This window comes from Halonatronomonas betaini, from assembly GCF_015666175.1.
Lineage (GTDB): Bacteria > Bacillota > Halanaerobiia > Halanaerobiales > Halarsenatibacteraceae > Halonatronomonas > Halonatronomonas betaini.
Map to the genome: position 1 here is coordinate 173,014 of NZ_JADPIE010000006.1, position 45,094 is coordinate 218,107.

Genomic DNA, 45,094 nt, shown 5'->3' on the forward strand with positions numbered 1-45,094 from the left:
TAATTATCATCCTCTAAATCATAAAGAACTATATATATTAATAATTCTGGGTTATCTCCTGGAAGCAGTCCAACAAAAGAGGTATCATATCTATCTTCTTCTCCATAATGTCTTGAAGTACCAGTTTTTCCTCCAACTAAATATCCATCGATACCTGCAGTACTGCCTGTACCTGTAGCAACAGCATTTATCATTAAATCTTTAACTTTTTCTGCAGTATCTTCAGAAATAACCTGCCTGATTTTATTAGGTTCAATAATTTCTTCCTTGGACTGCTCTTTATTATAAATCCTATCAACAATTCTTGGCTCATATAAATAACCACCATTGGCAATCGCAGAAACAGCAGTTGCAAGTTGAATCGGAGTTGCAGTTAAACCATGACCAAAAGACATGGTAGCCTGTTCAATATCGGTATACTGGCCAGGGACTAAAATCCCTGAAGCCTCACCTGGAAATTGAATTCCAGTCTTATTCCCAAAGTTAAATGACCTTAATCCAGTCAGATATTCATCTGGTTCCATGCTCAAGCCGACCTTTACAAAGCCAGGATTACTGGAGTTAGCAAAAATATCTCTAAAATCCTGCCAGCCATGACCACCTCGCCGCCAGCTATGAATCCTTTCTCTACCAACATTTATATGTCCAGGATCACTAAAATAATCATTCATATCATAATAGCCATATTCAAAAGCAAGAGCTGCTGTAAAGATTTTAAAAATTGAACCAGGCTCAAAACTATCCTGGACTGCTTTATTCCTCCAGTTATTTTGGGTATATTCATTAAAATTATTAGGATTAAAATCTGGTTTATTGGCCAGGGCAAGTATTGAACCATCTTCAGGCCTCATAACAACAATTGAGCCACCAGAAATTTCGTGTTTATCCATCGCCCTCTCTAATTCTCGCTCGGCATAAAATTGACTTATCTCATCAATAGTTAAAAATATATCGTTGCCCTCCTGAGGAGGAATATAATCCATAATCCCGTCAGGTATAGATCTACCTACAGCATCCTGTTCCTGAAGTGTTCTCCCTGGAACACCTTCTAAATCATTATTATATGATAATTCAATGCCTTCAAGGCCAAAATTATCAATGCCGGCAAATCCAACTATCTGTCCAGCCAGGTTATCCTGGGGGTATAACCTTTTATCTTCATGGACATATGAAATTCCCGGTATATTCATCTCTTCAATCTCTTTATATGTATCTTCTGAAACCTTTCTTTCTAAATAAACAAGAAACGCATCTCTTTCTATTCTGCTTTTTATATTAGTCTCATCAATAGACAAAATCCCCGCTAATAGCGATGCTACATTTGCGGGGTCATCAATTTGATCAGGAAAAGCAATAACTGTTTTTCTTTTAGTATTAACAGCAAATTCTCTTCCATTAAGATCATATATATTGCCTCTATTAGTATCTAAACTTAAATCCCTAACCCTTTGATTTAAAGCCATAGAACCATAATAATCACTCTGCAAGACCTGAATCCAGACAAGCCTGCCAGCTAAAATTATTAATAATACTAATAGAAATATAAATAACAATTTTATTCTCTCTTTTATTATTACATGATATTTATCCGCCATTATAAACCACCTATTCTAAAGTAGCAGCCCTAACATTTTGGATTCCTCTCCAAAATGACGATATCCAATCTTCCTGATCATTACTAGCATAACGCACTTCGGAATCGGCAGGCCTTTCTCTTAATGCAAGCCTGGTTACACTTTCCGCCTCAACCATGCCTAGTTCTTCAGTAGCAACCCTTTCAATCCTATTTAATGAAGTTTTACTGGATAAATCCAGAATCATTTCTCTATTCTCAGACTGCAATTCAGACAAATTATTTTCTAAAAGCTCTAACTGATAGTTAAGATGAACTAATCTGAGAGACTGACTTATAATTAATGTAATAGGTAAAATAAGTATTATAAATATAATTAATATTGTAACCCCTGCTTTCTTTTTCTGCTTACTACTTGAATAATCCTTTTTCCTGGAATAATTAGTTCCTGCACCACTCAATTGGTTTGACATTAATCAAGACCCCCCTTCTAAAATTAAAACTAAATTCTTTCAGCCACCCTTAACTTAGCAGACCGTGCCCTTCTATTCTCCTCAATCTCCTTATCATCTGCTGTGATTGGACTCCTGGTTATAACTTTCAAAGTCTTCTCCTTTTCACATCTACAGACAGGAATTTCAGGTGGACAGATACATTCTTTAGCAGCATCTCTAAAACTATGTTTAACAAGTCTATCTTCTAATGAATGAAAGGATATAATACAGGCTCTTCCCCCTTTATTTAAAATCGAAGGGATTAGCTCTAATATCTTCTCTAATTCCTTTAATTCCTGGTTAGTTTCAATTCTAATAGCCTGAAATGTTCTTCTGGCTGGATGCCCCCCTGAATTCCTTGCAGAAGCTGGAATAGCCATTTTAATAACATCTACTAAATCCTGGGTTGTCTTTATTGGCTTTTTCTTTCTTTCCCTGACAATAAATTCTGCAATTCTACTGGCCCATCTCTCTTCTCCATATTTATAAATAATATCATTTAACTTATCGACAGAATAATTATTTACAATTTTATATGCAGTTAAACTCTGGGTTTTATCCATTCTCATATCCAATTCTGCCTCTTTGCTATAACTAAATCCTCTCTCAGCTTCATCCAGTTGAGGCGAAGAGACACCTAGATCTAAAATCAATCCATCAAGCCCTGAAATTTCTAATTTAGATAATATTTCTTTGATAGCTGTAAAACTATCATGGAAAAGTTTAACTTTATCATCAGGCAGTAAATTTTTACAGTAGTCAATAGCCTTAAGATCTTTATCCGTTCCAATTAATAAGCCATCACCGGCTATTAATTTATCTACAATAGCCTCTGAATGACCGCCACGACCCAGCGTTCCATCAAAATAAATACCACCAGACTTTATATTTAAATATTTTATTGTCTTTTCTAATAAAACTGGATTATGTTCTGACATAATTATTCCACCTACTTCACAATATAATAATTTTATATACCAAGGTCCTCCATTGTAGCAGCAATATCTTCATGAGATTCCTCTGCCTCTACCATGAATTCATCCCATTTTTCTTTAGACCATAATTCAATTCTATTTGCTAAACCAATTATAACTATCTCCTTATTTAAATCTGCATAATCTCTTAAATTCTGAGGTAGACTAATTCTACCCTGTTTATCAAGATTTGATTGATCAGCACCGGAAAAGAAGAATCTAGTAAAACTTCTAGCATTCTTGCTAGTTATAGGCAACTCTTTCAGCTTACTCTCTAAGATTTTCCATTCTTTAATCGGGTATAGAAATAGGCAATTATCCAGTCCACGGGTTATAACAAAATCTCCATCAAGATTTTCTCTAAACTTAGCCGGCATCGTTACCCGGCCCTTTTTATCCATATTATGTACAAACTCTCCCATAAACATACCTATTTCACCCCCATATCTACCACTTTGACCCACAATATACCACTCTCATACTAACTTATTCTTCTTCGAGCCAAAAACTCCTTTTTTATTTTGGGGTTTTTTACAAAAAAATTCCCCTTTTTCAAGGGGAATAGTTAAAAAGAACTACTCATTATCAACTTAATCCTCTTTTCTGTTATGCTGTGAGATGTAAAATACCTTCAATTTCAAAGTTATTAAGAATTAAATATCATATAAACCAGTAAAGATCTGATATAGGTTTGATCCTATATTCACCCAGTACTAACCCAGTATCAACCCAGTACCAACCCAGTACCAACCCAGTACCAACCCAGTCCTAAAACACAACTGGCTTATTAATTGCCCTTCTCCTGGTTAATTGTATTATATTATTTGTCAAAAATAATTATAAAACTCCTAAAACATAAAATTATAGCTTAATTGAGGATCCCCCCAATTAAGCTATAATAATTAATCATGATATTTCAATAAGTTTCTGTAATAGATCCGAATAATCTAAACCACTTGACTCCCACATCCTGGCATACATACTTTTAGGTGTGAATCCTGGCATTGTATTAATTTCATTAATTAAAATATTATTTTCATGATCCAGGAAGAAATCAATTCTTGCCAGGCCACTACAGTTTAGCAACTGAAAAGTTTTTTCAGCTAAATAACGAACCTCTTCTACTACTTTATCATCTAAATCAGCCGGGGTCATTAAGACAGTATTATCAGAAAAGTATTTAGCATCATAATCATAAAAATCATTGGCAGGGATAATCTCACCAGGCAATGAAGATATACAACCTTCAGCCGTTTCAAGCACTGAACATTCAATTTCCCTTCCTTCAACGGCAGCCTCTATTAAAATTCTATTATCATATTTTAGAGCAAGGTCAATAGCCAGGCCAACTTCATCTTCACTGGTCACCCGACTGATACCTATACTGGAACCTAAATTAGCAGGCTTAACAAATAATGGATATGAAATTTTCTCAGTTATCTTTCTCTTAAGCTTTAAAACCTGTTCATCATCAGATTTTGCCCAGTCCTTTTCTGAAATAGTTATGTATTCAGTTTGAGGCAAATTATACTTATTAATAATATTTTTAGAATAAATCTTATCCATAGATACTGCTGAAGCAGCTGTTCCAGCTCCGACATAAGGGATATCAAGAACATCGAAAAATCCCTGGATTTTTCCATCCTCACCAAAGGGTCCATGCATTAGCGGAAAAACTAAATCAATATCTTTAGGAAAGTTATTAACTAAACTGGCAAAAACAGTCTGAAATTTAGAACTAACAGTTTTAGTATGATCAATCTCACCTTCAATAACCTTTTTAGAAGTTTCCAGGTCAATCCAGAAGCCCTCTTTATTTATTAAAATTGGTATAACTTCAAACTCAGTATTTAACAGTTCTTTATAAACCGACCTTGCAGACATAATAGATACATCATGTTCTGCAGACTTACCTCCAAAAATTAGACCTATTTTTCTATAATCCATTAAATACTCTTTCCCTTAAAATAATCAATTTTCATCACTTCTCTTACCTTTTTCATCGTTTCTTCACCTTCAGATTTTGCTTTTTCTGTACCAGATAACAAAATTTCTCTAATTAACTCTGGTTTATCTAAATATTTTTCTCTTCTTTCCCGCATCGGATCTAAGAATTTATTAATTTTTTTAGCAAGTTTACCTTTACAATCAACACAGCCAATTGTCCCCTGTCTACAATTAGTCTCCACCTCATCTACTTCCTCTGTATTAAAGGCATCATGATAGTGAAAAACTGTACAGATATCAGGGTTCCCAGGGTCTGTAGCTCTAATTCTTCCTGGATCAGTAACAGCTGTCATCACCTTTGATTTAACCTCTTCCTCTGAATCGGCTAAGAAAATAGCATTATTTAAACTCTTACTCATCTTAGCTTTACCATCAAGTCCCATCAACCTTGGGAAATCACTGATCTTAGGCTCAGGTACTGGAAATACTTCACCATATAAATTATTAAACTTCCTGACAATCTTCCTGGTCTGCTCAATATGGGGCAGTTGATCTTCCCCAACTGGAACTAAATTAGCCCTGCAAAAAGTTATATCTGCAGCCTGACTGACTGGATAACCGATAAAACCATAGGTCATATCCTTATAATCATATTGATCAGCTTCAGCTTTTATAGTCGGGTTTCTTTCCAATTGGTTCATTGTAACTAACATCGAATAAAAAATTGTAAGTTCAGCAATCTCAGGCACTAAAGACTGAACAAAAATTGTAGCTTTATCAGGGTCAATACCTGCTGCCAGATAATCTAATGCAACCTGTTTAACATCTTTTCTAATTTTAGATGGATTATCAAAATTAGTTGTTAGAGCCTGGACATCTGCTATAATAATAAAGGTATCATACTCATCCTGCAAATCAATTCTATTTTGCAAACTACCAACATAATGGCCTAAATGCAGCTTTCCTGTTGGCCTATCTCCAGTTAAAATTCTTTTTTCATCACTTGACATAATTCCACCTCTTTTATTTTAATACTAATACAAAAAATTATATCACGAAATAATTCTACTAACAAGACTCAATTAAATATCTAAATCCCCGACCTCTTCAGCATTATTAAAGATAAATTCCTTTCTTAAAGATGTATCCTTGCCCATTAAGCGAGTAAAAATATCATCTGCCTTTAAAGTATCTTCAATCTCAACCTTCATTAATTTCCGGTTATCAGGATTCATCGTTGTTTTCCATAACTGATCAGGGTTCATCTCTCCTAAGCCCTTATATTGCTGCAAGGAAAAGTTTTTATTGGTATAATTACTCTTAAATTCTGCCAATTCCTTTTCACTATAGAGATATTTTTCTTTACTCCCGATCTTAACCCTGTATAATGGCGGTTTTGCCAGATAAATATGGCCTTTTTTAATAATATCCTCCATATACCGATAAAATAATGTCAGGATCAGGGTGCCGATATGGGCACCATCAACATCTGCATCAGTCATAATAATGATCTTATGATACCTGAGCTTATCAAGATTAAAGTCTTCACCAATCCCTGTACCTAAAGCCGAGATAATTGAAATAATCTCATCATTATTTAAAACCTTATCAATCCTTGCCCTTTCTACATTCAATATTTTACCCTTTAATGGCAGGATAGCCTGGAAATCCCGGTTCCTTCCCTGCTTTGCCGAACCACCAGCAGAGTCTCCCTCAACTAAAAATAGTTCGCTATTCTCAGGCTTTCTGCTTGAGCAATCAGCAAGTTTTACCGGTAAATTCTTTCTAACCATGGAGTTTTTCTTTCGACTTAATTCCCTTGCCTTTTTAGAAGCCTGTCTTGCCCTGATTGCCGCCAGGGCTTTATTTACAATTGCTTTACCGATCTCAGGATTATGATTTAAAAATCTAGTTAAATAGTCATAATAGACAGAATCAATCTTGCTCTTAATACTGCTATTACCTAATTTATTTTTAGTCTGCCCTTCAAACTGAGGCTCAGGAAGCCTGACACTAACAATAGCAGTCAGACCTTCTCGTAAATCGCTCCCGGTTAAAGACGGATCATTTTTATTTAAAATATTATTTTTCTCTGCAAAAACATTAATCGCCCTGGTCAATGCCGTTTTAAAACCAGTTACATGATAACCGCCTTCATCGGTTTTTATATTATTGGCATAACTATAAATTCTTTCATTAAAATTCTGGTTATACTGAAAAGCAATCTCAAACTGATAATTCTTATTCTGATGCTCAAAATAAACCACTTCATCATGCAGACAGCTGTGATGCTGATTTAAGTGATTAATAAATTCTTCAATTCCTCCATCATAAGAATATACTACTTTCTTATTATCATTATTACGCTTATCCTTTAAAGAAAGTGAAAGCCCTTTATTTAAAAAAGCAGATTCCTGTAAACGACTGGCCAGTGTATCAAAATTATAATTTGTTGCTGTAAAAATACTGGAATCAGGCATAAAAGTAATTTCTGTCCCGCTTTTTTCACAGGGGCCAAGTTTATTAATAGTTGAATCCTTCTTGCCCTTTTTATACCGCTGCAGATATTCATTGCCCTGCCAGCAGGTCCTAATTTCAAGCCATTCAGAGAGAGCATTAACCACTGAAACTCCAACACCATGGAGGCCACCAGAAAATGAATAACTTTGATTATTAAACTTTCCACCTGCATGGAGGGTTGTCATAATTATCTCTAGAGCCGGTAACCCATTGGAATGATGTTTATCAACAGGAATCCCCCGCCCCTCATCTTCAACTGTAATACTACCGTCTTTATTTATATAAACATTAATTGTATCCCCATATCCAGCCAGAAACTCATCAATGCTATTATCAACAACTTCCCAGACTAAATGATGCAAGCCCTTTGTTCCTGTACTTCCAATATACATACCTGGTCTTTTTCGAACTGCATCAAGACCTTCTAAAACCTCTATATTTTTTGCTGTATAATTTGGCGATTGTCCTGACATATATCCACCGTTCCTTTCTTAATTCTTTACAAACTATATTATAACAAAAATACATTAGTTTGACCAATCTTGCAAAAAGCCTATAAATTAGTATATAATAAAATCTGTAGATAAAAAGTATATAATATAAAGGAGTTTATAATATGACAGATGAAATAATACCAATTTCCATAGAAGAAAAAATGAAAGAATCCTACTTAAATTACTCTTTAAGCGTTATAGTAGGTAGAGCATTGCCAGACGTTAGAGATGGCCTTAAACCGGTACACAGACGCTTATTATACGGTGCCTATGAATTAGGTCTTACCTCGGATAAGCCCCATAAGAAATCAGCCAGAATCATCGGTGAGGTTTTAGGTAAATTCCATCCCCATGGAGATAATGCATTATATAATGCCATGGTAAGAATGGCCCAGGATTTTAACCAGAGATATCCATTAATAGACGGCCATGGCAATTACGGCTCTATTGATGGCGATAGTGCTGCAGCCATGCGTTATACTGAGGCAAGGCTCAGTTCTTTAAGTCAGGAATTATTAAAGGACTTAAAATTCGATACAGTTGAATATAAAGACAACTTTGATAATACATTGCAGGAACCTAAAGTTTTGCCTGCCGCCTTTCCACAGCTTCTTGTAAATGGATCCAGCGGGATTGCAGTTGGAATGAGCACCGATATCCCACCTCATAATTTAGGGGAAGTTATTGAGGCAACAATTGCTCTAATCAAAAATAAAGAACTAAATATTAAAGATTTAATGGAATACATACCAGGTCCAGACTTTCCAACTGGTGGCCAGATCATCGGTCTAAATAATATAAAAGAAGCCTATGAGAATGGCAATAGCAGCCTAAAAGTTAGAGGTAAGATAATCAGGGAATCAAATAAATTGATTATCACTGAAATCCCATACCAGATAAATAAAACAAAATTAATCAGTGAAATTACAGATCAGATTGAAAAGGAAAATTTAAGAAATATAACAGATATCAGAGATGAATCTGATCAGCATGGTATTAGAATTGTATTAAATATTAAGACTGGCTCAGATTACAGTATCATAAAAAATAGACTATTTAAATATACTTCTTTAATGACCAATATCCGAGTTAATATGCTTGCACTTTATGAAAATAAGCCAATAGTTATGAATCTAAAGGACATCTTAGTCCATTTCATTAAATTCAGACGCAAGACAGTTAAAACAAGAATCCAGAATTTATTAGAAAGAGATAAAGACAAACTTAAAATTATGGAAGGAATTATTATAGCTTTAGACTTTTTAGATAAAGTAATTTATATAATCAGAGGTTCAAAATCAAAATCTGAAGCTATTGATAGGCTATCAGAGGAATTAGAGATAACTGAAAAACAGGCAAATGCAATTATGGAAATGCAACTACAGCGACTGGTCAGAATGCAACAGCAGGAACTTAAAGATGATCACGATTCAATTAAAAAACAGATAGAAAATTATAAAGAAATATTAAATAATACTCAGAAATTAGATAATCTAATCATTGATGAGCTAAATAAAATCAAGGCTACCCACAGTGATCAGAGAAGAACCCGGATAATTAAAGATGAAAATAAAGCTACTATTGAAAAGGAAGATTTAATAAAAGAAAAAGAATATTTCATATCTCTTTCAGCTAATGGGCTCATTAAAAAATCTCTGGATAAAGAAAATATCAGAACTGCAAAAAATGATTTTATAACAGAGATTTTTGCTTTAAAAAGCTTTGATGATCTCCTATTTTTCACAGAAGATGGCCAGGTTTATAGACTACCTGTTCATGATATCCCTGAACATCACGGTTTATCTACTGGAGATCCTTTAGAAAATTATTTTAGCTTACCACCAAATGAAAATCTAGTTAAAATATTACCACTAAATGATAAAATCAAAGAAGGCAATCTAATTATTGTTACTTCAAAGGGCAAAATAAAAGCGACTAAAGGAAACGAATATATTAGCAATGTCTCAAAAATTAAAGCAATCAACTTAGAAGAAAATGATTCAGTTAAAGAAGTATTTTCAGGTAGTTTGACAAATGATATTTTAATTGGAATAAATACTGGTAAGTTTATTAGATTTAATGGCAGTGAGATCTCAACTACTGGAAGAAATACCAAGGGTTATAACGCCATTAAATTTAAAGAGAATCAGGATATAATTTTTGCCGATATAATAAAAGATCAGACCGAACTTTTAATCTTTGGAGAAGATAAAAGGATAGCTAAAGTAGGTCTGGAATATATCAAACCTCAAAAGAGATATGGCAAAGGCAATCAGATCATGCATAAAAACTATAATGTTCTAACGGCAATTATCTGTCCAGAAAACAGCCAAATATATATCCAGGATATTGAAGAAAACAGTGATATTTTAGAAACTAAAAACCTTTCAAGATTTGCAAAACTTCCTGTTAATCGTACTGAAGAGTGGCCTATTAATTTATCAGAAAAAATATCCCAGATAGCAAGAATAATAAGCTTCTAATCTAAATCTTAAATCAAATTAAAACAATTAAACCCCATCTTTAAAGATGGGGTTCCCTTATATAATTTATTTTGCAAAGACATGATTACCAATTTCAGCAGTTGTTTCCCTGGTACTTAACCACCATAAAGTTCTAGCTGTTACAGGATTATAAAAGTAATAAGCTCCATTGCTAGGATCTTCACCTTCCAGGGCTTTAATGGCTGCTCTGTATGATTTCTCAGAAGGTTGCATATCATAATAACCGTCATCAATGGCAATAAACTGCCCCTCTGCAAATATAACTTCCTCTATAGTATCTGGAAAATCATCACTCAACACTCTATTTAAAACAACAGCTCCAACTGCTATCTGGCCCTCCAGTGGTTCTCCCCTGGCTTCACCACTAATAATCCTGGTTAACATTTCTATCTCTTCTTCAGTTACATCAACGGTCATATCCTGTTTATCAGTTTCATCTTCAAATATATTAAGATCACTTTCATCTGTCTGAAAGTCCCGTTCAACCTCTCTAGTTTCCCTTTGTTGATCTCTAGAACCTAAAAACAATTGACTTAAAACAATCAGTGTAACTGCAACCCCTGCTCCTTTAATCAGGTCATTACTAGCTAAACCATCTGCCTTAACTGATCTACTTAAATGAAAATTAGAGCCAGAAACCAGAGTAATAAATAGAATAACAATCAGCAGGTAGCTAGTATATTTTATTTTTGTTTTCGCCACCTGCATCCCTCCCTTATTCTACATAGTAAGAGTTAATAAACTTATTAGACCAACAGCTCCAATATATAGCAAATAATTACTACTCTGTCTTTCTAATGCTCGAATTTGTTCCTGACTTTCAGCCTGATCTTCCTCTAAACTTGTCAATCTGTTATCAAGTGTGTCCAACCTGTTAGTAATGTCCATTTGGAAATCTTCAATATCCTCAGGAACTTCTGCCACTGCTGTTTCTTCTAAATCTATATATCTTTCATCTAAATCATCAATTCTAGCTTCTAGATTTTCAACTTCATCTTCAATCGCCCTTAAGCTAGCTATTTCATCTATCATTTGAGCAACTTCTCTTTCAACATCATCTAAGGTCTCATAAAATCCAGCCAGTTCCTCTCCCTGAATTAAAACCTCTTCTTCTAACTCATCAACTCTCTCAGAGAAAAGATCCATATCAGCTGCAACATCTACTAATTCATCTCTAAACTCTAAGGATAGCTGTCTTAAAATATCAATATCTTCTTCTCCAACTTCAGTATCACCGACATGAATATCTTCTAATAAATTAGCTATAACTTCAGCCAATTCATACCTGGAAACCCTATTAGAACCAGCAAATGTATCATCATCATATAATGAAATATACCCTCTTTCAACAAGCACCTTTACATTCTCATATGCCCAGTGATCTTCAGGCACATCCTCAATATCAACAGCACCGACATTAGTTGCAAAAGCAAAAACAGTTAAAATTATACCAAATGTAATTATAGCCTTTTTCACTGCTATTTTTCCTCCTCTAATTGAATTTGTTCAATTCTTAAATCTATTTCTTCGCCATCTCCACTCAAAGCTACTAGATCGAATATCTCTAAACCTAGCTGATCATAAGATAACTCTTTATCTTCTAATTTAAAAAGAATCTTGGCTAAACCTCCAGAATTGATATCAGCTGGAAGCTCTTCATTAAAGGAGAAATGCTCTGAAGTAATCTCCTCAGGACCAGCCCAGGCCATTAATCTTCCATCTCTAACAAATGCTGTACCTCTGGTATTATAGATAGGAGTAAGTTTTTCATCATCGTACCTCAACTTAAACTCAATATCTTCAATATCATCTAGATAACTTCCCTTAACTTTAAGAGTTAAATAATCAACTTCTTCTGATGATCTATCAGCAAGTAAATAGATAGTCGGAGAAGTTGCAGGAATATTGACCCTTTCTCTTAGAGTTCTTGAGTATCCATCCTGCCCTCTAATCTGAACAGCAAAAGGAAAGGTACCTTCAACATCTAATGGAACAACTTTCCAGTCAATTGTCAGTTTTTCTCCTGGTCTAATCATGCCAGCATTTTTATTTGCTTTTTCATATCTGGCAAAATCAAGTCCAGGTGGAAGTATCATTTCGCTTTCAAAACCATAGAATGTTGCTCCACCAACATTTTCAACCTCTGCCCTAATGGTATAAGGTATCGGATATAAATCCCCTTCTCTTAATACCATTTCCTCTACTGAAAATAAATTAGCTTCTAACTCAGCAGGTGCTATAACATTTAATTCTCTTGCTGCAACATTTGAATCAGTATTATCAGCATCAACTTCTACCTCAAAGTTTAGGGTATCAGGTAAATTATCAGTTGTAGCTCTAACATTCCAGCTAACCTGAGTAACTTCATCTTCTTCCAGATCTCCTAAATCTCTTTCTATCTCATCAGAGGTTAGTTGATCTGGCAGATTCAATCTAGCCACAACATTTTCAGCGGTTATTTCTGCAGTATTTTCTATATAAGCCACAACAGGAAATTCTGGGTTTCTTTCAGAAAAAGCAAATTCTGAAGGAGAAGTTACACCTAAAGAAAGTAGACCTGGAACCATTGATATTCCTGCTAAACCATAATTTGTTGAGTATGTTAAAGTTTCTCCAGGTTCAATCTCAACAGGATCCCAATACATGGCTATCGCACTATCTATCTCAAATTCACCTTCTCTAACAAACTCCTCTCCAGGATTAAAGTTGAAATCCCAGGCTCCATCAGCTAAACTACCCCAATTAGACATATAAACTCTATCCGGTGTATCAACAGATTCACCTATAAAAGTACCCTGGGAAGTTACCTGTGGATCTGTTAAACTGTCAAATGACTGATAAAAACTTGGCAAATCATCTCCTTCAAACATTGTATCTGTTGTAATTGCTTGATCCCTGATTCTAAAAGGAGCACCATCATTTTCTCCTAACATAGTATCAAGCATTATTCTCAGACCAACAGACTTGGAATCCTCAGTAATATTTGTCATATTATATTCAATTCTGGCTGTATCATAAAGACCAGTTGTTGAACTCCTTTCAAACATTAAAGTCTGTTCAACCTCTAAACCACCGAGCTCAAATACAGTTATTATCGAATCACCAACAACCTGAGGGGGTTCAATTAATTCACCATAATTTTCTCCCTGGCCAGCCCTTCTTTCAGTCTCTCCACCAAAAACATAATTATCTCCATCAATTTTAACTGTAGTAAAAGAAGGCCATGGTTGAGGCCTACCATATATCATCGGTTTATTTTCATCATCATCACGGGCAGGATCGCCACCAGTAGTTTCTACAGCAAATCTACCCATAGCATTTTCAGATTGATTAACAACAATTGCAATATATTCATTTTCTAATCGTAGATTTCCATGCTCATCTTCTCTTTCAACAAGATCAGTCTCAGTTTCAGCTATTACTGGACTACCTAACAAAAGAACCAATAATAGCATAGAGAGCACCTTAACTAAAAGAGTTGTTTTATCTTTCATCAACAGAGGCACCTCTTTCCAAAAAGTTATTCAAATCTTAAATCTAATAAATCTACATCTATAACTGGATTATCTCTTTCATCAACATCAAATATAACTTCAATTTCCATTATATATGACCTATTATAAGATCTAAATGACCAACCTCTTTCAACTGTTGATTGGGCATTTCTATCCATGCTGTCAATGCCTGAGCTTTCTATAACAGATACTGATTGTACTTCACCATCTTCAGAAACATTTGCTTCAACCAAAACTCTCCCAGTTTCAGATCCTCCAACCAGATCTTTTGGATAAACAGGTAATGGAGATTGTTGTATTAACTCACCTGGTGCTGGCGGAGACTCTTCAGCTTGAGTTTCAGAGGAATCAGCAGGCTCCTGTTCCTCTTCTGTAGCCTCATCAGACTCTTCGGCCACCTGTTCTTCAGGCTCTGGCTCCGGTTCTGTCTCAGAATCTTCCTCAGGTTCTGATTCCGGTTCTGGTTCTGGCTCAGAGTCTTCTTCAGGCTCTTCTAAACTTTCTTCGATTTCTAATTCAGATTCATCTGCTGTTACAACTTCTTCTTCTGACTCAGGTTCCTCTTCAGGTTCTGGATCTGGATCTGGTTCTGGATCTGGTTCAGGTTCAGGCTCAGGATCTGGATCTGGATCCGGTTCTGGCTCTGGCTCCGGTTCCGGTTCTACTTCTTCTTCAGGCTCATCCTCCTGCTCTATATCAGGTTCATCCTCCTCAACTTCAGGAGCAGGGTCTGGCTCTGGTTCCGGATCTGGCTCAGGATCTGGATCAGGGTCTGGTTCTTCCACTGCTTCAGGTTCATCAGGCATTGGTTGAAAATCTACAACCTGAATAAAATCAAAATCTCTCTGATCTGAACCATCACTTGCCAGGCTTCCACTTAAACCACCCCATGGAACCAAATAAAATATTAGCAAATGTGCAATTAAAGAAATTGTTATGAATATATATAATCTATCTTTGTTATTATCATTAAAATTCATACTATCCACTCCGGATTACAAGTTTTATTTAAAGACCGGATGTTAAGAGTCTCTTTCTGCAGCAAGGGCTAAATCATAAAACCCTGCCGACCTTAAACTATCCATAACAGTAATTACATGCTGATATCTCGTATCCTGATCTGCATTTATAATAGTAACTCGATTAGGATTTTCCTCATATAAATCAGCAATTCTTGCTGTTAAATTTTCAACAGATAATTGTTCTCCTTCTAAATAGAATTGTCCATCTTCGCTTATATCAACAACAATATTTTCCTGAGACTGTTCAGTTACAGTCTGAGCAGTTGGCAATTGCATTTCTAAACCTTCTGGTGTAGTTCTAAATGATGTGAATAACATAAAGAACACTAATAGAAAGAATATAACATCTATCAGAGGAAGAATATTTATAGAACTCTTTTTACTTAGAGTAGGTTTGAACATTTCTTTCCCTCCTGGTTCTATATCTGCTATTGCTATCATTATTATTAATAATATCCATTATTTCAACCATACTCTGATTTAATTTATGGGCTTTTCTTTCGACTATATTAGAAAAGTAAGAATAAAATATAGCAGTTGGTATAGCAATAATTAATCCAATAGCTGTACTAATTAATGCTGCTGCAATTCCGCCACTAACCTGAGCAGGATTGCCAACTCCAGCTGTGGCACCTAAGATATTAAAACTGCTAATAATACCTAAAACTGTCCCTAATAGTCCTAATAATGGAGAAACCATTGCAACTACATCCAGAATAGGTAGATGCCTTTCCATCTTCTTAATCTCATTTTCTCCAACAATTTGTAATAACTCTCTAATTCTCTCTGGATCCTCTGAATTATGTTTAACAGCAGTTGATAACATTTTTACAGCTGGACCTCTCTTGCCCTTTAACTGGTTTAATGCTGCCATTGTATCGCCTTCTTCAAGTAACATCTCAACTTTTTTAATGAGTCTGGTATTACTCCCTTTATACCTGGCAAAAAATAATGTCTTTTCAATAATAACAGCCAGACTAAAAATTGATGCAATTAATAATGGTAATGCTGTCGGACCACCTAATGATAATATATTCCAAATCTCTCTCAAAATAATCACTCCTTATTATTCTAAATAAACTTAATTATTTTCGACTTTTCAAACTCAACAGTTCCACCTACATCCTACATCTAACAAACTTAACCTACTCACTACTAATTAAATTTCTACAAAGATTGCTCAATTCCTTTTTATTTTAACAACTATCTTTAAAATAAACTAACTATTTATGATAATTAAGAAAATATGGCTATATTAAATCAGAATACCACTATCACTACTTTATCTCTCTAAAGACCAGGTTTTAATAAAATAATTAAAATTACAAGAACAAATAAAGCTAAATATAAATCAAAACCTAAATTTTTTATATCCCAAAAAACTCCTTCATATCTTCCAGCATAAATATAACAGGTTAAATCCTCAAAACTATTTATATTCTCAATTGTTTTTTTCGCTTCTTCAATTCTATCTTTAGCAGTTTCCTCTTTCCTAAATCCTAAAATAATATTTATTTTAGCTAGCTGCAAATAAATTCTTTTTAAGAATTTTAACCATCTACTATTTTCTTCCCCTTCTGATTTATTAATAATATTTTTAAATAAACCGCTAATTTTAAATAATATATTAGGAGAATTCACTTTTGAAATGTCAGTATTTCTATCAAAAACTAATAATAATAACTCACTTACAAAAATCAATATTTTATAAAGGGGATTAAAAACTAAATACTGCATACTTAATTTTCCAGGCAAACTTTTCTTATAGATATTAAACTGCTTAAACATAAGAAATACTATTATACCTATCCCAATAGCCTTAAAAGATGCTGAAATAAAATACATAGAAAATATATTAATATCAAGAATATTTAGGCCACCTGAATAATTAAAGCCAGGTCCAGACAACTCAACAAATCTAAGATAAATTGATTCTGGTATGATTCCAGTTAATAAAATCAAAACTGAAATAATACCAAATGGTAACATGCCAGTTAATGAATACTCCTTATTATTAATCCTTTTACTTGCTTTAGCTTCTTTTCCTAAAAATAAATAATAAAACAATTTACAAAAATATAATACAGTTATAGAACTGGTTATGGTAAAGATTATTTCTGAATAATTAATAATTATATTATAATCTAACTTATATGCCTCATAAATAGCTTCATGCAATAGATTTTTACTAATAAATCCATTAAAACCTACTAAACCAATGATTCCAAACATGCCTGTTAGAAAAGCTCCCATAGTTAATGGCATCTTCTTCCATAAACCACCATGATTATAAATATTTAAATCATGAGTCTTTAAATAAATATATCCAACTATCATAAATAGGCTGCTTTTAAAAAGGGCATGGCTAATAACATGATACATAGCCGATTCCATTCCAATACTCCCGGCCATGCCAAGATAAGCAGCAGAACCTATTCCTGTTAAAATAAAACCAATTTGACTTACACTGCTATAAGCAAGAATTGTTTTCATATTATCCTGAAAAACAGCTAAAAAAGCTCCTATAAACATTGTTATAGCTCCAAGGACAATAATTAGTTGACCAAAAAATTCTAATAACTGTTGATTTGCTGGAACCCCAGGGGAAATAACATAATTAAATGTTACAATAATACCATATATCCCTGTTTTAATCATTATACCAGAAAGCAAGGCGCTAGCAGGAGTTGGGGCAACAGGATGAGCAAGGGGTAACCATATATGAACTGGAAACATACCTGCTTTTACACCAAAACCTAAAAGCAAAGAAAAACCTATAAAATACCCAACTCTTCCTGATAAATCTATATTATCAGCAATTTCTGTAAATACAATTGTGCCAGCCTGGTTATATACAAGAAATACACCCATTAATATAGCCAGCCCACCAATAACTGCCATATATAAATATATTTTAGCTGCATTTAATGCTTCTTTATCCTGGTTATGAACTATTAAAAGATATGAAGTAATTGACATTATTTCAAAAAAACAAATAATGTAAAAAGGTCACCACTAAAGATCGTCCCCAGTGTTCCGCCTAAGGTTATTAACCAGCCAAAATAAAAGCGATTCTGAAACTTATCTCCTGCCATATACTTTTTAGCATAGACAGTAGATAAAAACCAGATTCCAGTTATTAAGATAGCAAAGATAGAATCCATTCTAGTTACAGCAAGATAAAGACCTCTATCCATAATATTCACTAAATTATAACTGAGAAAGCCTGTATCAGATTTTAAATAAATAATAAATAAAGTCTGTAAAAAAACTATAAATGTAGCTCCAATTAGAAAGTCAATTCTTTTATCTTCATCATCTTTAAAAAAATAAATAAATATTGTAGCAATAAAAGGTGTTAATAGCGTCAATAAAAGAATACTTTCTATTGTAAAACCAACCCCCATGAAACTTCCTCCTCTTGAAATTTAATATTAAAAGTAATCCACTAAATCAAAATAGAAACTATCCTATTTATATAATTTATTGGCTTAGCCGGAAATATTCCAATAATTAAAATCAAGACCCCTAATGTTAACATAGGTAAAATGATTTTAAAACCAAGCCTTTTAAATTCCCAGTCATATTCTAAATCATCATCGCCTCCAAAAAATGCTTGAATTATTATAGGTAAATAATAAACAGCATTCAACAATGAACTTAAGATAATTATAATTAAATATAAAGGTTTTTCAGCTTCAATAGTTCCTATTGCAATTGTCCATTTACTAATAAAGCCATTTAAAGGTGGTATTCCAATCATCGCTAAGGCTGACAGAGCAAATAAACCCATAGTTAGAGGATATTTTTTACCTATACCTTTAAAATCAACAATATTCTCAGCCCCGGTATATATGATTATAACTCCAACAGTTAAAAATAATAATGTTTTAATGATTGAGTGATTTACTATATGTAAAAATCCACCAGTAATGCTACTTTCAGTAGCCAGAGTTATTCCTAAAAATATATAACCAATTTGAGCGACACTTGAATAAGCCAGCATCCTCTTGATTTTTGTCTGGCTTATTGCAAATAATGAGCCAATTATAATAGCCATACCAGCCATAACTATAGCTATTTCAGACATATTAGTCTGCTCGAAGAAACTTAAAGGTAATACTCTATAAAATACTTTAATAAAAACAACTATATATGCCTTACCAACTAAACCTGCCATAATAGCTGTGGATATTGTAGGGGCAGAGTAATAAGCATCTGGAAGCCAGATATGCAATGGAAATAAAGCAGATTTCATTGCTAAGCCAAAAAACATAAATAGCATAGCCATACTGGTTGCTGCCGGATACATTCCAGCAACTTCCATTAACTCCATACCGGCTAGTTCCATATTCAAATAACCTGTTAATAAATATATTAAACCGGTAGAAAATAAAACAGAAGAAGAACCAACAGCTGTTAAAAACAGATATTTAATACTAGCAAAGACTGTATCTTTATTTTCATTTATAGAAATAATCGCAACTGTAGTTAAAGCTGATATTTCAATAAAGACAAACATATTAAATAAGTCATTTGTTAAAATTAATCCAATTAAAGATGCTTGAAGCATAAAGGCCAGTGTAAAATACCATCCTCTTAGATGTTCGCTTATTTCTTCTCTTATCTTTTTCTGGTTATATAAATAAATAATAAAAAACATACCTGATACAAGCAACAATATCAAAGCTTCTAATTCACTAAAAACAAATTCTATTCCTTTATCAGGAGTCCAACCTCCAAAATTATAATACTCCACTCCTATTGAATTAACCCTAAAAATCACTAAGACTGAAAGTACAAATACTATTCCCGAAACAAAAGTAGCCAAAAATGAAAACTTTTTAAATTTAAATTGATCTAAAACAGGGCTGATAAATGCCGATATCAATAAAACCAGCATAATTAAAATACCTGGATGGACTCCTAACATTCCCTTTCACTCCTAACAACATAAATCTCTTCAACATTTATTGTGCCATAATGCTGATACACTTTAATAATAATTGCTAATGCAAATGCTGTTACACTTACAGAAACAACTATTCCTGTCAGCATTAAACCACTGGGTACTGGATTCACAGTTAAAGCATCCTGACTGCCCTCTACAATTGGAGAACCTCCATCAGCAACAAAACCGACTGCAACAAAAAAGAAGAAAATAGCACTATCCATAACATTTAAACCAATAACCTTCTTAATTAAATTTGGATGAGTGAGCAGAATATAAAATCCAATTAAAAACAAAACAATAGAAGCAAAGTAATACATATTGGGATGAATAAAGATATCTATCAATGTAAATCTTCACCACCAAGACTATCGAATAAAGCAACAATTGTACTTGCTACCTTTACTCCAATAGCAATATTTAAAAATGCTATAAAACCACCACTAAATAATCTGCCAGGATCACCAGCAGGAAAAATCGGCAAGTTGCTTAAAAATGGTTGCCCATAAAAAAAGGCAACTATTCCAAAAAATATATAAACTAATGCCCCACCACTCTCAATTAATGTAGAAGTTCTATGAGAGAATTTCCTTTCCTGCATTGAAATTCCATAGGTTAATGATAATAAAACAAAGCCTGCCCCGACAACAGTTCCACCAGAAAAACCCCCACCTGGAGATATATGAACATGTACTATTAAATAAAGTCCAAATAGAGTTATAAATGGCAACATAAACCTTGTTATAATGCTTACAATTGTATCCCTAAATTTCATCCTTAACATCTCCAGATTCTCTATTGTTATCTATTAGAGTTGCAAAAATTCCAGCTATAGCAGCAAATAATACAGTCGTTTCTAATAATGTATCAAAAGCACGATAATCAGTAATAATAGATGAAACTACATTTTGAGAACCAGTCTCTTCCACAGCCCTATTTACAATCTCAGTTTGTGAAAGCTTATTACCTGGATTATCAGGATCACCAAATGTAGGCATATCCATTACAACTGAATATATTCCAAATCCTAAAGTAACTAATAAAACAATAGCAATTAAATGCTTCATTTTTCCAGCCTCCCTGTTTTACTAATAGCAGCAACAAGCAAAACAGTAGTCACGCCAGCTCCTAAAGCTGCTTCAGTTATAGCAACATCTGGCGCTCTCATCTGCTGCCAGAGTAATGACATAATTAAGTTATATACAGCAAATAATATAACGGCACTTAATAAATCCTTGATTTTAGCAACAGATATAACTACAACTATAAGTGTCAATATTAATACAAAATGAAATATATTAATCATAATTTTCTTCCTCCCTGCTAAAGGGAACATAACTATCAGAAATTTCCCTGGTTTCAAAAGCTGCCAGCGCTATAGCATGAGAAGCAGTTGGATTTGTCACCCAGATAAATAAAACTAAAACAAATAATTTTAAAGAAAATATCGAAATTCCATTTAACAAGATTAAACCAAACATAACCAGACTAACACCAAGGGTGTCGCATTTAGTACTTGCATGCATTCTGGTATAAACGTCAGGCATTCTTAATAATCCAATAGTACCAACTGCAAAGAAAAAGACACCAGTAAAAATAGAAATATAAGAGATCACTTCAATAACTATCATAATATAATCACCATTTTCTTAATCATGAAACACTTCCTTTTTCCAGGTACTTAGCAACTGAAATACTGGCAATAAAACTAATTAAAGCATATACCAGGGCAATATCAACAAAGTAATACTCTGAAAATATAATTGCAAATAACACCATTATAGAAACTGTCTTAGTTCCTATCACATTAATAACAATAATTCTATCCAATGATGATGGACCTATAATCCCTCTAATTAAAGATAGAAATATTAAAATACTTAAAAGTAGGCTGGCAAATATCAAAATATTATTGGTCATAACTATCAATCCCCTTTTCTTCTATCCCACACATTAAATCCTCCATATACCATCCAGATACATTGTGGGCAGCATCACTTGTCAATGCATGAATTACTAATTCATCATCAACCATATAAACACTTATAGTCCCTGGAGTCAGAGTAATAGTATTAGCATACAGAACCCTGCTTATTTTCTTTTTAGGCTTTAATCTAATGCAAATAAAAGTAGGTTCAATAGGCATTTTAGGCGATAGTACAATTTTAGCTACATCAATATTTGCTAATACCATCTCAATTAAAAATCTATAAAAATAATGAAATAATTTTAAAATATTTTTTCTAGTCACTAAAAATGCCTGTATATCACTTAACATAAAATGTCCCCAGTATGTAGTTATCAAAAAAGAAAATAAAACACCAATAAAGAGCTGCTGCCAATCAAAACTTCCTGTTAAAATAATCCAGAAGATGATTAAAGCAGCAGCCCATCTTAGTCTTACTTTTCTCTGGAGATAACTACCTAAAACTGCAATATTTCTTCTTAAAGAAAGCAGTACTCTCTCCATTTATTATCCCTCTTCTAATATAAGAATAAAAACCCAGAAACTCCCATAGCTGCTATTCCTAATCCAATTAAAATAGCAGGAGCCAGCTTAAATATATCACTTGCTTCAGAAATCCTCATCTGTTCTTTTAATGTAGCAATAAGAACAAACGCAATATAGAATCCAATTGCATTGGCAAATGCAGTAACCATCATTTCAGTAAAAACAAGGTTCCTTTCTAAAATAATCCATTGAAACCCTAATAAAGCTGGCATAAAGATAAATAATTTAGGCATTCCATAGTAGTCACCTTTAAGCTCTCCAAGATATTGTAAAACAATTATAGCTCCTAAAGAAACCAGGAAAAACACCCAGGCAGCAAGGAATTCAAATTCAATTCCTATCGAATCTACAATAACCCATCCAAAAATACCTGCAAATAAGATTGCAAAAGCAAATTTTACTCCTTTTACCAGAGATGGTCTAACTCTATCTGTTTCCACAAGAGAGACTAAAACACCTAAAGAATATATTAATACTAAATTTACAGGCAAAATATTCTCAAGAAATAAACCAAATGTTTCATTCATTACTTTCGCCCCCTTCTAATGCAAATAAATTTGCATCAACTTTATCTAAACTCAATAACAATCTAAATAAGATCCAGACGACTCCAAGGAAAATAAATCCACCTGCAGAACCTCCAAGTGCACTTAAGGGAGCAAAGCCAATATCATACAATTCATAACCTAAAATAGATCCAAAACCAAATAGTTCTCTTAGAAATGCAACTGCTATTATAGTTATAAAGAATATATTTATTCTTTTCCATAGCTGAGACAAAGATACATTATCCTTGCAACCATAATATGTTAGTGGTGTAACACCTATTAAGAGAATATATAATCCAGAATGTTGATACACTCCTGGATATAAATAAGCAGTTAGCAAATAAGCTATATAACTAAAAGATACACCAAAGGCTGAATAAACAATCCAATGGGCATCAGCCAATAACTCCACATTTACTAGCTTTGAAACAGCTCTTGAAATTAAAGAAATTAATATTAAAACAACTGTAACAACAACTGCTGTTTGAATATTTCTGCTTCCTCCCAGAATGGGGAGCAGGCCTAATAAAACGACCTGCTCAAATATATTATTAAATTTAGGCATCTAGTAATCCCGCCTTTCTTTTTTATTATTAGTTAGCTTCATTTAAAACACTCTCCAGCGCCTCTATAAAGCCTGCACTAGTTCCAGTTGCACCAGAGATTGTATCTATATCTGCTGACTGGGCTGATATAGCTGCTTCAATTAATTCATCAAAAGCAGGTTCCGCTATATTTTCTGTCTCAGAATGACTTATAATCTCTATTGACTCAATAGCTCCATCAGTTATAACAACTTCTATCTCGATATCATCATTATAACCTTCAGCAGTTGCAGTATAAGTGCCATCTTCATAATCAGCTTCAACTTCATCCTCTTCATCTATTTCATCTTCTAGAGCATCTGCAACTGCTGCCATTATAGCCTCACTTGTCTCTGTTGCTCCTGAAGCAACATCAACCTCTGTACTCTGGCTTTCAATTATTGCAGCTGGTACTTGATCAAATGCAGGATCTGAAATTCCATCAGATTCTGAATGGTCTGTTATATCAATAGCAATTATCTCTCCTGCATCATCTAAACTTACCTCAACAATTAATTCTCCACCATAGCCTTCAGCTCTACCTTCTAAAACTTCAGCTGCTTCTTCAGGCTCATCCGGTTCTTCTTCAGGCTCTTCATCAACCTCTTCAGCACCGGCATCCTGGAGAATTTGTTCCAGCGCTTCTATAAAACCTGCACTACTTCCAGTCGCACCAGAAATTGTATCTATATTAGCTGACTGGGCTGATATAGCTGCTTCAATTAATTCATCAAAGGCAGGCTCAGCTATACTATCTGTTTCATCATGACTTAATATCTCAATAGATTCTATCGCTCCATCTGTTATTACAACTTCAATCTCGATATCATCCATATAGCCTTCACCAGTTGCAGTATAAGTGCCATCTTCATAATCAGCTTCAACTTCATCCTCTTCATCTATTTCATCTTCTAGAGCATCTGCAACTGCTGCCATTATAGCCTCACTTGTCTCTGTTGCTCCTGAAGCAACATCAACCTCTGTACTCTGGCTTTCAATTATTGCAGCTGGTACTTGATCAAATGCAGGATCTGAAATTCCATCAGATTCTGAATGGTCTATTATATCAATAGCAATTATCTCTCCTGCATCATCTAAACTTACCTCAACAATTAATTCTCCACCATAGCCTTCAGCTCTACCTTCTAAAACTTCAGCTGCTTCTTCAGGCTCATCCGGTTCTTCTTCAGGCTCTTCATCAACCTCTTCAGCACCGGCATCCTGGAGAATTTGTTCCAGCGCTTCTATAAAACCTGCACTACTTCCAGTCGCACCAGAAATTGTATCTATATTAGCTGACTGGGCTGATATAGCTGCTTCAATTAATTCATCAAAGGCAGGCTCAGCTATATTTTCTGTCTCAGAATGACTTATAATTTCTATTGACTCAATAGCTCCATCAGTTATAACAACTTCTATCTCAATATCATCATTATACCCTTCGGCAGTTGCTGTGTAAGTGCCATCTTCATAATCAGGTCTCTCTACACCTAATGCATCTTCAATAGCCTGTAAGAAGCCCTGACTTGAATAAGTTGCACCAGTTACATGATCAACTGAAGTTGTCTGCCTGTCAATAACTAGCTCTCTTAAATCTTCAAAAGCAGGCTCGGCAATATCAGCTGTATCTGAATGATCTATAACTCTGATATCAGCAATCTGTCCATCAGCAATCTCTATTTCTATCTCTATTTCATCATTATAACCATCACCTATACCTGTGTAAGTACCATCATCAACAGGTATAACAAATTCATCTTCAATACTTAATACAGCTTCACCTATAGCTGCCAGAAACCCACGACTAGTCATTGTTGCTCCGGAAACCATATCAACATCAGTAGTCTGCTCATTAAGAACTCTCTCTTTTAACATTTCAAAAGCAGGATCTGCTAAATAAGTTGTCTCTTGATGATCTACTAATCTTATATCAATCAGCTCATTATTTTCAACTGTTATTTCTACAACTATCTCACCAATCATACCTTCTGCTCTTCCTGTATAAACGCCATCAGGCATTTCAAATCCAGTAGTATATACTTCAACTCTTTCACCAGCAAGGGCATCATCAACAGCAGAAAGCATTCCACGACTGCTCATTGTAGAACCAGAAATCACATCAACATCAGTGCTTTGAGCTCTAACAACCCTATTTTCCAGTCTCTCAAAGGCACTTCTGGCGACATGAGGAGTATCTCTATGTCTTAAAATATTAACTTCATGTAAAAAACCTTCTTCAATCTTAACCTGGGCTTCTACATCTCCCCACATACCGCTACCAGTTCCATAATACCAGCCATTAGGAATATCAAAATAATCAAATTCTGGTCCCTCAAGCTGTCTTTCAACGAGTTCTAATGCACTTTCAACAGTCTGAGCAACTGCAATAGATGATAAAGTTGCATTTGTAATTACATCTAAATCAAAGTTTGCTCCCATAGTTGGTGTCAAATCAGAACGTCTTAAACCTTCAAACTGTTCTAAAAAGCCTGGTTGGGCAACCTGGGCTCCAAGAGTAGCACTTTCATTATGCTCAATAATCCTGCTACCAATAACTTCTCCTTCAGGATTAATTGCAACCATATTTTCAATTTCGCCACTATACCCAATTCTACTTACATATGCTAAAAACCCAATCCGCTCGTCATCTTCAATTACTTCAGCAAGTAATCTATCTTTATTTAAATCTTCAAGCATATTAAATTTCTCTGCTCTTGGGAAGAAGCTATCCATATGCTCATTAAAGACACGGTGATGCTGTTCCAAAAACTCAGTATCAGTAAAAACTATACCTGCATATGCAACAACAGCAAATATAATTGATGCAACAACAACTACACCTACCTGCATCGCCTTTTTCTTCTTCTTATACACCTGTCCAAAGATGTAGCCCTCTAATACAGTGTCAAATAAATGAGAAAATCCATTCATTATTAATATTGCAAAAGTAACACCTTCTGGATAGGCTGTAAATACCCTTATTACAACTGTTAAAATTCCGCAACCTATACCATAGGCAACTCTACCACTTTTTGTAGATGGAGAGCTAACCATATCTGTAGCTATAAAGAAGGCACCAAATATAATTGAACCTGCTAATATAGTAAATAATGGATCGACTCCAAAAATTAAAGCAGTTACTGCTGAAGCAGCAACATAGGGTATAGAAATTCTTAAATCTAAATAACCTCTTTTATATAGATAAAATGCTCCTATCAATAATGCTAGTGCAGAGGTTTCTCCAATACTACCAGGCATATTACCTATAAATAGGTTTAGATAGTCTGAAGAAGCACTTGCAGCTGCTAAAGGAGTTGAAGTTGTTACTCCGTCAAATGGAGTAACCCAGTGAGTCATATAAACTGGCCAGGAAATTGCAAGTATAGCTCTACCAACTAAAGCAGGGTTAAAAATATTATTTCCAAGTCCCCCAAATAATTGCTTACCAATTATTATAGATAAAGCACCACCGACGATAGGAATCCACCAGGGGGAAGCAGGTGGTAATGATAAACCTAAAATAACACCAGTTACAACTGCACTCCCATCACCAATTAACCGCTTACCTCCAGTTAATTTTTTATGAAAAGGAATCTCGACAACAACACATGTTAAAGCTGCTGCTCCTATTAAATATAAAGAATATGTTCCGAAAAAATAAACTGATGCAATAATTGCTGGAACTAAAGCAATTACAACATTCCACATCGTTTTTTCTATTGTATCTAACTGTTTTATATGTGGTCCAGAGTAATTAAATGAATTTGACAAAACCTTTCACCTCCGAAATATTAATTAGACTTAGCTTTTCCTTTTTGAATCCAGCGCAGCAATGGCCTTTTTGAAGGACATACAAATGCACATGCTCCGCATTCTATACAATCATTTAAACCAGCAATTTCAGCTTCCTGATACATTTCATTATTTACAAATGCTGTAATTCTATTTGGAGGTAAATACATTGGACAGACATCCACACATTTACCACATCTAATGCAGACTCTCTTTTCTGCATCACTATATTCATCAGGAGATAATACAACTAGACCAGAAGTTCCTTTTGCAACAGGAACATCAAATGATGTTATCTGTTTACCTGTCATTGGACCTCCCATAACAGTATGATAATCAGAAGTTGTTATGCCTCCACAGTATTCTATAATATCACCTGCAGAAGTTCCAAATGGAACCAGTAAATTCTTTTGTTCTTTCAAACCTTTACCACTGGCAGTCAAAACTCTGTCAATAAGGGTATGCCCCTGATAATATGCTTCAGCAATTTTAATCACTGTTTGAATATTATTTACAATTATACCTACATCCATTGGCAGTCCTCTTCTAGGAACTTCACGGTCAAGCACTGCTTTTATTAAATGCTTTTCAGCACCATGAGGATACCTGGTATCCAGAGGAACACCTTCTAAGTTATCCCAATTTTTAGCCTCTTCTTTAATTGCCTGAACAGCTTCCGGTTTATTGATTTCACTGGCCACAATACCTCTTTCAGCACCGACTGCTTCACAAATAAGATTTAACCCCTGATATAATACATGAGTCTTCTCTCTCATCAAACGATCATCTACAGTTAAATATGGTTCACACTCTGCACCATTTAATATAATGGTATCAATTGGTTTATCAGGTGGCGGGTCAAGTTTTACATGGGTTGGAAAACAGGCACCACCAAGACCAACTACTCCTGCCCTCTTAACAATATCAACAAGATTTTCCTTCTTAATTTCAGAAGGATCATAATCTCTTTCTAATAATACTTCTTTATTGTCCTGACCTGTATTTTCAATTAACATACAATCAAGTTGAGAGCCATCAGGACCAGGCCTTTGAACTATACCCCTGTAAATTCCAGAAATACTTGCATGAATATTAGCTGAAAGAGCTTCTTTATTTTCAGCAATCAATTCACCTCTTTGAACTTCCTGCCCCTCTTCAACTATAGGTTTGCAGGGAGCTCCGATATGCATCTGAACTGGAATTGTAACTGAATCTGGAAAATCAATTCTCTCAATCGGAAGATCAGTAGTAAGGTGCTTCTCTTCAGGAAGATGAATACCACCGATCGGAAACTTTTTTAAATCTTTCACATTTACACCTCCAAAAAATATCAAATCATTATATACCAACCAATTAATCAATTAAAATGTGTTGTTATTTTTGTAACACAACTGGCCAAAAATAACTATTATATATATAATATAAAAAATTACACTCACGACAATTTTAACAGATATAAAATTTCATGTCAAGATTTATACCTATTTATTAAGTCATTTAAAAATCTTTTTGGTAATCTAACTTTACCTATCAAGTTCTTATGACCCTGACCTGGACCATGATTGTCTGAACCACCTGTAACTATTAAATCCCTTTCAAGACAAACTTTTAAAAAACTCTTTTCTTCCTGATGGGAATGGGCTGGATAAAAAACCTCAACCCCATCAAAATTAAAATCCAAAAGATCTCTGAAACTAAAGCCATCATAAGCTATCCGACCAGGATGAGCTAGCACAGCAATACCACCAGCATCTTTAATTACTTTAATAGCCCCTTCTGGAGTAATATAATCTCTTTTAACATAGGCAGGAGCTTTTGAACCTATATATTTATCAAATGCCTCATCATTGTTTTTTACAATATTGTTCTTTTTTAATAAACCTGCAATATGAGATCGCGTAATAATTTCTCCATCTACTAATTCATTCAATTCTACCATATTTAAATTTATACCTAATAGGTCATTTAATTTTTCTATCATCTTTTCTGCCCGACTTCTTCTACTGGACTTTATATTTTCCAATAAATATAATAAGGCAGGTGATTTATGATCAATGAAATAACCCAGTACATGAACTTCAGTATCAAAATAATCTGAATTGATTTCAATCCCTGGAATCACTTTAACTTTAAAATTTTCAGATAAAGATAATGCGTCATCTAATGCATCTACTGAATCATGGTCTGTAATCGATATATAATCAAGACCTCTTTTATAAGCAATTTCCAGAGTCTTTTCTGCATTAATATTGCCATCAGATGCAATAGTGTGAAGATGCAAATCAGCTACCATTTTAAAATCCCCTTAAGCATCATTTATTCTAACAGGAAAAATAGTATTTTCTTTATGATCATATATCGCCCCGGCAAGTTGGACAGTTCCTGTACCAACTTCAAATTTAGTGTGTAAGCCAGTCAAATGCTTCTTAACGATAGGTTCAGATTTCATACCCAGAATCGAATCAACTGCACCAGTCAAACCTAAATCTGATATAAATGCTGTCCCCTTAGGCAATATTTTAGCATCATTAGTCTGGACATGGGTATGTGTCCCATATACACAATCAACCTTGCCATCAAGATAATAACCCATTGCTCCCTTTTCCCCGGTTGCTTCAGCATGAAAATCTACAATTATGATATCAGATTCTCTTTTTAAAGTATCCAATTGATCTCTAATTATTCTAAATGGAGAATCGTGAGGGCCAATATATATCTGACCAATTAAATTAACAACAGTTATTCTCCTGCCATTTTTCAAAAAACTACTGTATCCTCTTCCAGGAACACCAGGGGCAAAATTTAAAGGTCTAACAATTCTAGGTTCCTGATCAACAAACTTAAAAATCCCTTTATTCTTCCAGGTATGATTACCCATAGTTAATATATCGATCCCATACTCAAACAACTCTTCTGCAACCTTTTTATTTAATCCAAAACCACCAGCAGCATTCTCTCCATTGGCAACGACTAAATCTATATTATGTTCTTTAACTAGATCAGGCATTATTTCTCTTACCGCTCTCCTGCCTGCTCTACCAACAATATCTCCAATAAATAAAAACTTCATTTTTCATCTCCTCATTAATAAAAAAAGGGGCTCACAGGGAGCCCCAGTTGAGTTTAGTATTTACAGTTATTATTTTGCATATTCAACGTTACGGCTCTCTCTAATGACAACAACTTTAATCTGTCCAGGATAATCTAAATTATCCTCAATCTTCTTAGAAAGATCTCTACTAATTTTACTGGCCTGAGAATCATTAATTTTATCTGATTCAACAATAACTCTTATCTCACGGCCTGCCTGAATTGCATAGGCATTATTAACACCATCAAATGATTTACCAAGATCTTCAAGCTCCTCTAAACGTTTAATATATGACTCTAAAGTTTCTTTTCTAGCTCCAGGACGGGCTGCTGAAATTGCATCAGCTGCTGCTACTAAAACAGCTTCAACTGATTGAAATTCAACATCTCCGTGATGAGCTTCAATACCATGAAGGACTTTCTCACTCTCACCATATTTCCTGGCAAGATCAACACCGATATCGATATGAGGACCTTCAACTTCATGATCAATAGCTTTTCCTAGATCATGTAATAATCCAGCTCTCTTAGCAACATTAACATCAGCACCTAATTCAGCTGCCATAATAGCAGATAAATGAGCCACTTCCTTGGAATGCTGTAAAACATTTTGTCCATAACTGGTTCTAAACTTTAATCTACCTAAATATTTTACAACCTCTTTATGAAGTCCGTGGACTCCAGTATCAAAGGTTAACTCCTCACCAATCTCACGAATATGGTTCTCTAATTCTTCTTCAGCTTTTTCAACCATCTCTTCAATTCTGGCTGGATGAATTCTTCCATCTTCAATTAATTTCTCTAAAGCTATCCTGGCAACTTCTCTCCGCATAGGATCAAAACCAGAAATAACAACAGCCTCAGGAGTATCATCAATTATTAGATCAATACCGGTTAAGCTTTCCAATGTCCTGATATTTCTTCCTTCTCGACCGATTATTCTACCCTTCATCTCATCGTTGGGAAGATTAACAACTGATACAGTAGTCTCTGCGACATGATCAGCAGCATATCTTTGAATTGCAGTGGATATAATCTCTCGAGCTTTTTTACCAGATTCCTCTCTTAATTCAGCCTCTTTCTCCTTTATTTTACGGGAGAACTCAAGCTCTAACTCTTCCTCCATCTGTTGAAGAAGATATTCTCTAGCTTCTGGCTGATTCATACCAGCAATCTGCTCTAATTTTTCTGTCTGCTTTTTAATTTTTTCATCAAGTTCATCTTCTTTTTCCTCAAGTCTCGTTTCCTGTTTTTTTAACTCAGACTCTTTGACTTCAAGATTTTCAGATTTCTTATCTAAATTTTCTTCCCGTTTCATTAAACGATTTTCTAACTTTTGAAGCTCAGATCTTCTTGCCTGATTTTCCCTATCAGCTTCTTCTTTTAGCTTATGGGCTTCTTCTTTGGCTTCTAATACCATTTCTTTCTTTACTGATTCAGCTTCTCTTCGAGCATCTTCTTTAATTTTTTCTGCTTCTTTTTCAGCTGATTGAATTCTTGCTTCAGCAATATATTTTCTAACCAAATAGCCAGCAAAAAGGCCAGCTAAAATTGCGATTACAACAGGTATAATTGCTACAAAGTTAATTTTCTTCACCTCCATAACTATATTTTATTTATATCAGATAATCCCTTGATTTTAAGGTATCTGTTAATATTTTATACCTTTTTAGGTCAAGTGTCAAGATAGATAAAACCTATTAACGACCTAAAAAGACCGGTAATAGGCTATCTTTAAAAATTATAACAAATTTTTTTCTCTAAAATTATCCAATATAGTCATGGAAATGTTGCCACTAAAACCCTTGTTACTTAAATATCTATACAATTTTTTATCCAGATTTTCATTATCTCTTTTTTTCTTAAGCCATTTTCTGCTTAATTTTTCAGCCATTTCAAGTTCTTTCTCTTCAGTAACAAGTTCAAATATCAATCTATCCTGTAAAGATTTAGAAACCCCTTTTTGAGCCAGTTCTTTTTTTATAAGTCTCGGCCCTCTAGGTTTAAGTCTCAATCGGCTTTTAATCCAACTCCTGGCAAATCTTTCATCATTAATATAATCTTTGCCCTCGAGCTCATCCAGAATCTGATTTATATTATTTCTATCATAATCTTTCCTATTTAGTTTCTTATATAACTCATATCTGGAGTGTTCTCTTCTAGCAAGATACTTAAAAACTTTATTTCTTATTTCTGATTGTTCTTCTTTATTCTTCATCTTCATTAGATTCTTCAGAATCAAAATCTATATCCTCGAAATCTTCTTCATCAGCAAGACCAACTGCAACTCTAATCTTATTTTCGATCTCTTCCATAATTTCAGGATTCTCATGTAAGAACTGCTTGGAATTCTCTCTCCCCTGACCTAATCTAGTCTCACCATAAGAATACCAGGCTCCAGCTCTATCAACTATCCCAGTCTCTTCACCAATATCAATTAAAGATCCTGATCGAGATATCCCGGTACCATACATAATATCAAACTCAGCCTGCCTGAAAGGAGCTGCCACCTTATTTTTAACAACTTTAGCCCTGGCATGGGACCCAATTATATCTTTGCCATCTTTTATAGTTTGAGATCTTCTAATCTCAATCCTGACAGATGAATAAAATTTTAAAGCCCTTCCGCCTGGAGTAACTTCAGGATTACCGAACATTACTCCTACTTTCTCTCTTATCTGATTAATAAAAACACAGGCAGTCTTTGAATCACTAATCGCCCCGGATAGCTTTCTCATTGCCTGTGACATCAATCTAGCCTGAAGTCCAACATGAGAGTCCCCCATCTCACCTTCAAGTTCAGCCTGGGGTACAAGGGCAGCAACAGAATCAAGAATAACTAAATCAACTGCATTACTTCTTATTAAAGCTTCAGTGATTTCAAGTGCTTCTTCTCCATTATTTGGCTGTGATATTAATAAGTTATCTATATTAACCCCTAAATTTTGAGCATATCTTGGATCTAAAGCATGTTCAGCATCAATAAATGCTGCAATCCCTCCTAACTTTTGAGCTTCCGCTATAATGTGTAAACCAAGGGTAGTCTTACCTGAAGATTCATTACCATAAAGCTCAACTATTCTTCCTCGAGGAATGCCACCAACCCCTAAAGCCAGATCCAGAGGCAAACAACCAGTCGGTATGACCTCAACATCTAGAGAACTTGAATCACCAAGCCTCATTATTGCCCCTTCACCAAATTGTTTCTCAATTCTTTTAACAGCACTATCTAAAGCCTTTTCCTTTTCACTCTGGGCCAACAAAATCACTCTCCTTTTCCAAATTTATCTAGCATTCGTATATTCTATTCTCATTATAGAACATTTGTTTAAAAAGGTCAAGCCTTTATTTATACATTTTACAAAATTTTTCCTTATAAATAGGGCCATCCGATTTTAAGATACTCTGAAATAAACAAATTTTATTTATTTTAAAGGAAATTTCATCAAATTTAGCTCTTTCATTACTGGTAAACCAATCAGCAAGAGATTCACGGCCATATTTATTTTTTGTTCTGGCCAGAGTAATATGGGGAATAAAATACCTATTTTCTTTTTCAAAACCTAATTTCAATAATTTATCTTCCAGCCTCGAATTTATTTCCTGCAATATTTCCTTATTCTTAATTAATTTAGCAACTAAAACCTTTGGGTTTTTCATGCCTGGAAAAGCCGATACAGTCTGAATATCAGATTTAAAACTATTTCTATCCTCTAAAGAATCCAGTACAGAAATTATTTTTTCCCTCTTCTCTTCTTCAGTATCGCCAATAAATTTTAAAGTTATATGAAGATTTTCTGGCTTAACAAACTTTATCTTGCCAGCTGTCTTATCAGCAATTTCCTGCTGCCATAAACTTATTTCATTCCTTGTTTTCTCAGATAGAGGCACAGCAATAAATAATCTCAAATATACCACCTTGCCTTTTTATTATTCTATTTCTACATCAATCTCCTCATCAAAGACCTCGTCTAACTCTTCTTCAGTCATTCCAGAAACGATTCCATCTATCTCATCCAATAATTCAGAAGCCCTTTCTAAATTAGGTTGTCTCCTTAAAGCCTTAACTAACTCAGTCTGGGCAGCCTGATACATTTCCAATTCAAAATAAGCTTTACCTAAATAATAATAACTTAAAGCATAATCAGGGTTTATCTCAATTGCATTACTAAAATAGGATACAGCTCTATAATGATTATCTTCTTCTAAATATATTTCCCCTAATTTTAGATAACCAGTAACATATTCATTATTATATCTAATAGCAGATTCCAAACTCTCTGTAGCCCGCTCAACTTCACCCTGTTCATAATAAATCACACCAAGTTGATAATGGGCTTCATAATTATGCCGGTTTCTATTAATAACATGATTAAACTGCTCAATAGCCAGTTCATATTCTCCAGTTGCTTTATAAGCCCTGCCAAGAGCAAATTTCAAACTATTTACTTCTGGAGATCTATCAAGTCCTAATTCAAGAACTTCAATCGCCTCGCTATAATTTTCCTCTCCTATATATAGGTTCCCAAGGTCCAGATGAGCCCCTGCATTATCAGGTTCTAAAACTATAAGCCTCTCATATAAATCAATAGCATTTCCTGACTCATCAAGTTCTTTGTACGCTCTAGCCAGAGCTCCAAAACTAGACGGCCTTGATAATTCATTTCTCAATGGCTCCAGTATATCCTTAACTGCCTGATAATTATTTAAACCTAATTCAGCCTGGGCATGGCCCTTTTGCTGATCAAATCCATAAAAGCCAAAATCCCTTGCCTTTTCAATATATTCCTTAGCAAGATCAAACTGAGCACTATCATACCGGCCCTCTAAATTCAAAAACTGTTCAGCCAAAAGCCAGTAAAGTTCAGCATTATGATAGCCTAATTCATCAAGTTCGTCAATTAAATCTTCAGCAACAGATAATTTCCTATTTCTTAATTTACTTTTTACCAAATAACTATAGACTGTATACTTTTCTGTACTACTAATATCTCCATCAAGAATCTGATAAAAAGTCTCCTCAGCCATTTCATATTCACCGGTATAAAAAGAATTTATCCCCTCACTAATTTCATAATTCTGAGCACTAGCAGTACTGGCAATTGCCAGCACAAAAATCAATCCCAAACTAAAAATTATTCTCTTCATTTAATCGCCTCCAGAATTGCCAGTCTTAATTTATTTAAAATATACTGAGAAGCATACCATCTAACTTTTTTTCGGTCGCCAGAAAAACTCCATCTCTCCTGGAATTCACAGGAGTTAGAGCAGATAGTTGAATAAACCAGACCAACAGGTTTCTCATCAGTACCGCCACCTGGCCCGGCAATACCGGTCACAGATACACCAAAATCAGCATCAAATAATTCTTTTACCCCGGTAGCCATCTGGTCAGCTGCCAGTCTACTGACAGCCCCTTCTTTCTCAAGAATCTCCTCTGCAAGTCCTAATAATCTAACTTTACTTGCATTGCTATATACAATAACCCCGCCTTTAAAGAAATCCGAGGCACCTGGAATATCAGTCAAGCGTTTGGCAATTAATCCGCCTGTACAGGACTCAGCCAGGGCCAGACTAAAATTATTTTCCCTTAATAAATCTGAAACAACACCAGCCAGACTTTTATCACCTTCACCATAAATATAATATCCTAATTCCTCTTTGATTTCTGCAACTACTTTTGCAAAATTATCAGGATCAAAACCTGGCCTTAAGCTTAATTTAATAGAAATCTCGCCTCCATGGGGCAGAAATCTAAAAGCAATTCCCTCTGAACGATTAATTATATCTTTAATTCTATCTTCCAGGGCAGCCTCACCAATACCTGCAACTCTTAAAGTAAGATCATAACTATTTTTCTGCCTGGGCTGACAGACCCTGTCAAGTACAAAATTATCAATCATCCTTTTCATCTCAACTGGAACCCCAGGTAAAACAAAAATATTACTCCCTTCAGCAACAAGATAAAAGCCTGGAGCAGTCCCTTCTTCATTCAAAATCGGCTCAGCATCTGCTGGAAGATAAGCCTGTCTGTAATTATTCTCAGTAACTTCTTTGCCAATCTCATTAAAGAAAGACTTAATATTATCAGCCAGTTCAGGGCGATAGATAAGCTCCTGGCCGGTAGCCCTGGCAACACCATCTCTGGTAATATCATCCTGGGTAGGTCCTAAACCTCCGGTTATAATAATATTTTTATATTCAGATAACAACCTCTCCACTTTACTGGCAATCACATCTACCTTATCTGGAACTGTAATAATCTCATTGACCTGACAGCCATTATCAAACAGCCTCTCAGCAATCCAGCTGGCATTGGTATTATCTATCTCGCCAAATAATAATTCATCACCAACAGATAAAACAGCAATATCATCCATCTTATAAATCAACACCTATCATCTTAAAATTAAAATACAAAAAACAAAATAATTCCACTTATCAAACCGGCAACAATATCATCTAACATAACTCCAGTCCCACCTTTAAAATCCTGAACATAATCAATCGGACCAGGCTTAAAAATATCAAAGACTCTAAAAAGAAGAAAGCCAGTTAGATAATGGACAAAATTATACGGATTCATAAAAGCAAAAGTAATAAAAACTCCAGCAATTTCATCAATTACTATCTCCTGATTATCTTTAATACCTGTCCTATTTTCTTCCTGCTGACAGATCAAAGTCCCGACAATTACCGTTATTATAATAGCCGGCCAGCTTCTTAAAATTGGGAATAAGGCCAGTAGCCCCAGCCCAACCAGGGAACCAAAGGTGCCAGGCATATATTTAATTCTTCCAACCATAAAACCTGTTGCAAAAAAATAATTAATTCTCTCCATAATGCCCATAATTACAGCTCCCACTCCAGGTCTGCATCAGCAAAATACCTGTAGCCTGAATAAAATGTAATCAGAGCAGCTAGCCAGATTAAAATCAGCGGTAGATATCCAGGGAGTGGAATAATCTCTGGATAGACTAAAAAGGCGAGCACAGCAACAATCTGGGTAACAGTCTTTAATTTACCCCAGATACTGGCAGAAATAATAATGCCTTCGCTGGCAGCAATCACCCTCAGACCAGTTACAGCAAATTCCCGGCCAATAATAATAATAACCGGCCAGGGAGAAATTAAATTCAGGCTAACAAAACCAATCAGGGCAGATGAAACTAAAAGCTTATCAGCTAAAGGATCAGCAATCTTGCCAAAATTAGTAACCTGATTACTCCGTCTGGCCAGATATCCATCGGCAGCATCAGTCAGACTTGCAACAACAAAAACGACAAAAGAAATCCAGGAAGCCACAAAAGGCAACCTCGCCCGCATTAATAAAAAGAAAACAAAGACCGGAATTAAAATAATCCTGGCTAAAGTTAACTTATTTGGCATATTCATATCAGCCAATTTCATCAATAATCTCTCCTTCAAGATCATATTCAAAAGCCGACTTAACTAAAGCAAGATAAATAGAACCTATCTCAATCTCAAATTCCTCAGGCAACTCACCGCTGATAGCATTATCTATCTCTGGGGCATCATATTCAGTCCTGCCATTAAAGCGGTTGCCATCAATCTCCTCAACAATTATTTCCAGCTTCTTATCAACTCTCTCGCTATTTTTCTCAAGGGCTATTGTTTGCTGTTCTTCCATTATCTGATTATAGCGCCTAACTTTAAGATCCTCATCCAGCTGACCATCAAGTCTTGCCGCCGGGGTATTCTCCTCCTTGGAATAGGTAAATACTCCAAGACGATCAAACTTAACCTCTTTTATAAAATCAACTAACTCCTCAAACTCTTCCTCAGACTCACCTGGAAATCCGACTATTAGCGAAGTCCTTAACACCACATCAGGCAGAACATTTCTAATCCTAGCAATCTTAGCCTCCAGAGAGCTCCTATCTCCAGGTCTGCCCATCCTCTTTCTAACCTGACCGGCAGCATGCTGGATTGGAATATCTAAATAATTACAGATTTTATCTTCCCTGGCCATCACCTCTAATACTTTTTCCTCAAGATGTTCAGGATAAGTATACATCAATCTAATCCACTTTAAACCGTCTATCTTTGCAAGCTCCTCTAAAAGCCCGGCCAGTCGCACCTCACCATAAATATCAAGGCCATAAAGGGCAGTATCCTGGGCCACCAGAATCAACTCATTAATCCCCTGCTCAACAAGCCTTCTGGCCTCATTTAAAATATATTCCATTTCCCGGCTCTTAAAACCACCCTTAATCGATGGAATAGTGCAATAGGTACAGTTCTGGTCACAGCCATCAGCAATTTTTAAATAAGCAGTTCCCTTTTCCTTATGAACCCTGGGAATATCTCGGTTTAAACCCTGTTCAGGCTCGCTAACCATGGTCACCCTCTGACCCCTTTTAACCTCTTCAACTAATTCAACCATCTTCTGATAATCACCGATCCCGAAAATGCCATCTACTTCAGGAATATCAGATTTAATATCATCGACATATCTCTGGGCCAGACAGCCTGTCACAATAACCTTCTGACAGTTTCCAGTCTCCTTTAACTTCACCGCCTCAAAAATAGCCTCAATCGACTCCTCCTTGGCAGTCTCAATAAACCCGCAGGTATTAACAGCTATAATATCAGCAACTTCATAATCATCAACAAGTGTTATATTTTCAGATTCAGTCAGATATCCGGCAATATACTCACCATCAACCTGATTTTTCGGACAACCTAAATTATAAATAAATACCCTAACAGACATAAATTCACTCCTAATCATTAAATTAATAAATTGACCTATTTAAACTAATTATAAACATAGTTCACTAACTATGCAAGCAGTTGCGCTAACCAGTAAAAATTACTATATAATATAAGAAAAATCGGCCTCCAGGCCGATTAAAAACTGAAATGGTCGGGTTGCCGGGATTTGAACCCGGGACCTCACGCCCCCCAGGCGTGCGCGCTACCAAGCTGCGCCACAACCCGATTAAATTATTAACAGAAATATTATACAAAATCCTCATACCATTGTCAAGACTAAACTACTTAACCCAATCCTTCTTTCTGAGCCATTCTGCAAGCTTATCAGGATCATCAGTCACAATAAAAACTTCCTGAATCGAGGAGCTATTCTTGGCCAGAACTTTAAAGCCACTGGAAGTATTATATTTCAACCTTAAAAAAGGCTGAACTCCACTCCCTTTTCTCCGGTTTATCCTCCCAGGAATAATACTCTTAACTAAAGGGTGAATTGAAATCCCCTCAAGTAAAGGCAAAATATCATCAATAATTGTATGTTCCTGTTTAATCTTATCAATCTTATATTTGCCACCCATTTATAATCACCAACTCAAAATGTATTATAACATATAATAGTTTTCAAGTACAGTTTAAAACTATATTAATATACCTTCAATAGTATACATCCCCGGTACCAACCCAGTATCAACCCAGTACCAACCCAGTACCAACCCACTCCTGATACTTCTTATAAATACTTTAAATAAACTATTCTGAAATAACTTAAAATTTACATAAGTAAAACTTCAAAATAAAACTGAATTATTTTCAAAAAACCCTTGACGCATCGAACATACTACGTTATAATATATTTTGTGTTGAGGTAATTAAATAATAAATTTTCAAGCTGACGTAGCTCAATTGGTAGAGCAGCTGCCTTGTAAGCAGCAGGTTACCGGTTCAAGTCCGGTCGTCAGCTCCATTTTTATTTATAGCTGAAAAATCAAAGAATCCAGCTAACACCTACATAGAAAATATTGCTAATAACTAAATATAATTTACCAGTTCTGCTCAATCCTTTGATTGAGCATTATTTTATTTAAATCAACATTTGTATCATAAACAAAGATATCTATCCCGGCCTCTCTGGCTTTATCTAAAGTTTCAGCAAAATCAGGATCAATCTCCTCACAGGGCTTAAATAATTCAGCCTGTTCCTGCTGAACAATAAATAAAACTCCAGCCAGATTACCAGTTACATCTTTCCACTTAATCAACTCCTCAAGATGCCTGACCCCTCTTTTAGTTGGAGCATCTGGAAAACAGGCCTGGCCATCATCTACTAAATTAACAGATTTAACCTCTAAAAGATATTCATCACCATCAGTAGCATTTAATAAAAAATCAAACCTGGAATTACCCCAGGTATATTCTCGCCTATTAATGCTATAATCACTTAAGCCATCAAAGAATTCATTCTCCAGACCAACCTCTGCCAGATCATTGGCCAGATGAGAATTCATCGAAACAAATTCATCATTATCCAGCTTAACTAAAATTACACTTCCTGCTGTCTTCCTTTCAGGATTATCAGTCGGCTTATAATATACAACCCTACCCTCTTTGATAATCAAAGGCAGTCTGCCAGGATCTGGCAGATGTAACTTAATTTTATTACTTGACTCATCTTCACAAATCAAAACAAATCTATTAGGCCTTGCAATAATCTTTGCTTTCAATAAATTATCAGAAAAATCTATATAAGGCAGTTCCATATATTCCACCTCCAAAAAAAATAACCGGGGAAAATTTCCCCGGTAAGTCAATTAGTTAAAATACAACTTCTACTGAATAAAGCTCACTACACTTTTTATTTTCCATTTTACCTTCTTGCGTTTTAATTTCAATTTTATCTTTCTCCTGATCCCTCAAAAACAAACTTAAGAAACCAGTATCTTCAATATGTCTATTCAAGTCCTGAGCCACACATGGAATACCATTAATTTCCTCAATATCGTCACTTAAATAAGTCGTACCATCCTTGAATTTAAGAATAAATTGCATTATATCACCTCTCTGATATTTTAGTTGAATCAGTACTCTTAACATTATATTCTAGGTCTTTTAAAAAACTCCTGCAAAAATTGATAGATTTTATCAACTTTTAAATATAATTAATATTAATCCAGGGAAAGATTATCATTTAAAATATCAATCTTCTTATCATCTGAAATATTTAGATTTAACGGAGTAATCGAAATAAAGCCATTTTTTATTGCATTTATATCAGCTTTATCATCATCGTAAGATTTATTGCCACCTCTAAACCAAAAATATTTGCCTCCTGCAGGATCAATCCTCTCCTCCACTGAATCTTCATATAAATGAGGAGCTAGAGTAGTAATCTTATAGCCATTATATTTAGAATATTTTAAATCAGGAAAATTAATATTCAAAGGACCATCAAGTAGATTAAGCGTTTCTATAAAATCATCATTACTTAAATAATCAACTAACTTATCAGCCACTGCTGTAAAATTTTTAGATTCATCGATTGAGAGTGAGACAGCAATGGCCTTATAACCCTGTATATAGGCCTCTATTGCCGCTGAGACAGTTCCAGAATAGTAGACGTCATATCCAAGGTTATGGCCATGATTAATGCCTGATATGACAAGATCGGGCTTGAAATCCTCAAAAACCTTAAGAGCAAGTTTAATACAATCAGCTGGAGTACCATTAACCCTATAGGCGTCATTACCTAATCTCTTGCTCACAGTTTTAAATAATCTTAACGGCTTTCTAATAGTAATTGCATGACTGATAGCGCTCCTCTCCTGATCAGGTGCAATTACCTTTAATTGATGACCTGCCTCAATTAAAGCTTCAGCTAAACTATTAATTCCTTCTGCATAGATACCATCGTCATTAACTAATAATATTTTCATAATTGATATCTCCTTTATTTCTATACCATTTTACTTGCTTTTAAAAAAAATATTTGATATACTTCTAGTAATGATTATTGCAAAAGGAGGGGAGAATATTGGGCAAAAAGAAAACCAGGATGACAAAACAGCGAAAAGCTATCCTTGAAACACTTAAAAGTACTGATTGCCATCCAACTGCTGACTGGATTTACAATGAAGTTAAAGATGAGATACCAAATATAAGCCTGGGCACCGTTTATCGTAATCTTAATTTTTTAGCAGAACAGGGAGAAATAATGGTTCTCGATTATGGCAGCACCCATAGCAGATATGACGGAACTCCTGAACAGCATTATCATTTTCACTGTCAGGAATGCGATAGCGTTTATGATATCCATATAAACCTTAAAGAAACCCTCAATCAACAGGCAGATGAAGCAACTCCTTTTACAATTAATGAACATAGATTGGAATTTTACGGGATCTGTGATAAATGCCAGAATTCCTAGTTTTTAAAACTACCGATTAAATTCGGTAGTTTTTTATTTATCTCTATTTTTAACTCTATTATTCTATCAACTATTTATCCCTTCATATTTCCACTATTTTCTTCTCTATTACTATCAGCGACATCATTACCCTGAGAATATATCCTGTAAGTCGGGTACGCCAGATCAACGTCATGATTATTTTCTATAAAATCCATTATTTCTTCCCAGAAATTTTCATTAGTAGACCTTCTCTTTCTTGGCTCACATAAATAACGGATAGTAAGCTCAACACCACTTTCTTTAACATTCATATAGACAATAGGTGTCAATTTTTTATATTCCTTTTTTGCTGAATTAATTATTTTTTCCCTGGCCTCTCGATTAATCTTTCTGGCTTTAATATCAGCAATCTCCTGAAAGGCTTTCTTCGCTTTCCTCCAGTCACTTTCAAAGGTCAATAATATCTTTATTTCATTCCAGATAAATTCAAAGCCCTGGGTATAGTTGGATATATTTCTATTTAAAGCATGTCCATTGGGCACAAATACAATCCTGCCAGTACTCTGATCTGAATCAACCCAGTTACCAATCTCCATAAGAGAAGTTTCAAATAACCTTATATCAATAACATCACCCTTTACTCCACCAATCTCAATTCTATCACCGATATTATATGGCCGCCTGATTATTAGATACAATCTACCGACAATATTGGCGACCATATCCCTTAAGGCAATAGCTAAACCAGCAGAAAAAAGGCCAAAAAATGTCATAAAACCCTGTAAACCTCGAAACCATAAAGGGAATATTAATATAAACCCTAAACCATAGGAGATATAATTTAAAACCTTATTATATCTAAACTTTTTAGAGATATCTTTAATCCTATTATCTATTTTCTTGCTAATATATTGCCTTAAATAATAAATAAAAGCAATAAATAATAACGTTAAAATAAATCTTCTCAATAACTCAGTCCTATCGCTTAAAGCAAAAGCAATAATCTCATTAATAGTAGTCATATACTATTCATCCTTTTCAACTAACTTATCCCAGGCTTCTAGAGCTTTTCTTAAATGGGGGATAATAATCGAACCTCCAACAATTAAACCGATATTTAAGACTTCATATAATTCTTCATCAGTAATATCTAATTTATAGAGTTCCTGCATATGATAATTAATACAGTCATCACATTTTAAAACAAGTGAAGCTACCAGCCCTAACATTTCCTTAGTCTTTTTATCCAGGGCTCCATCATCATAAGCCTTTGTATCCAAATTAAAAAATCTCTTAATATTTAAATTATCAGTCTCCATAACTCTCTCATTCATTTTCTCCCTATACTCATTATATTCATCCCAGAAATCTTTATCAGCCATAAAACTAATACCTCCTAACCTAAAAGATAATATCCAATAGTAATAGTAAAATTATAATTACAGAACCACCAGTAAATATTTTTATATTCATCCAATTAACAGCTTTAAGTCTATTTAAACTAATTTTACCTTGATTAACCATCTTTGTAAAGTTAGAAAATAAATAAAATATATAAGGAAGACTAAATAGTGGAATTATCCAGATTAAATTATTGGTCAATGTTAAATTGATTGCAAATAAAGAATAAGCCATTAAAAGAATTATTCCATATATATAATTATACTTTTTTGTAGTTCTGTAAAATTCTAATTTATATTTAGACTCTATAAGATAATTATCTGCTAAACTCAAAAATAAAAATATATTAAATTCAAGCAATAATATTATAAATAATAAGTTAAAGACTATAACCTTTACATTTGTTAAATCGATAAAGTAAAATGATAAAAATAAAAGCCCGGAAAGCAGAGCTGAAATAACTCCAATATTTAAATAATCCTTTTTTATAAGCTCTAACCTGGGAACAATATAATATAAAAATAACAAAATTAATATATTAAAATAATAAAATAAGTCTAACTCAATAAAAAAGACTAAAAACATATATATTACAATAGATAAAAGTATAAGAGCAAGGCCTAAAATATTATGATTAATATTAATCTTTATAAATTTAAATTCCTCGCCTTTATTAAGAGGCTGGATTTCACTCTCATATCGAAAATGATTAAGATAAAATATCATCCCATATAATTGGTTATCTGAAATAAAAAAATTGCCAATCTCATTAACTGCAAAAAACAAAAACATCATAATATATGGAAAAAAGCTTCCAGCTCCATTCCATCTAAATGATGCTATTAATGCAATTAGAATTGGCAAAAGTACATAAATATAATATTTAAAAATACCCATAATAACACCTGCTTATTTTAATTATAATACTTTCACTTAATATTATAAATATGGATATAAAAAAATGGCTCCCCGAGCAGGACTCGAACCTGCGACAAAGTGGTTAACAGCCACTCGCTCTGCCAGCTGAGCTATCG

47 protein-coding genes and 2 tRNA genes (1 of these 49 cut by a window edge) are annotated in these 45,094 nt (G+C 34.4%); 3 read left to right on the forward strand and 46 right to left on the reverse strand.

The features are described 5' to 3' along the window. The 7 genes from I0Q91_RS11230 to gyrB all read right to left on the reverse strand — a co-directional run. A protein-coding gene (locus I0Q91_RS11230; RefSeq protein ID WP_270454641.1) for a penicillin-binding transpeptidase domain-containing protein crosses the window boundary here: on the reverse strand, window positions 1-1,595 show its 5' portion. Its footprint begins 472 nt before the window's first position; the window shows 1,595 of its 2,067 coding nt (coding positions 1-1,595); its start codon is at window positions 1,593-1,595; the stop codon falls past the left edge of the window. Window positions 1,596-1,605: 10 nt separating this feature from the next. Further along, on the reverse strand, window positions 1,606-2,046 hold the full coding sequence (locus I0Q91_RS11235; RefSeq protein ID WP_270454642.1) for a cell division protein FtsL: 441 nt from the start codon (window positions 2,044-2,046) through the stop codon (window positions 1,606-1,608). A gap of 29 nt (window positions 2,047-2,075) precedes the next feature. Continuing rightward, entirely contained in the window at window positions 2,076-3,008 is a 933-nt protein-coding gene (gene rsmH, locus I0Q91_RS11240) for a 16S rRNA (cytosine(1402)-N(4))-methyltransferase RsmH (protein ID WP_270454695.1), read from the reverse strand. 29 nt (window positions 3,009-3,037) lie between these two features. Next, on the reverse strand, window positions 3,038-3,469 hold the full coding sequence (gene mraZ, locus I0Q91_RS11245) for a division/cell wall cluster transcriptional repressor MraZ (protein WP_270454643.1): 432 nt from the start codon (window positions 3,467-3,469) through the stop codon (window positions 3,038-3,040). Between the two features lie 478 nt (window positions 3,470-3,947). Further along, window positions 3,948-4,988 (reverse strand): D-alanine--D-alanine ligase family protein, encoded by a 1,041-nt coding sequence (locus I0Q91_RS11250; protein ID WP_270454644.1) that lies wholly within the window; start codon window positions 4,986-4,988, stop codon window positions 3,948-3,950. Next, window positions 4,988-5,998 (reverse strand): tryptophan--tRNA ligase, encoded by a 1,011-nt coding sequence (gene trpS, locus I0Q91_RS11255; protein WP_270454645.1) that lies wholly within the window; start codon window positions 5,996-5,998, stop codon window positions 4,988-4,990. Before trpS ends, I0Q91_RS11250 begins: the two co-directional genes overlap by 1 nt. Window positions 5,999-6,070: 72 nt before the next feature. Further along, window positions 6,071-7,981: a DNA topoisomerase (ATP-hydrolyzing) subunit B gene (gene gyrB, locus I0Q91_RS11260; RefSeq protein ID WP_270454646.1), complete on the reverse strand. Its 1,911-nt coding sequence runs from the start codon at window positions 7,979-7,981 to the stop codon at window positions 6,071-6,073. 143 nt (window positions 7,982-8,124) lie between these two features. On the opposite strand from gyrB, the gene I0Q91_RS11265 reads away from it, so the two are divergent. Further along, complete coding sequence (locus I0Q91_RS11265) at window positions 8,125-10,485, forward strand: DNA gyrase/topoisomerase IV subunit A (RefSeq protein WP_270454647.1); 2,361 nt, start codon at window positions 8,125-8,127, stop codon at window positions 10,483-10,485. A gap of 66 nt (window positions 10,486-10,551) precedes the next feature. Here the strand turns inward: I0Q91_RS11265 and I0Q91_RS11270 are convergent, their stop codons facing one another. The 33 genes from I0Q91_RS11270 to I0Q91_RS11430 form a co-directional block, all read right to left on the reverse strand. Further along, window positions 10,552-11,208, reverse strand: coding sequence for a cell wall hydrolase (locus I0Q91_RS11270; RefSeq protein ID WP_270454648.1), 657 nt, complete (start codon window positions 11,206-11,208; stop codon window positions 10,552-10,554). Between the two features lie 18 nt (window positions 11,209-11,226). After that, entirely contained in the window at window positions 11,227-11,982 is a 756-nt protein-coding gene (locus tag I0Q91_RS11275) for an S-layer homology domain-containing protein (protein WP_270454649.1), read from the reverse strand. 2 nt (window positions 11,983-11,984) lie between these two features. Then, window positions 11,985-14,000 carry a hypothetical protein gene (locus I0Q91_RS11280; RefSeq protein WP_270454650.1) on the reverse strand — a complete coding sequence of 672 codons (2,016 nt, stop codon included), beginning with the start codon at window positions 13,998-14,000 and terminating at the stop codon, window positions 11,985-11,987. Between the two features lie 26 nt (window positions 14,001-14,026). Beyond that, window positions 14,027-15,001: a TonB family protein gene (locus tag I0Q91_RS11285; RefSeq protein WP_270454651.1), complete on the reverse strand. Its 975-nt coding sequence runs from the start codon at window positions 14,999-15,001 to the stop codon at window positions 14,027-14,029. 42 nt (window positions 15,002-15,043) lie between these two features. Continuing rightward, a complete protein-coding gene (locus I0Q91_RS11290) occupies window positions 15,044-15,445 on the reverse strand; it encodes an ExbD/TolR family protein (protein WP_270454652.1) in 402 nt (133 codons plus the stop codon). Further along, window positions 15,423-16,103: a MotA/TolQ/ExbB proton channel family protein gene (locus tag I0Q91_RS11295; protein ID WP_270454653.1), complete on the reverse strand. Its 681-nt coding sequence runs from the start codon at window positions 16,101-16,103 to the stop codon at window positions 15,423-15,425. Before I0Q91_RS11295 ends, I0Q91_RS11290 begins: the two co-directional genes overlap by 23 nt. 230 nt (window positions 16,104-16,333) lie before the next feature. Then, window positions 16,334-18,022 (reverse strand): complex I subunit 5 family protein, encoded by a 1,689-nt coding sequence (locus tag I0Q91_RS11300; RefSeq protein WP_270454654.1) that lies wholly within the window; start codon window positions 18,020-18,022, stop codon window positions 16,334-16,336. Then, on the reverse strand, window positions 18,022-18,450 hold the full coding sequence (locus I0Q91_RS11305; protein WP_270454655.1) for a hypothetical protein: 429 nt from the start codon (window positions 18,448-18,450) through the stop codon (window positions 18,022-18,024). The genes I0Q91_RS11300 and I0Q91_RS11305 overlap by 1 nt, the downstream gene beginning before the upstream one ends. A gap of 41 nt (window positions 18,451-18,491) precedes the next feature. After that, window positions 18,492-19,976 carry a complex I subunit 5 family protein gene (locus I0Q91_RS11310; protein ID WP_270454656.1) on the reverse strand — a complete coding sequence of 495 codons (1,485 nt, stop codon included), beginning with the start codon at window positions 19,974-19,976 and terminating at the stop codon, window positions 18,492-18,494. Then, window positions 19,970-20,314, reverse strand: a complete 345-nt coding sequence (locus I0Q91_RS11315; RefSeq protein WP_427854503.1) for a sodium:proton antiporter — start codon at window positions 20,312-20,314, stop codon at window positions 19,970-19,972. Before I0Q91_RS11315 ends, I0Q91_RS11310 begins: the two co-directional genes overlap by 7 nt. Window positions 20,315-20,337: 23 nt before the next feature. Continuing rightward, window positions 20,338-20,769, reverse strand: coding sequence for an MnhB domain-containing protein (locus tag I0Q91_RS11320; protein ID WP_270454658.1), 432 nt, complete (start codon window positions 20,767-20,769; stop codon window positions 20,338-20,340). Next, window positions 20,759-21,061 carry a hydrogen gas-evolving membrane-bound hydrogenase subunit E gene (gene mbhE, locus I0Q91_RS11325; RefSeq protein WP_270454659.1) on the reverse strand — a complete coding sequence of 101 codons (303 nt, stop codon included), beginning with the start codon at window positions 21,059-21,061 and terminating at the stop codon, window positions 20,759-20,761. Before mbhE ends, I0Q91_RS11320 begins: the two co-directional genes overlap by 11 nt. Next, a complete protein-coding gene (locus tag I0Q91_RS11330) occupies window positions 21,058-21,300 on the reverse strand; it encodes a hydrogenase subunit MbhD domain-containing protein (RefSeq protein WP_270454660.1) in 243 nt (80 codons plus the stop codon). Before I0Q91_RS11330 ends, mbhE begins: the two co-directional genes overlap by 4 nt. After that, window positions 21,293-21,625, reverse strand: a complete 333-nt coding sequence (mnhG, locus tag I0Q91_RS11335) for a monovalent cation/H(+) antiporter subunit G (RefSeq protein WP_270454662.1) — start codon at window positions 21,623-21,625, stop codon at window positions 21,293-21,295. Before mnhG ends, I0Q91_RS11330 begins: the two co-directional genes overlap by 8 nt. A 22-nt stretch (window positions 21,626-21,647) precedes the next feature. Next, window positions 21,648-21,914, reverse strand: coding sequence for an MrpF/PhaF family protein (locus I0Q91_RS11340; protein WP_270454663.1), 267 nt, complete (start codon window positions 21,912-21,914; stop codon window positions 21,648-21,650). Then, window positions 21,904-22,464, reverse strand: a complete 561-nt coding sequence (locus I0Q91_RS11345; protein ID WP_270454664.1) for a Na+/H+ antiporter subunit E — start codon at window positions 22,462-22,464, stop codon at window positions 21,904-21,906. The genes I0Q91_RS11340 and I0Q91_RS11345 overlap by 11 nt, the downstream gene beginning before the upstream one ends. 14 nt (window positions 22,465-22,478) lie before the next feature. After that, window positions 22,479-23,033: an Rnf-Nqr domain containing protein gene (locus I0Q91_RS11350; protein WP_270454665.1), complete on the reverse strand. Its 555-nt coding sequence runs from the start codon at window positions 23,031-23,033 to the stop codon at window positions 22,479-22,481. Further along, window positions 23,026-23,619, reverse strand: coding sequence for an Rnf-Nqr domain containing protein (locus I0Q91_RS11355; protein ID WP_270454666.1), 594 nt, complete (start codon window positions 23,617-23,619; stop codon window positions 23,026-23,028). The genes I0Q91_RS11350 and I0Q91_RS11355 overlap by 8 nt, the downstream gene beginning before the upstream one ends. 28 nt (window positions 23,620-23,647) lie before the next feature. Further along, window positions 23,648-27,409, reverse strand: a complete 3,762-nt coding sequence (locus tag I0Q91_RS11360; RefSeq protein WP_270454667.1) for an RnfABCDGE type electron transport complex subunit D — start codon at window positions 27,407-27,409, stop codon at window positions 23,648-23,650. Between the two features lie 20 nt (window positions 27,410-27,429). Continuing rightward, the gene (gene rsxC, locus I0Q91_RS11365) at window positions 27,430-28,740 is read right to left on the reverse strand and encodes an electron transport complex subunit RsxC (RefSeq protein WP_270454668.1); all 1,311 of its coding nucleotides are present in this window, start codon (window positions 28,738-28,740) and stop codon (window positions 27,430-27,432) included. A 158-nt stretch (window positions 28,741-28,898) separates the two neighbouring features. Then, window positions 28,899-29,723, reverse strand: coding sequence for a PHP domain-containing protein (locus I0Q91_RS11370; RefSeq protein WP_270454669.1), 825 nt, complete (start codon window positions 29,721-29,723; stop codon window positions 28,899-28,901). A 12-nt stretch (window positions 29,724-29,735) separates the two neighbouring features. Continuing rightward, the gene (locus I0Q91_RS11375; protein WP_270454670.1) at window positions 29,736-30,500 is read right to left on the reverse strand and encodes a TIGR00282 family metallophosphoesterase; all 765 of its coding nucleotides are present in this window, start codon (window positions 30,498-30,500) and stop codon (window positions 29,736-29,738) included. A gap of 69 nt (window positions 30,501-30,569) precedes the next feature. Further along, a complete protein-coding gene (gene rny, locus I0Q91_RS11380) occupies window positions 30,570-32,108 on the reverse strand; it encodes a ribonuclease Y (RefSeq protein WP_427854504.1) in 1,539 nt (512 codons plus the stop codon). Window positions 32,109-32,261: 153 nt separating this feature from the next. After that, window positions 32,262-32,744, reverse strand: a complete 483-nt coding sequence (locus I0Q91_RS11385; protein ID WP_270454672.1) for a regulatory protein RecX — start codon at window positions 32,742-32,744, stop codon at window positions 32,262-32,264. Next, a complete protein-coding gene (recA, locus tag I0Q91_RS11390; RefSeq protein WP_270454673.1) occupies window positions 32,728-33,780 on the reverse strand; it encodes a recombinase RecA in 1,053 nt (350 codons plus the stop codon). Before recA ends, I0Q91_RS11385 begins: the two co-directional genes overlap by 17 nt. 85 nt (window positions 33,781-33,865) lie before the next feature. Then, the gene (thpR, locus tag I0Q91_RS11395; RefSeq protein ID WP_270454674.1) at window positions 33,866-34,429 is read right to left on the reverse strand and encodes an RNA 2',3'-cyclic phosphodiesterase; all 564 of its coding nucleotides are present in this window, start codon (window positions 34,427-34,429) and stop codon (window positions 33,866-33,868) included. A gap of 21 nt (window positions 34,430-34,450) precedes the next feature. Further along, window positions 34,451-35,668: a tetratricopeptide repeat protein gene (locus tag I0Q91_RS11400; protein ID WP_270454675.1), complete on the reverse strand. Its 1,218-nt coding sequence runs from the start codon at window positions 35,666-35,668 to the stop codon at window positions 34,451-34,453. Then, window positions 35,665-36,900, reverse strand: a complete 1,236-nt coding sequence (locus tag I0Q91_RS11405) for a competence/damage-inducible protein A (protein ID WP_270454677.1) — start codon at window positions 36,898-36,900, stop codon at window positions 35,665-35,667. Before I0Q91_RS11405 ends, I0Q91_RS11400 begins: the two co-directional genes overlap by 4 nt. Window positions 36,901-36,929: 29 nt before the next feature. Beyond that, on the reverse strand, window positions 36,930-37,370 hold the full coding sequence (locus I0Q91_RS11410; protein ID WP_270454678.1) for a phosphatidylglycerophosphatase A family protein: 441 nt from the start codon (window positions 37,368-37,370) through the stop codon (window positions 36,930-36,932). Between the two features lie 2 nt (window positions 37,371-37,372). Beyond that, complete coding sequence (pgsA, locus tag I0Q91_RS11415; protein WP_345790984.1) at window positions 37,373-37,915, reverse strand: CDP-diacylglycerol--glycerol-3-phosphate 3-phosphatidyltransferase; 543 nt, start codon at window positions 37,913-37,915, stop codon at window positions 37,373-37,375. A 1-nt stretch (window position 37,916) separates the two neighbouring features. Continuing rightward, window positions 37,917-39,257, reverse strand: coding sequence for a 30S ribosomal protein S12 methylthiotransferase RimO (gene rimO, locus I0Q91_RS11420; RefSeq protein WP_270454680.1), 1,341 nt, complete (start codon window positions 39,255-39,257; stop codon window positions 37,917-37,919). A 150-nt stretch (window positions 39,258-39,407) separates the two neighbouring features. Continuing rightward, a tRNA-Pro gene (locus I0Q91_RS11425) sits at window positions 39,408-39,484 on the reverse strand. Between the two features lie 56 nt (window positions 39,485-39,540). Continuing rightward, the gene (locus I0Q91_RS11430; protein WP_270454681.1) at window positions 39,541-39,834 is read right to left on the reverse strand and encodes a DUF2103 domain-containing protein; all 294 of its coding nucleotides are present in this window, start codon (window positions 39,832-39,834) and stop codon (window positions 39,541-39,543) included. Between the two features lie 310 nt (window positions 39,835-40,144). On the opposite strand from I0Q91_RS11430, the gene I0Q91_RS11435 reads away from it, so the two are divergent. Continuing rightward, a tRNA-Thr gene (locus I0Q91_RS11435) sits at window positions 40,145-40,220 on the forward strand. 76 nt (window positions 40,221-40,296) lie between these two features. Here the strand turns inward: I0Q91_RS11435 and sfsA are convergent. From sfsA to surE, 3 genes are all read right to left on the reverse strand, one after another. Further along, window positions 40,297-41,013, reverse strand: a complete 717-nt coding sequence (gene sfsA, locus I0Q91_RS11440) for a DNA/RNA nuclease SfsA (protein ID WP_270454683.1) — start codon at window positions 41,011-41,013, stop codon at window positions 40,297-40,299. 55 nt (window positions 41,014-41,068) lie between these two features. After that, window positions 41,069-41,302 carry a hypothetical protein gene (locus tag I0Q91_RS11445; protein ID WP_270454685.1) on the reverse strand — a complete coding sequence of 78 codons (234 nt, stop codon included), beginning with the start codon at window positions 41,300-41,302 and terminating at the stop codon, window positions 41,069-41,071. Window positions 41,303-41,418: 116 nt separating this feature from the next. Continuing rightward, window positions 41,419-42,186, reverse strand: a complete 768-nt coding sequence (gene surE, locus I0Q91_RS11450; RefSeq protein ID WP_270454687.1) for a 5'/3'-nucleotidase SurE — start codon at window positions 42,184-42,186, stop codon at window positions 41,419-41,421. Between the two features lie 119 nt (window positions 42,187-42,305). Between surE and I0Q91_RS11455 the strand changes: the two genes are divergently transcribed. Then, the gene (locus I0Q91_RS11455) at window positions 42,306-42,677 is read left to right on the forward strand and encodes a Fur family transcriptional regulator (protein WP_427854505.1); all 372 of its coding nucleotides are present in this window, start codon (window positions 42,306-42,308) and stop codon (window positions 42,675-42,677) included. Window positions 42,678-42,751: 74 nt separating this feature from the next. Here I0Q91_RS11455 and I0Q91_RS11460 read toward each other — a convergent pair whose 3' ends face one another. From I0Q91_RS11460 to I0Q91_RS11470, 3 genes are read right to left on the reverse strand one after another with little or no spacing between them, the layout of a single operon-like run. Then, entirely contained in the window at window positions 42,752-43,681 is a 930-nt protein-coding gene (locus I0Q91_RS11460; protein ID WP_270454689.1) for a mechanosensitive ion channel family protein, read from the reverse strand. Between the two features lie 3 nt (window positions 43,682-43,684). Further along, the gene (locus I0Q91_RS11465; protein WP_270454690.1) at window positions 43,685-44,041 is read right to left on the reverse strand and encodes a carboxymuconolactone decarboxylase family protein; all 357 of its coding nucleotides are present in this window, start codon (window positions 44,039-44,041) and stop codon (window positions 43,685-43,687) included. 19 nt (window positions 44,042-44,060) lie between these two features. After that, complete coding sequence (locus I0Q91_RS11470; RefSeq protein WP_270454691.1) at window positions 44,061-44,957, reverse strand: hypothetical protein; 897 nt, start codon at window positions 44,955-44,957, stop codon at window positions 44,061-44,063. Window positions 44,958-45,094 lie beyond the last annotated feature (137 nt).

Coding starts and splice junctions, on each gene's coding strand:
- I0Q91_RS11235 (WP_270454642.1), bottom strand. CDS start 2,046: ATGTCAAACCAATTGAGTGGTGCAGGAACTAATTATTCCAGGAAAAAG.
- mraZ (WP_270454643.1), bottom strand. CDS start 3,469: ATGTTTATGGGAGAGTTTGTACATAATATGGATAAAAAGGGCCGGGTA.
- I0Q91_RS11250 (WP_270454644.1), bottom strand. CDS start 4,988: ATGGATTATAGAAAAATAGGTCTAATTTTTGGAGGTAAGTCTGCAGAA.
- trpS (WP_270454645.1), bottom strand. CDS start 5,998: ATGTCAAGTGATGAAAAAAGAATTTTAACTGGAGATAGGCCAACAGGA.
- gyrB (WP_270454646.1), bottom strand. CDS start 7,981: ATGTCAGGACAATCGCCAAATTATACAGCAAAAAATATAGAGGTTTTA.
- I0Q91_RS11265 (WP_270454647.1), top strand. CDS start 8,125: ATGACAGATGAAATAATACCAATTTCCATAGAAGAAAAAATGAAAGAA.
- I0Q91_RS11280 (WP_270454650.1), bottom strand. CDS start 14,000: ATGAAAGATAAAACAACTCTTTTAGTTAAGGTGCTCTCTATGCTATTA.
- I0Q91_RS11285 (WP_270454651.1), bottom strand. CDS start 15,001: ATGAATTTTAATGATAATAACAAAGATAGATTATATATATTCATAACA.
- I0Q91_RS11290 (WP_270454652.1), bottom strand. CDS start 15,445: ATGTTCAAACCTACTCTAAGTAAAAAGAGTTCTATAAATATTCTTCCT.
- I0Q91_RS11300 (WP_270454654.1), bottom strand. CDS start 18,022: ATGTCAATTACTTCATATCTTTTAATAGTTCATAACCAGGATAAAGAA.
- I0Q91_RS11305 (WP_270454655.1), bottom strand. CDS start 18,450: ATGGGGGTTGGTTTTACAATAGAAAGTATTCTTTTATTGACGCTATTA.
- I0Q91_RS11310 (WP_270454656.1), bottom strand. CDS start 19,976: ATGTTAGGAGTCCATCCAGGTATTTTAATTATGCTGGTTTTATTGATA.
- I0Q91_RS11315 (WP_427854503.1), bottom strand. CDS start 20,314: ATGTATTACTTTGCTTCTATTGTTTTGTTTTTAATTGGATTTTATATT.
- I0Q91_RS11320 (WP_270454658.1), bottom strand. CDS start 20,769: ATGAAATTTAGGGATACAATTGTAAGCATTATAACAAGGTTTATGTTG.
- mbhE (WP_270454659.1), bottom strand. CDS start 21,061: ATGAAGCATTTAATTGCTATTGTTTTATTAGTTACTTTAGGATTTGGA.
- I0Q91_RS11330 (WP_270454660.1), bottom strand. CDS start 21,300: ATGATTAATATATTTCATTTTGTATTAATATTGACACTTATAGTTGTA.
- mnhG (WP_270454662.1), bottom strand. CDS start 21,625: ATGATAGTTATTGAAGTGATCTCTTATATTTCTATTTTTACTGGTGTC.
- I0Q91_RS11340 (WP_270454663.1), bottom strand. CDS start 21,914: ATGACCAATAATATTTTGATATTTGCCAGCCTACTTTTAAGTATTTTA.
- I0Q91_RS11345 (WP_270454664.1), bottom strand. CDS start 22,464: ATGGAGAGAGTACTGCTTTCTTTAAGAAGAAATATTGCAGTTTTAGGT.
- I0Q91_RS11350 (WP_270454665.1), bottom strand. CDS start 23,033: ATGAATGAAACATTTGGTTTATTTCTTGAGAATATTTTGCCTGTAAAT.
- I0Q91_RS11355 (WP_270454666.1), bottom strand. CDS start 23,619: ATGCCTAAATTTAATAATATATTTGAGCAGGTCGTTTTATTAGGCCTG.
- I0Q91_RS11370 (WP_270454669.1), bottom strand. CDS start 29,723: ATGGTAGCTGATTTGCATCTTCACACTATTGCATCTGATGGCAATATT.
- I0Q91_RS11375 (WP_270454670.1), bottom strand. CDS start 30,500: ATGAAGTTTTTATTTATTGGAGATATTGTTGGTAGAGCAGGCAGGAGA.
- I0Q91_RS11385 (WP_270454672.1), bottom strand. CDS start 32,744: ATGAAGATGAAGAATAAAGAAGAACAATCAGAAATAAGAAATAAAGTT.
- I0Q91_RS11400 (WP_270454675.1), bottom strand. CDS start 35,668: ATGAAGAGAATAATTTTTAGTTTGGGATTGATTTTTGTGCTGGCAATT.
- I0Q91_RS11405 (WP_270454677.1), bottom strand. CDS start 36,900: ATGGATGATATTGCTGTTTTATCTGTTGGTGATGAATTATTATTTGGC.
- I0Q91_RS11410 (WP_270454678.1), bottom strand. CDS start 37,370: ATGGGCATTATGGAGAGAATTAATTATTTTTTTGCAACAGGTTTTATG.
- pgsA (WP_345790984.1), bottom strand. CDS start 37,915: ATGAATATGCCAAATAAGTTAACTTTAGCCAGGATTATTTTAATTCCG.
- rimO (WP_270454680.1), bottom strand. CDS start 39,257: ATGTCTGTTAGGGTATTTATTTATAATTTAGGTTGTCCGAAAAATCAG.
- I0Q91_RS11430 (WP_270454681.1), bottom strand. CDS start 39,834: ATGGGTGGCAAATATAAGATTGATAAGATTAAACAGGAACATACAATT.
- sfsA (WP_270454683.1), bottom strand. CDS start 41,013: ATGGAACTGCCTTATATAGATTTTTCTGATAATTTATTGAAAGCAAAG.
- I0Q91_RS11445 (WP_270454685.1), bottom strand. CDS start 41,302: ATGCAATTTATTCTTAAATTCAAGGATGGTACGACTTATTTAAGTGAC.
- surE (WP_270454687.1), bottom strand. CDS start 42,186: ATGAAAATATTATTAGTTAATGACGATGGTATCTATGCAGAAGGAATT.
- I0Q91_RS11455 (WP_427854505.1), top strand. CDS start 42,306: ATGACAAAACAGCGAAAAGCTATCCTTGAAACACTTAAAAGTACTGAT.
- I0Q91_RS11460 (WP_270454689.1), bottom strand. CDS start 43,681: ATGACTACTATTAATGAGATTATTGCTTTTGCTTTAAGCGATAGGACT.
- I0Q91_RS11465 (WP_270454690.1), bottom strand. CDS start 44,041: ATGGCTGATAAAGATTTCTGGGATGAATATAATGAGTATAGGGAGAAA.
- I0Q91_RS11470 (WP_270454691.1), bottom strand. CDS start 44,957: ATGGGTATTTTTAAATATTATATTTATGTACTTTTGCCAATTCTAATT.